The sequence below is a fragment of the Streptomyces sp. NPDC101776 genome (assembly GCF_044766845.1).
Lineage (GTDB): Bacteria > Actinomycetota > Actinomycetes > Streptomycetales > Streptomycetaceae > Streptomyces.
Window position 1 is genome coordinate 1 of record NZ_JBIWMV010000003.1, and the last position, 54,601, is coordinate 54,601.

General features: G+C 70.6%; 54 protein-coding genes and 2 pseudogenes (1 of these 56 cut by a window edge). 21 read left to right on the top strand and 35 right to left on the bottom strand.

Annotation, left to right across the window (positions count from 1 at the left end):
- Positions 1 to 91 precede the first annotated feature (91 nt).
- The 4 genes from ACIRRY_RS11425 to ACIRRY_RS11440 form a co-directional block, all read right to left on the bottom strand.
- The gene (locus ACIRRY_RS11425; RefSeq protein WP_403970909.1) at positions 92 to 679 is read right to left on the bottom strand and encodes a TetR family transcriptional regulator; all 588 of its coding nucleotides are present in this window, start codon (positions 677 to 679) and stop codon (positions 92 to 94) included.
- A complete protein-coding gene (locus ACIRRY_RS11430; protein WP_403972228.1) occupies positions 676 to 2,169 on the bottom strand; it encodes an MFS transporter in 1,494 nt (497 codons plus the stop codon). The genes ACIRRY_RS11425 and ACIRRY_RS11430 overlap by 4 nt, the downstream gene beginning before the upstream one ends.
- 93 nt (positions 2,170 to 2,262) lie before the next feature.
- A complete protein-coding gene (locus ACIRRY_RS11435) occupies positions 2,263 to 3,480 on the bottom strand; it encodes an FAD-dependent monooxygenase (protein ID WP_403970911.1) in 1,218 nt (405 codons plus the stop codon).
- 112 nt (positions 3,481 to 3,592) lie between these two features.
- Positions 3,593 to 4,288 carry a ribonuclease H gene (locus ACIRRY_RS11440; RefSeq protein ID WP_403970913.1) on the bottom strand — a complete coding sequence of 232 codons (696 nt, stop codon included), beginning with the start codon at positions 4,286 to 4,288 and terminating at the stop codon, positions 3,593 to 3,595.
- Between the two features lie 112 nt (positions 4,289 to 4,400).
- Here ACIRRY_RS11440 and ACIRRY_RS11445 point away from each other — a divergent pair.
- Positions 4,401 to 4,883, top strand: a pseudogene (locus ACIRRY_RS11445) (low temperature requirement protein A); the annotation flags it as partial.
- A 248-nt stretch (positions 4,884 to 5,131) separates the two neighbouring features.
- Here the strand turns inward: ACIRRY_RS11445 and ACIRRY_RS11450 are convergent.
- Positions 5,132 to 5,926 carry a VOC family protein gene (locus tag ACIRRY_RS11450; protein WP_403970915.1) on the bottom strand — a complete coding sequence of 265 codons (795 nt, stop codon included), beginning with the start codon at positions 5,924 to 5,926 and terminating at the stop codon, positions 5,132 to 5,134.
- A gap of 306 nt (positions 5,927 to 6,232) precedes the next feature.
- On the opposite strand from ACIRRY_RS11450, the gene ACIRRY_RS11455 reads away from it, so the two are divergent.
- From ACIRRY_RS11455 to ACIRRY_RS11470, 4 genes are all read left to right on the top strand, one after another.
- The gene (locus tag ACIRRY_RS11455) at positions 6,233 to 7,675 is read left to right on the top strand and encodes a family 2B encapsulin nanocompartment shell protein (RefSeq protein ID WP_403970917.1); all 1,443 of its coding nucleotides are present in this window, start codon (positions 6,233 to 6,235) and stop codon (positions 7,673 to 7,675) included.
- Between the two features lie 28 nt (positions 7,676 to 7,703).
- Complete coding sequence (locus tag ACIRRY_RS11460; protein WP_403970919.1) at positions 7,704 to 8,753, top strand: family 2 encapsulin nanocompartment cargo protein terpene cyclase; 1,050 nt, start codon at positions 7,704 to 7,706, stop codon at positions 8,751 to 8,753.
- A 49-nt stretch (positions 8,754 to 8,802) separates the two neighbouring features.
- Positions 8,803 to 9,678 (top strand): geranyl diphosphate 2-C-methyltransferase, encoded by an 876-nt coding sequence (locus ACIRRY_RS11465; protein ID WP_403970921.1) that lies wholly within the window; start codon positions 8,803 to 8,805, stop codon positions 9,676 to 9,678.
- Positions 9,679 to 9,779: 101 nt separating this feature from the next.
- On the top strand, positions 9,780 to 10,673 hold the full coding sequence (locus ACIRRY_RS11470) for an SGNH/GDSL hydrolase family protein (RefSeq protein ID WP_403970923.1): 894 nt from the start codon (positions 9,780 to 9,782) through the stop codon (positions 10,671 to 10,673).
- Here ACIRRY_RS11470 and ACIRRY_RS11475 read toward each other — a convergent pair.
- The 8 genes from ACIRRY_RS11475 to ACIRRY_RS11510 all read right to left on the bottom strand — a co-directional run bounded on the left by ACIRRY_RS11475 (position 10,636) and on the right by ACIRRY_RS11510 (position 20,234).
- Positions 10,636 to 11,304 (bottom strand): TetR/AcrR family transcriptional regulator, encoded by a 669-nt coding sequence (locus tag ACIRRY_RS11475; RefSeq protein ID WP_403970925.1) that lies wholly within the window; start codon positions 11,302 to 11,304, stop codon positions 10,636 to 10,638. The genes ACIRRY_RS11470 and ACIRRY_RS11475 overlap by 38 nt on opposite strands.
- Positions 11,301 to 13,307 (bottom strand): CocE/NonD family hydrolase, encoded by a 2,007-nt coding sequence (locus ACIRRY_RS11480; protein ID WP_403970927.1) that lies wholly within the window; start codon positions 13,305 to 13,307, stop codon positions 11,301 to 11,303. The genes ACIRRY_RS11475 and ACIRRY_RS11480 overlap by 4 nt, the downstream gene beginning before the upstream one ends.
- Positions 13,304 to 15,034: a dipeptide ABC transporter ATP-binding protein gene (locus ACIRRY_RS11485; protein ID WP_403970929.1), complete on the bottom strand. Its 1,731-nt coding sequence runs from the start codon at positions 15,032 to 15,034 to the stop codon at positions 13,304 to 13,306. The genes ACIRRY_RS11480 and ACIRRY_RS11485 overlap by 4 nt, the downstream gene beginning before the upstream one ends.
- On the bottom strand, positions 15,034 to 15,912 hold the full coding sequence (locus ACIRRY_RS11490) for an ABC transporter permease (RefSeq protein ID WP_403970931.1): 879 nt from the start codon (positions 15,910 to 15,912) through the stop codon (positions 15,034 to 15,036). The genes ACIRRY_RS11485 and ACIRRY_RS11490 overlap by 1 nt, the downstream gene beginning before the upstream one ends.
- The gene (locus tag ACIRRY_RS11495; RefSeq protein WP_403970933.1) at positions 15,909 to 16,865 is read right to left on the bottom strand and encodes an ABC transporter permease; all 957 of its coding nucleotides are present in this window, start codon (positions 16,863 to 16,865) and stop codon (positions 15,909 to 15,911) included. The genes ACIRRY_RS11490 and ACIRRY_RS11495 overlap by 4 nt, the downstream gene beginning before the upstream one ends.
- Before the next feature lie 2 nt (positions 16,866 to 16,867).
- Entirely contained in the window at positions 16,868 to 18,451 is a 1,584-nt protein-coding gene (locus tag ACIRRY_RS11500) for an ABC transporter substrate-binding protein (protein ID WP_403970935.1), read from the bottom strand.
- Between the two features lie 198 nt (positions 18,452 to 18,649).
- Positions 18,650 to 19,408: an ABC transporter permease gene (locus ACIRRY_RS11505; RefSeq protein ID WP_403970937.1), complete on the bottom strand. Its 759-nt coding sequence runs from the start codon at positions 19,406 to 19,408 to the stop codon at positions 18,650 to 18,652.
- Positions 19,409 to 19,568: 160 nt separating this feature from the next.
- On the bottom strand, positions 19,569 to 20,234 hold the full coding sequence (locus ACIRRY_RS11510; RefSeq protein ID WP_403970939.1) for an ABC transporter substrate-binding protein: 666 nt from the start codon (positions 20,232 to 20,234) through the stop codon (positions 19,569 to 19,571).
- 263 nt (positions 20,235 to 20,497) lie between these two features.
- On the opposite strand from ACIRRY_RS11510, the gene ACIRRY_RS11515 reads away from it, so the two are divergent.
- Entirely contained in the window at positions 20,498 to 21,001 is a 504-nt protein-coding gene (locus ACIRRY_RS11515) for an ABC transporter ATP-binding protein (RefSeq protein ID WP_403972230.1), read from the top strand.
- Positions 21,002 to 21,028: 27 nt separating this feature from the next.
- On the opposite strand, the gene ACIRRY_RS11520 is transcribed toward ACIRRY_RS11515, so the two are convergent.
- On the bottom strand, positions 21,029 to 21,520 hold the full coding sequence (locus ACIRRY_RS11520) for a VOC family protein (RefSeq protein ID WP_403970941.1): 492 nt from the start codon (positions 21,518 to 21,520) through the stop codon (positions 21,029 to 21,031).
- Between the two features lie 134 nt (positions 21,521 to 21,654).
- Here ACIRRY_RS11520 and ACIRRY_RS11525 point away from each other — a divergent pair, with 134 nt between their 5' ends.
- The 3 genes from ACIRRY_RS11525 (at position 21,655) to ACIRRY_RS11535 (ending at position 24,232) form a co-directional block, all read left to right on the top strand.
- Positions 21,655 to 22,863 carry an epoxide hydrolase family protein gene (locus tag ACIRRY_RS11525; protein WP_403970943.1) on the top strand — a complete coding sequence of 403 codons (1,209 nt, stop codon included), beginning with the start codon at positions 21,655 to 21,657 and terminating at the stop codon, positions 22,861 to 22,863.
- Positions 22,864 to 22,974: 111 nt separating this feature from the next.
- A complete protein-coding gene (locus tag ACIRRY_RS11530) occupies positions 22,975 to 23,628 on the top strand; it encodes a ClpP family protease (RefSeq protein WP_403970945.1) in 654 nt (217 codons plus the stop codon).
- A gap of 1 nt (position 23,629) precedes the next feature.
- Positions 23,630 to 24,232 carry a ClpP family protease gene (locus tag ACIRRY_RS11535; protein ID WP_403970947.1) on the top strand — a complete coding sequence of 201 codons (603 nt, stop codon included), beginning with the start codon at positions 23,630 to 23,632 and terminating at the stop codon, positions 24,230 to 24,232.
- A gap of 7 nt (positions 24,233 to 24,239) precedes the next feature.
- Here the strand turns inward: ACIRRY_RS11535 and ACIRRY_RS11540 are convergent, their stop codons facing one another.
- Complete coding sequence (locus tag ACIRRY_RS11540; RefSeq protein ID WP_403970949.1) at positions 24,240 to 24,629, bottom strand: helix-turn-helix domain-containing protein; 390 nt, start codon at positions 24,627 to 24,629, stop codon at positions 24,240 to 24,242.
- A gap of 87 nt (positions 24,630 to 24,716) precedes the next feature.
- Here ACIRRY_RS11540 and ACIRRY_RS11545 point away from each other — a divergent pair, with 87 nt between their 5' ends.
- Positions 24,717 to 25,496, top strand: a complete 780-nt coding sequence (locus ACIRRY_RS11545) for a class I SAM-dependent methyltransferase (RefSeq protein ID WP_403970951.1) — start codon at positions 24,717 to 24,719, stop codon at positions 25,494 to 25,496.
- Between the two features lie 16 nt (positions 25,497 to 25,512).
- On the opposite strand, the gene ACIRRY_RS11550 is transcribed toward ACIRRY_RS11545, so the two are convergent.
- Positions 25,513 to 25,974, bottom strand: a complete 462-nt coding sequence (locus ACIRRY_RS11550; RefSeq protein WP_403970953.1) for an ATP-binding protein — start codon at positions 25,972 to 25,974, stop codon at positions 25,513 to 25,515.
- Between the two features lie 82 nt (positions 25,975 to 26,056).
- The gene (locus tag ACIRRY_RS11555) at positions 26,057 to 27,361 is read right to left on the bottom strand and encodes a DUF6777 domain-containing protein (protein WP_403970955.1); all 1,305 of its coding nucleotides are present in this window, start codon (positions 27,359 to 27,361) and stop codon (positions 26,057 to 26,059) included.
- Positions 27,362 to 27,530: 169 nt separating this feature from the next.
- Here ACIRRY_RS11555 and ACIRRY_RS11560 point away from each other — a divergent pair, with 169 nt between their 5' ends.
- Both ACIRRY_RS11560 and ACIRRY_RS11565 read left to right on the top strand, forming a co-directional pair.
- Positions 27,531 to 28,820 carry a streptophobe family protein gene (locus ACIRRY_RS11560; RefSeq protein WP_403970957.1) on the top strand — a complete coding sequence of 430 codons (1,290 nt, stop codon included), beginning with the start codon at positions 27,531 to 27,533 and terminating at the stop codon, positions 28,818 to 28,820.
- Positions 28,821 to 28,851: 31 nt separating this feature from the next.
- A complete protein-coding gene (locus tag ACIRRY_RS11565) occupies positions 28,852 to 29,259 on the top strand; it encodes a nuclear transport factor 2 family protein (protein WP_403970959.1) in 408 nt (135 codons plus the stop codon).
- 95 nt (positions 29,260 to 29,354) lie between these two features.
- Here the strand turns inward: ACIRRY_RS11565 and ACIRRY_RS11570 are convergent, their stop codons facing one another.
- From ACIRRY_RS11570 to ACIRRY_RS11585, 4 genes are all read right to left on the bottom strand, one after another.
- Positions 29,355 to 30,314 carry a serine/threonine-protein kinase gene (locus ACIRRY_RS11570; protein WP_403970961.1) on the bottom strand — a complete coding sequence of 320 codons (960 nt, stop codon included), beginning with the start codon at positions 30,312 to 30,314 and terminating at the stop codon, positions 29,355 to 29,357.
- Positions 30,304 to 30,855 carry a hypothetical protein gene (locus ACIRRY_RS11575; protein ID WP_403970963.1) on the bottom strand — a complete coding sequence of 184 codons (552 nt, stop codon included), beginning with the start codon at positions 30,853 to 30,855 and terminating at the stop codon, positions 30,304 to 30,306. Before ACIRRY_RS11575 ends, ACIRRY_RS11570 begins: the two co-directional genes overlap by 11 nt.
- Positions 30,856 to 30,866: 11 nt before the next feature.
- Positions 30,867 to 33,206 (bottom strand): FHA domain-containing protein, encoded by a 2,340-nt coding sequence (locus tag ACIRRY_RS11580; protein WP_403970965.1) that lies wholly within the window; start codon positions 33,204 to 33,206, stop codon positions 30,867 to 30,869.
- Positions 33,207 to 33,278: 72 nt separating this feature from the next.
- Positions 33,279 to 33,689 (bottom strand): hypothetical protein, encoded by a 411-nt coding sequence (locus tag ACIRRY_RS11585; protein WP_403970967.1) that lies wholly within the window; start codon positions 33,687 to 33,689, stop codon positions 33,279 to 33,281.
- Positions 33,690 to 34,070: 381 nt separating this feature from the next.
- On the opposite strand from ACIRRY_RS11585, the gene ACIRRY_RS11590 reads away from it, so the two are divergent.
- Complete coding sequence (locus ACIRRY_RS11590; RefSeq protein WP_403970969.1) at positions 34,071 to 34,454, top strand: nuclear transport factor 2 family protein; 384 nt, start codon at positions 34,071 to 34,073, stop codon at positions 34,452 to 34,454.
- A gap of 84 nt (positions 34,455 to 34,538) precedes the next feature.
- On the opposite strand, the gene ACIRRY_RS11595 is transcribed toward ACIRRY_RS11590, so the two are convergent.
- A complete protein-coding gene (locus ACIRRY_RS11595; protein WP_403970971.1) occupies positions 34,539 to 35,468 on the bottom strand; it encodes an AraC family transcriptional regulator in 930 nt (309 codons plus the stop codon).
- A gap of 104 nt (positions 35,469 to 35,572) precedes the next feature.
- On the opposite strand from ACIRRY_RS11595, the gene ACIRRY_RS11600 reads away from it, so the two are divergent.
- Positions 35,573 to 36,559: an oxidoreductase gene (locus tag ACIRRY_RS11600; RefSeq protein WP_403970973.1), complete on the top strand. Its 987-nt coding sequence runs from the start codon at positions 35,573 to 35,575 to the stop codon at positions 36,557 to 36,559.
- A 41-nt stretch (positions 36,560 to 36,600) separates the two neighbouring features.
- Here ACIRRY_RS11600 and ACIRRY_RS11605 read toward each other — a convergent pair whose 3' ends face one another.
- Entirely contained in the window at positions 36,601 to 37,593 is a 993-nt protein-coding gene (locus ACIRRY_RS11605; protein ID WP_403970975.1) for an aldo/keto reductase, read from the bottom strand.
- Positions 37,594 to 37,718: 125 nt separating this feature from the next.
- Here ACIRRY_RS11605 and ACIRRY_RS11610 point away from each other — a divergent pair, with 125 nt between their 5' ends.
- Together ACIRRY_RS11610 and ACIRRY_RS11615 are read left to right on the top strand one after the other, a co-directional pair.
- Entirely contained in the window at positions 37,719 to 38,609 is an 891-nt protein-coding gene (locus tag ACIRRY_RS11610) for a LysR substrate-binding domain-containing protein (RefSeq protein WP_403970977.1), read from the top strand.
- 27 nt (positions 38,610 to 38,636) lie between these two features.
- Complete coding sequence (locus ACIRRY_RS11615) at positions 38,637 to 39,152, top strand: DUF664 domain-containing protein (protein ID WP_403970979.1); 516 nt, start codon at positions 38,637 to 38,639, stop codon at positions 39,150 to 39,152.
- Here ACIRRY_RS11615 and ACIRRY_RS11620 read toward each other — a convergent pair.
- The 3 genes from ACIRRY_RS11620 to ACIRRY_RS11630 all read right to left on the bottom strand — a co-directional run bounded on the left by ACIRRY_RS11620 (position 39,134) and on the right by ACIRRY_RS11630 (position 41,194).
- Positions 39,134 to 40,204 (bottom strand): adenosine deaminase, encoded by a 1,071-nt coding sequence (locus ACIRRY_RS11620; protein WP_403970981.1) that lies wholly within the window; start codon positions 40,202 to 40,204, stop codon positions 39,134 to 39,136. The genes ACIRRY_RS11615 and ACIRRY_RS11620 overlap by 19 nt on opposite strands.
- A gap of 91 nt (positions 40,205 to 40,295) precedes the next feature.
- Positions 40,296 to 40,691 (bottom strand): VOC family protein, encoded by a 396-nt coding sequence (locus ACIRRY_RS11625; protein ID WP_403970983.1) that lies wholly within the window; start codon positions 40,689 to 40,691, stop codon positions 40,296 to 40,298.
- 131 nt (positions 40,692 to 40,822) lie between these two features.
- A complete protein-coding gene (locus ACIRRY_RS11630; protein ID WP_403970985.1) occupies positions 40,823 to 41,194 on the bottom strand; it encodes a BlaI/MecI/CopY family transcriptional regulator in 372 nt (123 codons plus the stop codon).
- Between the two features lie 311 nt (positions 41,195 to 41,505).
- Between ACIRRY_RS11630 and ACIRRY_RS11635 the strand changes: the two genes are divergently transcribed.
- The gene (locus ACIRRY_RS11635; protein WP_403970987.1) at positions 41,506 to 42,216 is read left to right on the top strand and encodes a dienelactone hydrolase family protein; all 711 of its coding nucleotides are present in this window, start codon (positions 41,506 to 41,508) and stop codon (positions 42,214 to 42,216) included.
- A gap of 78 nt (positions 42,217 to 42,294) precedes the next feature.
- A complete protein-coding gene (locus tag ACIRRY_RS11640) occupies positions 42,295 to 42,753 on the top strand; it encodes a pyridoxamine 5'-phosphate oxidase family protein (protein WP_403970989.1) in 459 nt (152 codons plus the stop codon).
- Positions 42,754 to 42,766: 13 nt separating this feature from the next.
- On the opposite strand, the gene ACIRRY_RS11645 is transcribed toward ACIRRY_RS11640, so the two are convergent.
- From ACIRRY_RS11645 to ACIRRY_RS11685, 9 genes and pseudogenes are all read right to left on the bottom strand, one after another.
- Positions 42,767 to 43,672 (bottom strand): aldo/keto reductase, encoded by a 906-nt coding sequence (locus ACIRRY_RS11645; protein ID WP_403970991.1) that lies wholly within the window; start codon positions 43,670 to 43,672, stop codon positions 42,767 to 42,769.
- Positions 43,673 to 43,714: 42 nt separating this feature from the next.
- Positions 43,715 to 45,085, bottom strand: a complete 1,371-nt coding sequence (locus tag ACIRRY_RS11650; RefSeq protein WP_403970993.1) for an RICIN domain-containing protein — start codon at positions 45,083 to 45,085, stop codon at positions 43,715 to 43,717.
- Positions 45,086 to 45,220: 135 nt separating this feature from the next.
- The gene (locus ACIRRY_RS11655) at positions 45,221 to 46,276 is read right to left on the bottom strand and encodes an NAD-dependent epimerase/dehydratase family protein (RefSeq protein ID WP_403970995.1); all 1,056 of its coding nucleotides are present in this window, start codon (positions 46,274 to 46,276) and stop codon (positions 45,221 to 45,223) included.
- 84 nt (positions 46,277 to 46,360) lie between these two features.
- Positions 46,361 to 46,993, bottom strand: coding sequence for an SRPBCC family protein (locus ACIRRY_RS11660; RefSeq protein ID WP_403970997.1), 633 nt, complete (start codon positions 46,991 to 46,993; stop codon positions 46,361 to 46,363).
- On the bottom strand, positions 46,990 to 47,364 hold the full coding sequence (locus tag ACIRRY_RS11665; protein ID WP_403970999.1) for an ArsR/SmtB family transcription factor: 375 nt from the start codon (positions 47,362 to 47,364) through the stop codon (positions 46,990 to 46,992). The genes ACIRRY_RS11660 and ACIRRY_RS11665 overlap by 4 nt, the downstream gene beginning before the upstream one ends.
- Positions 47,365 to 47,423: 59 nt before the next feature.
- Positions 47,424 to 48,755, bottom strand: a pseudogene (locus ACIRRY_RS11670) (aldehyde dehydrogenase family protein); the annotation flags it as partial.
- 103 nt (positions 48,756 to 48,858) lie between these two features.
- Positions 48,859 to 50,055, bottom strand: a complete 1,197-nt coding sequence (locus ACIRRY_RS11675; protein ID WP_403971001.1) for an RNA polymerase sigma factor — start codon at positions 50,053 to 50,055, stop codon at positions 48,859 to 48,861.
- Positions 50,055 to 50,411, bottom strand: a complete 357-nt coding sequence (locus ACIRRY_RS11680) for a YciI family protein (RefSeq protein WP_403971003.1) — start codon at positions 50,409 to 50,411, stop codon at positions 50,055 to 50,057. Before ACIRRY_RS11680 ends, ACIRRY_RS11675 begins: the two co-directional genes overlap by 1 nt.
- 91 nt (positions 50,412 to 50,502) lie before the next feature.
- Complete coding sequence (locus tag ACIRRY_RS11685; RefSeq protein ID WP_403971005.1) at positions 50,503 to 50,979, bottom strand: MarR family winged helix-turn-helix transcriptional regulator; 477 nt, start codon at positions 50,977 to 50,979, stop codon at positions 50,503 to 50,505.
- 110 nt (positions 50,980 to 51,089) lie between these two features.
- Between ACIRRY_RS11685 and ACIRRY_RS11690 the strand changes: the two genes are divergently transcribed.
- The 3 genes from ACIRRY_RS11690 to ACIRRY_RS11700 all read left to right on the top strand — a co-directional run.
- Positions 51,090 to 52,172 (top strand): substrate-binding domain-containing protein, encoded by a 1,083-nt coding sequence (locus ACIRRY_RS11690; RefSeq protein WP_403971007.1) that lies wholly within the window; start codon positions 51,090 to 51,092, stop codon positions 52,170 to 52,172.
- A 213-nt stretch (positions 52,173 to 52,385) separates the two neighbouring features.
- Positions 52,386 to 54,083 (top strand): purine-cytosine permease family protein, encoded by a 1,698-nt coding sequence (locus ACIRRY_RS11695; protein ID WP_403971009.1) that lies wholly within the window; start codon positions 52,386 to 52,388, stop codon positions 54,081 to 54,083.
- Positions 54,084 to 54,174: 91 nt separating this feature from the next.
- A protein-coding gene (locus ACIRRY_RS11700; protein ID WP_403971011.1) for an acyl-CoA dehydrogenase family protein crosses the window boundary here: on the top strand, positions 54,175 to 54,601 show its beginning. 602 nt of this gene lie beyond the right edge of the window; the window shows 427 of its 1,029 coding nt (coding positions 1-427); the start codon lies at positions 54,175 to 54,177; the stop codon falls past the right edge of the window.

Consider the following 54,601-nt stretch of genomic DNA (forward strand, 5'->3'; position numbering starts at 1 on the left):
TCTGGCACAACGACAAGACAGGGCAGCCAGTCAAGCGATCACTGACCGCCTATGATCACTGACCGCAACGACACCCCTCGGACTCATTCATCTAGGACGTCAAGTGGGCCTGCACAGTGGGCCCGTAGAGATCCACGATGGTGTCGATCGACGTCGCGCGGAGTCTGGTGCTGCGGGCGATTCCGTACATGACACCGAGGCCCAGGACGGTCGCCACGACGAGTTCGGCGCGCAGGGCCGCTTCGGGGCCAAAGAGACGTCCGGCGAGGCGATCGACCACGTGGGCGCGGAAGTTGACGCGCAGGATGTCACCCTGGTCGCCCTGAAGGGGCGCGAACACGATCCGCAGCAGCGGGTCGGCGCCCCGCTCGCGCTGGCTGACCAGGACGTGCCGGACCATGTGGCGGCCGAGTCCGTCGAGCGGGGCGTCCAGCAGGTCCTCCGCGTCGGCCTCGAAGGACATGACGCGGGCGAAGAGGGCGTCCTTGTTGCCGAAGTACTTGAGGATCAACGGCGCGCTGACACCGGCGCGTTCGGCGACCGCCTTGAGCGTGATGTCGGCGTGCGCGTTGCGCGCGAGGAGGTAGCGGGCGGCCTTCAGAATGGCCGCCTTGGTCGCCTCGGCGTCCCGGCGTGCGGGCGGGGACGCGGTGGGAGGAGTGGTGCTCACGGCACTCATGCTCCCTCCAACGCCTCGTCCCGTACGCCCTCGGCACGGTCCGGGGCACGCCGTGTGTCGTCGGGGGCGGGGTCGCCCGGGATGGTCAGTGCCGCCGCGCTGGCGGCCAGGGCGATGACGCCCGCGATGCCGAACGCCATCAGGTATCCGTGCAGCGTGGGCAACGGAATCCCGCCTACCGGGCTGGTGTGGTGCACCAGTACGGCGGCCACCACGGCGCTGGAGACGGCCTGCCCGATGGTGCGCATCAGGACGTTGACGCCGTTCGCGGACGCGGTCTGACCGGCCGGGACCGCGCGCAGGATGAGCGTGGGCAGCGCCGAGTAGGCGAAGGTGGTGCCCGTGGCCACGACCGTCGCGCCGAGGATGATCGTCCACAGGTCGCGGCTGTCGGCGATGCGCACGACATAGCCGAGCGCGATGATCGCGGTTCCGATGGCGAGCGTGACGCGCGGACCGCGGGCCGCCGAGATCCGGGCCGAGAGGGGGGAGAGCAGCAGCATGATGACACCGCCGGGCAGCAGACACAGGCCCGTCTGGACGATAGACAGTCCGAGTCCGTACCCGGTCGCCTTGGGCGCCTGCACCAGTTGGGCGGTGACCAGGGAGTTGGCGTAGAACGCGAAACCGGTCAGCAGGGCCGCCACATGTGACAGGCCGACCCGGGGCCGCAACACCAACCGCAGGTCCACCAGCGGCTGTTCGAGGCGCAGTTGCTGCCACCACCACAGGCCGAACACGACGACGGTGGCGAGGAACAGCGACAGGATCCGCGGACTCCCCCACCCCCACTGACCGCCCTGGGACACCCCTAGGAGGAGACACACCAGTCCCACGGCCAGTCCCAGCGCGCCGAGCACGTCGAAGCGGCCGGGCTCCCGGACGGGCGACTCGCGCACCGCCCACCAGATCCCCCACACGCCGATCGCACCGAGCGCGCTGGTCGCCCAGAACATGACGTGCCAGTTGGCGTACTGCACGATCAGCGCCGCGAGCGGCAGTCCGAGCGCGGCGCCGATACCCACCGTGGAACTCATCAGCGCCACCGCGCTGCCCCGGCGCTCCGGCGGAAGTTCGTCCCGCAGGATGCTGATCGACAGGGGGACGACGGCGGCCGCGGCGCCTTGCAGGGCGCGGGCGGTGATCAGTACCCGGATGTCGGAGGACAGCGCGCACATGACCGACCCGACGGTCATCATGCTCAGGGCGCCGATCAGGACCCGCCGCTTGCCGTACATGTCGCCGGCCCGGCCGAGCACGGGGGTGAGGACGGCGCCGGAGAGCAGGGTCGCGGTGACCATCCAGGAGACGGCGCCCGCGGAGGAGTGGGTCAGCCGGGGCAGGGACGGCAGCAGCGGGACGACCACGGTCTGCATGACCGCCATGAGGATCCCGCCGAACGCCAGCACCGGAATGGTGAGCCGCTCCCGCACGGGGGTCCGCCCGGCGGTGCCGCCGGGCGGGTCGAGTATCGGGAGGGGCTGGCCCATGGGCACTCCAGCTGACATGAAAAAGAGGGTGAATGGCTATTCACCTTACCCGGTGAATAGCCATTCACCCAATGCGCTCGGGAGGCCGGCGCCCTACTTGCGTGCGGCGAGCGCCCGCGCGTGCACGGTCCGCGCGACCTTGGGACCGAGCCAGCGCTTGAACCGGCGCAGCGCCTCCAGCCGTCCCGCCGCCTTGTCGAGGCCGTAGTAGACCTGCGGCGGGACGTACGGCAGCAGCGGCGAGTGGCGCTGCCCGAGCAGCGCGAACATCCGGTGCGGGGGCAGGTGGATGTAGCGCTGAAGGTTCTCGTACCACTGGGCGCTGTAGCGGGCCGCGCTCTGGATGGACAACAGGGCGGTTCTACGGCGCTGTTCGTAGGCGGCGAGGGCCTGCGGCAGTTCGCCGTGGTCGCGCAGGGCGTCGGCGAGCGCGATGGCGTCCTCCAGGGCGAGGGTGGTACCGGCGCCGATGGAGTAGTGGGTGGTGTGGGCGGCGTCGCCGAGCAGGACGAGGTTGTCGCGGTGCCAGGTGCGGTTGGTGAGGGTGCGGAAGTTGAGCCATTGCGCACTGCCGTCGGACGAGGCGCGGCCGATCAGGGAGTGGCCGTCGAGGAGGTCGGCGAAGAGCTTCTCCAGAAGGGCGAGTCCGTCGGCCTCGGCCGCGGTGTCGAGGCCGAGGCCGGTCCAGGTCTCGGGTGCGCACTCGATGACGCAGGTGCTGCCCTCGGGGCCGAACGCGTAGCCGTAGCACCAGATCCAGCCGTGGTCGGTCTCCACGAAGGCGAAGGTGAAGGAGTCGAAGACCTTGCTGGTGCCGAGCCAGATGTACTGGTTGCGGCCGGGCCTGAGTTCGGCGCCGAAGTGGTCGGCGTGGCGGCTGCGCAGCGCGCTGTTGACGCCGTCGGCGGCCACGATCAGATCCGCGTCGGGCAGGTCGTCGGCCGTCACCTCGTGCTCGAACTCGAGCCGTACGCCCAGGGATCTGGCCCTTTCGGCGAGGATCTTGAGGAGCCGGTGACGGCCGATGCCGTGGCCCTCGTCCCCGGGTTGACTGGTCGTCAGGTCCCGGATGCGGGCGACGCCGTCGCTCCAGCGCACCGAGTGTTCGTCCACGGCCTGCGCCGACTCGGGGTCGTACTCCCGGAGTTGGTCGAGCAGTCCACGCCAGTACGTCACGCCCCAGCCGTAGGTCGAACCCTCGGCGTTGCGCTCGTAGACGGTGATGTCGTGGGACGGGTCCTGACGCTTCAGCAGGATCGAGAGATACAGACCGGCGGGCCCGCCTCCGACACAGGCGACCTTCACGCGCACACCCCTGGAGATTACTCAAAGTGGTCAAGTGGAACCGCAGAGTAGCAGGCTGGCGGCATGAAAAGGTCCCATCGACCTCGGGCCGATGGGACACGTCGAAGGAGGCGGGGGCTTACGCCTCGGCCGTGACGCACTCCGGGTGGCCCCAGCCCTTGGGGTTCTTGCTGATGGGCTCGCCGGCCGCGTAGGCACGGCCGCAGAGGCAGCGGCCGGGGAACTTGGCCTTGATCGTGCGGGAGGCCGAACCGGCGCTCTTGCGGGGCGACTTGGCGGCGGCGGAGCGGGCGGGCTTCTTCGGGGTGTCGGGCGAGGGAGGCGGTTGCGGGGAACCGAGGTCGCTGCCCGCGGGCTCCTGGACGATGGCGGCCTGGCTGGCCGCGCGGTCGGCGAAGTCGTTCAGGGGATCGCCGTCGACCTGGTGGGCGGGGACGTAACGGAACTCCACGGAGCGGCCGCCCAGCAGTTCGTCGATACGGACGACCAGTTCCTGGTTGGCGACCGGCTTGCCGCCGGAGGTCTTCCAGCCGTTGCGCTTCCAGCCCGGCAGCCAGGTGGTGACCGCCTTCATGGCGTACTGCGAGTCCATCCGGATCTCCAGCGGCACGTCCGGTGCGGTCGCCGTCAACAGGCGCTCCAGCGCGGTGAGTTCGGCGACGTTGTTGGTGGCCTTGCCGAGCGGCCCCGCCTCCCAGCGGGCCGGGCTCTCCGCGTCGTCCGACACGACCCACGCCCAGGCGGCCGGCCCGGGATTCCCTTTCGAAGCCCCGTCGCACGCGGCCACCACACGTTCAAGCATGCGCCCGATCATGCCATGGCCGCGGCCCCGGGTCCGCGCCGCCCCGTAAGCCCGAAGTCCCCGTCGGCCGCCCCGCGGACACGCGCGGCCCGGCGACGGCCCCTGTCACGAGCCGACGAACGCGCTCACCCTGGCAGTCGGTCTGGTCGCCGTGGTCGTCGGCTTCGGCGCGTGGTGGACGTACTTCGACTTCGCGGGGCACCGGCTGCCGAGGGCCACGCGCGCGAGCGCCCTGCAGTGGATGGTGGTACATCTGCCGATCACGGCCGCGGTGGCCGCCACGGGCGCCGCGATGGTCGGCCTCGTCGAGCACGCCCACGACAGCCGGACGCCCGCCGCAACGGCCTGGGTGCTGTGCGGGGGCGCGGCCGTGGTGCTCTGCGCGACGATGGCGCTCGCGGCGACCCTGCGCGCCTGGACCGAGAACCCCGGGCTCTATCGGCCGCTGTCCCGCACCTGTGTGGCCATGGCCGTCCTCGCGGTGGGAGTCGGCGCCCTGCGCCCGGCTCCGCTCGTCCTCGGCCTGGCGCTCGTCGTGCTGCTCGGCGTCCCCTGGGGACTGGCCGTGGCCAACCGCGTGTCCCACTACGAGGAGCCGGCCACCTGATCCCGCGCCGGCGTCAGGGCGTCGAGGGCCGCGTCTCGGTCCAGTCGACCATCAGCCGGCGCTCGGCGAAGTACCAGGCGCCGTCCTGCTTGCTGAACTCGTCGAGGTAGCGGCGCACGGCTTCGCGGGAGCCATCAGGGCATGGCTGAAGGACCCGTCCGTCACGAAGGACGACATGGTCGACGCGGCCGTGGCCTGCGCCCCCGCCTGGTGGGCGGCCGACGGCCGGTGACGCACGACGTTCCCGCTCAGACGTCGGTCAGCTGCGGCATCTCGCCCTGGGTCGTGGTCATGTCGATCACCGAGAACGAGGCGCCCTGCGGGTCGCTCAGGGCCGCGAACCGCCCGAAGGGGCTGTCCATGGGGCCGAAGCGGAGGATGCCGCCGAGCTTGGTGGCCCTGGCGACGGCGTCGTCGCAGTTGTCGACGGAGAAGTACACGTTGACGTACGACGGCACCTCGGGCGGGAACTCCTCGCCCATCTGCATCCGGCCCAGGACCGTGTTCTCGCCGAGGTTGTAGACGCGGAAGTCGAAGGTGGTGTCGTCCACCTGCCGTGCCGAGTACGGGAAGACCGCGGGGAAGAACCCGTCCGCCTTCGCGGGCTCGCGGGTGAAGACCTCGGCCCAGGCGTAGGCGCCGGGCACGCCCGCGGCCTCGAAGCCCTCGTGCGTGCCGCCCTGCCACACGCCGAAGACCGCGCCGCTGGGCTCACTGGCCAGGCACATCGTGCCGAAGTCGCCGACCTGCATCGGCTCCATCAGCACCTGCCCGCCGCTCTCGCGGATCTTCGCCGCGGTGGCCGCCGCGTCCGGTGACGCGAGGTACAGGCACCACTGCGACTGCCCCTCCTGGCCCGGCATCGGCGGTACGACAGCGGCTACGGCCTTTCCGTCGACGTAGGCCTGCGTGTAGTTGCCGTACTCCGACGACGCGTCGCCGAAGGTCCAGCCGAGGACGTCGCCGTAGAAACTCTTCGCTCCCTCGACGTCACTGAACATCGCGTCGGCCCAACAGGGCGTTCCCTCAGGTTGTACGGCCATGGCTGCGGCCCTCTCCGGTAGGTCGGGGTGTCTGGGTCGGGTTGTCCTGGATTCTCACGCTAGTCACCCGGGGAGCGGGACGCGCGCCGAACACCGGAGCGCGCGGGGTCCCATTCGCGCGAGGCGTGTCCGCGCCCCGTGCGCCGGGGTGCGAGGACGAGTTCCTGCCGCCCCCGCCTCGATCGCCGGGTTTACCGACTCCCGGGCGTGAAGCCGCCCCCTTCGCGCGGTTACCGGTCCTGGGCAGGACTGTTTGGCTTGTAAACCGACGACGCGCTCACCCCTGTTCACCTCCCGGGAGGGAAAGTGTCCACTCCGGAAAGCGCCCACGGATCCGCCACCGACGAACCCGAGCCCGCGACACCCGGCGACGGACAACTCACCAGTCTCAGCACCCTGGCGGCACGCCGGCTCGCCACCACCACCAAGTCCGAACCGCAGATGCAGGCCATCACCTCACGATGGCTGCTGAAGATGCTGCCCTGGGTGGACGTGAAGGGCGGTGCCTACCGGGTCAACCGGCGGCTCCAGCTCAGCGTCGGCCGCGGCCGGGTCCGGTTCGAGCAGAACGGCGCCGACGACATCAAGGTCATCCCCGAGACGCTCACCGAACTGCCCGTGCTGCGCGGGTACTCCGACACGGAGGTCCTGAAGGAGATCGCGGGCCGGTTCCGGGTCCGGGAGGTGCGGGCCGGTCAGGTCCTGTTCGAGGCCGGCCAGCCCGTCACCGAGAACTATCTGGTCGCCCACGGCCGCTTCACCCGGTACACCGCCGGCCAGTACGACGAGGAGGAGATCCTCGGCGTCGTCACCGACGGCGACCAGATGGGGGACGAGGCGCTCGGGCAGTCCGATCCGCTGTGGCTGAGTTCCGTGCGCGCCGAGACCGCGGGCGTCCTGCTCGTACTGCCCTGGGAGGTCGTGGCCGAACTCACCGACCGCGCCCCGTCGTTGGCCGCCCATCTGGAGGCGTACGCCGCGCGGCAGCGGCTGCCGATGAACCGCAAGGGCGAGGCCGACGTCCCGGTGCAAGCCGGTCATGTGGGCGAGCCGACCCTGCCCGGCGGCTTCGTCGACTACGAACTCGCCCCGCGCGAGTACGAGTTGTCGCTCACCCAGACCGTACTGCGGGTGCACACCAGGGTCGCCGACCTCTACAACGACCCGATGGACCAGACCCAGCAGCAACTGCGGCTCACGGTCGAGGAGATCCGCGAGCGCCAGGAGTGGGAGCTGGTCAACAACCGGGAGTTCGGGCTGCTGCACAGCGTCGACTACACCCAGCGCATCAGCACCTTCACCGGCCCGCCGACCCCCGACGACCTCGACGAACTCCTCGCCATGCGGCGCAAGACACGGCTCTTCCTCGCCCACCCGAAGGCGATCGCGGCCTTCTTCCGGCAGTGCAACAAGCGCGGTCTGGTGCCCGGCACGGTGAACGTCGAGGGGCACGAGATCCCCGCCTGGCGCGGAGTCCCGTTCTTCCCCTGCGGCAAGATCCCGATCACCCCGCAGCACACCAGCAGCATCATCGCGCTGCGCACCGGCGAGGCCGACCAGGGTGTCGTCGGGCTGTTCCAGACCGGTATCCCGGAGGAGTTCCAACCCGGTCTGAACGTGCGCTTCATGGGCATCGACTCCGCCGCGATCATCCGCTATCTCGTCACCGCGTACTACTCGATGGCCATCCTGGTCCCCGACGCGGCGGGGATCCTCGAGAACGTCCAGATCGGCCGGACCGCCGGATGACGGCCCGACCGACGGCCCGGAGAACCTCATGACCACACCCACCACGACCTTCCCTCCGCTGCCGGGGCCGCCGAACCTGGCGAGCACCGTGCGGGCCGGACGCACCGGGGCGATCCCCGGCCTCACCTACCGGCCCGCGGTGCCCGCCGATCCCGAGAAGGCCGCGGAGATCGACCGCAGGCTGGAGGCCTGGGCGCGCGAGCTCGATCTGTTCCCGGCCGCGTGGGACGGGGACTTCGCCGGGTTCCAGTTCGGCCGGGCCGTGGTGCTCCAGCACCCGGGGGCGCTGGACCTGGAACGGCTGACCGCCGCCGGCAAGCTGCTGCTCGCCGAGAACATCGTCGACTCCTGCTACTGCGAGGAGGACGAGGGCAAGGGCGGCTCGCACAGCGGGCTCGGCGGACGACTGATCCTCGGGCAGTCGGCGCTCGACCCGTTCCACTCCGCCCCCGAGTTCGAGGAGGAGTGGCGGCACGGCGTACAGGCGGACGGGCCGCTGCGCTCGTACCACTTCGCCCTGCGGGACTACGCCCTCCTCGCCACCCCCAGCCAGACCGACCGGTTCGTGCACGACATCGCCCGGCTCCACCTCGGGTATCTCGCCGAGGCCGCCTGGGCCGAGATCCGGTACAAGCCGCGCGTCTGGGAGTACCTGGTGATGCGGCAGTTCAACAACTTCCGCCCCTGTCTGTCGATCGTGGACGCGGTCGACGGCTACGAACTGCCCGAGCAGGTCTACGCCCGGCCCGAGATCCAGCGGGTCACGGCCCTGGCCTGCAACGCCACCACGATCGTCAACGACCTCTACTCCTTCACCAAGGAACTCTCCGACCCCGACCACCTCAACCTGCCGCAGGTCGTCGCCGCCGAGGAGCGGCGCGGGCTGAAGGCGGCCTATCTGAGGTCCGTCGAGATCCACAACCGGATCATGGACGCCTTCGAGGAGGAGTCCGCGGCACTGTCCGCCGCCTCGCCCCTCGTCGAGCGCTACACCCAGGGTCTCGCCGCCTGGGTGGCCGGCAACCACGAGTGGCACGTGACCAACAGCCACCGCTACCACCTGCCCAACTACTGGTAAGAGTCCGGTCCCTGACGTTCTGTCAGACGCATCACGCTAGGAGTCACCGTTGACCACCACCGACGCCGGCATCACCGCACCACCGGTGCCGACCCAGTCCACGTACCAGAACCGTGTCGCGGACTACTGGAACGCCGAAGAGAACCCGGTCAACCTCGACCTCGGACAGCTCGACGACCTCTACCACCACCACTACGGGATCGGCGGGGCCGACGAGTCCGTGCTGGAGGAGCCCGACCCCGTCCGGCGCCGGGAGCGGCTCACCGCCGAACTGCACCGCCTGGAACACGCACAGGCCGAACTCCTCGCCTCCCATCTCGGTCAACTCTCCCCCGCCGACCGGGTGTTCGACGCCGGCTGCGGACGCGGCGGCGGCAGTGTGGTGGCGCATCTGCGCCACGGCTGCCGGGCCGACGGGGTCACGATCTCCGCCAAGCAGGCCGAGTTCGCCAACACCCAGGCGCGCAAGCGGGGCATCGACGACAAGGTGCGCTACCACCACCGCGACATGCTCGACACCGGCTTCCCGACGGGTGCGTTCTCCGCGTCGTGGAACAATGAGTCCACCATGTATGTGGAGTTGGACCTGCTGTTCGCCGAGCACGCGCGACTGCTGCGCCGCGGCGGACGCTATGTGGTGATCACCGGCTGCTACAACGACACCTACGGCCGGGCCTCGCGCGAGGTGTCCCTCATCAACGCCCACTACATCTGCGACATCCACCCCAGGTCGGAGTACTTCCGGGCGATGGCCCGCAACCGGCTGGTCCCCGTCCACGTCCAGGACCTCACCGCGGACACCATCCCCTACTGGGCGCTGCGCCAGCAGGCCGACCATCTGGTCACGGGCATCGAGGACACCTTCCTGTCCGCCTACCGCAACGGCAGCTTCCAGTATCTGCTGATCGCGGCCGACCGCGTCTGAGTCCCACCGCTCACCGCGGCGCAGTCGGGCGTCTTCCTCCTGCCGCCCGGCTGTGCTTGCCTGAGTGACCGTATTCCGGTGCCCGGGGCGGGAGTTGCCGTATGCGGAAGCCATGGACCGTGGGTGTGGTGCCGGCCGCAGTGCTCCTCGGCGCGTGCACGGATCCGGTGTCCGGGCCCCAGGTCGCGCCGCCGACCCCCTCCGTCTCCGTGTCCACCGCCGCACCACGACGGGCACCGGTGGTGAGGTCGGCGCCCCGTGTGCTGTATCTCGGGGACTCCCTCGCCATGGAGGCCCAGAACGTGCTCGGGCGGGAACTCCGCGGGACGCTGGACGCGACGTACACGAGCGCCCCGTACTCGGGGACCACGCCGTGCGACTACCTGGAAGGCACCGGGAAGGGTTCGCTGGTCCCGGACGGGCACAAGGCCGCCGCCCTGGTGCGTGCGCTGCGTCCGGACTTCGTGGTGCTCCAGTTCTGGGACAACGCCTGGGGCTACACGCCCTGCATGGACGGGATCACGTACGCCGCCGACCGGGAGACGTACTTCGACCGGTACACGGCCGACCTCAGGAAGCTGACCGCGCAGATCGCGACCGCCGGGGGTGCCGAACGACCCACGATCGTCTGGGTGTTGCAGGGGCCCGCCCCGATCGCCCCGGAGCGGGTCAAGGCCGTGAACGCGCTCTACGCGTCGCAGACCAGGTCTACGGGGGACCTCGTCGCCGACGCCGGCCGGACCGTGAGCCCGGCCGGAGCCCGCTACACCTGGACCCAGTACCTGCCCTGCACCGCCTACGAACACGCCCACCCGGACTACTGCACCCAGCCGTCCGCCGGTCGCACGGCTCTGCACCTCGACAAGGACCCTCTGCACTTCTGCCTGGCGCCGACGACCGCGACGCCCAGACCGTGCCCGGTCCCCTCCCCCGGCATTCTGCGGATCGCGAGGGAGATCACCCAGGTGATCGGCGCCCAAGCTCTGTCTCGATGAGCCGGTTGAGGTGCCGACGCGCGTCCTGCGTGCTCAACGGCGGTGCCTGGCGCAGCCGTTGCAGGGCGAGGCCGTCGGCGAGGGCGGCGAAGCGGACCGTGAAGCCGTCGAGGTCGTCGGAGCCGAACTCCCCGTCGGCGACGCCCCGTTCGGCCAGGGCGCGGATCTGCTGATGCCAGCTCTCGTAGCGACGGGCCTGACCGCCGCTGAACGCCTCATCGGTGCCCTGCTCACCCGCGTTCCAGTAGTCGAACCACATCCGCCAGTGCCGGTCGGTGTCCTCGGTGAACAGCGCGTCGACGAGCAGCCGCAGCGCCTCGGCCCCGCTCGTCGCCTGCTCGGCGGCCTCCCTCAACTCGGCGTAGTAGCGCTCGATGTGCAGCACCATCGCCTCGGAGAGGATCTCCTGCACACTGCCGAAGTGGTAGGTGACGGTACCGACGGAGACCCCGGCGGCGGCGGCCACGTCCCGTACGCCGACCGAGGCGTAGCCGCGTTCCGCTATCAGCGGGACGGCCGCCTCGACGATGAGCCGGCGGCGCACCTCGGTGGGCTGCCGGGTGCGGTCGGCGGCGGCGACGGCACGGCGGGGGGACTTCGCGGCCGGCTGGGGCTGCTTGGCGGCCGTCATCCCGACGTCCTCGGGGTGGTGCGGTGCCATGCGCGCTTGGCCACTGTCTCTCCGTTCGCCCGTGCTTCGACGCGACTGTCCATGACGAAGTCCGCGCCGGTGGCGCGCAGCTCCGTCCGCGTCATGATCTCAGCGTCCCACTCGTCCCCGCGCCGCAACCGGATCCGCCACTCCGACACGGCGTGCGCCGACAGCGGGTCGTCGCTCCGGATGCGGTACGTCTCCCGCGCGCTCTCCTCGTAGCGCAGCCCGTCCGGATACGTCCGCGAGCCCCCGTAGTTGGGGTCGACCTCCAGCGTCCACTCCCCCTTGGCCACATCGTGCGTGACCAGCCGCTCGGGCGTCGGCTCGGCGGGCCGGTCGTAGGTCACGTCGAGCGGGACCGCCTGTTCGGGCTCCTCGAAGCGGATCGACGGTTCCGATCCTCCTTCGCGCAGGGGCAGTTGTACGGCGCTCTCGGCGGGCACGACCCGCAACTCGCCGCGCTCGCCGTGCGGCCAGACCCACGGCCAGTAGGTGTCGGAGACGGCGAGCCGGATGCGGTGGCCGGGCGGGATCGCGTAGCCGATGCCGGTCAGCTCGAACTCGACGTCCTCGTACGTCCCAGGGGTCCACTCGACGGCCCGGTCCCGCCCGTGCCGGCTCAGCAGGTTGAGCACGCCACGGGTGACGAGCGTGGACGAGCCGTCCGGGGCGACATCGCAGAGGCGGGCGATGACGTGGGCGCGCGGGGTGGCGCTGTCGAGGCGGAGCCGGACGCGCGGTCGGCCGAGGATCTCGACGCGTGCGGTGAGCGGCTCGGAGTCGAAGCACACCGAACGGCCGTCCTCCTCCCGCTGGTCCGGCGGCAGGTCGCTCGCGTTGCCGAAGGGGAAGAAGCGCCCGGCGTCGAGGCCGGTGTGCTGCGGGGAGCGTACGAGAACCGGCGCCTCGCTCACGCCTAGGCGCCGTGAGTCCCAACTCACCTTCGGGCTAGGCCACTTGACGTCACCCACCCAACGGCCCGGCAGCACGTCGTACGACGTCGCCGGCGGGACCGGGTCGGTGATCCAGGCCCGCAGCAGGGGCTCCTCCATCGCTCCCGTGTCGATGCCCTTGAGGTGCTGGTCCCACCAGCGCAGGGTCTCCTGGAGGAAGCCGATCGCCGGGCCGGGCGGCAGTCCCCGGTCGGGGTACTGGTGCGACCACGGGCCGACGATCCCCCGGACGCGGTCCTCGGGCAGGTGCTCGACGAGCCGCAACACGGCGTCCCGGTAGGGGTCGTTCCAGCCGCCGACCGCGAGGACGGCCGCGTCGATCGCGGTGTAGTCCTCGCAGACACTGCCGTGCTTCCAGTACTCGTCGCGCTGTTGGTGCCCGAGCCAGGTGTGCAGGAAGGGTTCGAGGGCGTCGAGGCGTTCGCGCCACATCGGCAGCCAGCGGTCCGCGCCCACGTTCGCGGGGTCCGGCGGGCGGGAGGCGAAGGCGAGCATGGTGCCGGCCCAGGCCAGCATGTCGATGCCGAGGACGGCGCCGCCCGTGTAGTGGACGTCGTTGTCGTAGCGGTCGTCGGTCGAGCAGACGGTGACGATCGCCTGCAACGGCTCAGGGGCGAGGGCGGCGATCTGGAGCGCGTTGAAGCCGCCCCACGAGATGCCGAACATGCCGACCTTGCCCGTGCACCAGGGCTGCGCCGCAAGCCAGTTGACGACGTCGACACCGTCCGCGAGTTCCTGCGCGTCGTACTCGTCGCCGGGCAGGCCCTCGCTGTCGCCGTGCCCCCGGATGTCCACGCGCACGGAGGCGTAACCGTGTCCGGCGTACCAGGGGTGGCGCTGGGCGTCGCGGGGCGCGGTCCAGTCGCTCTTGCGGTAGGGGAGGTATTCGAGCAGCGCGGGCACCGGCTCCGACTCGGCGTCGTCGGGCCGCCAGACGCGTGCGTGCAGTCGGGTCCTTCCGTCCCGGGTGGGGATCCAGACGTCCTCGCGGACGACCCGGCGCTCGAACTGTTCGCGGTACCTCACGAAACTCCTTCCGCCACAGGGGCGTTGAGGGGGCGCCAGCGTCGGACGCGGTGGCCGTCGTCGCCCTGGTCGGTCCAGATGTCCTCGCCGTCCGCCGCGTCGGCCCAGTCGGCGGTGTCGTCGACGTAGGGCTGCGCGTCGGGGTCGGGTTCGAGGGCGGCTGCCATCAGTTGGCGGGTGTAGGGGTGCCGGGGGTCGGCGAACACCGCCTCCGTCGGGCCCTCTTCGACGACGACTCCGTGGCGCAGTACGACAACGCGGTCCGCGAGGCCCCGTACGACGGCCAGGTCGTGGCTGATGAACAGACAGGCCAGGTCACGCTCGCGCCGGAGGTCGTCGAGGAGGCGGAGTACGTCGGCCTGGACCGACACGTCCAGGGCGGTGGTGATCTCGTCGGCGATGAGCACGTCCGGCTCGCCCGCCAACGCACGTGCGATACCGATGCGTTGACGCTGACCGCCGGAGAGCTGCGCGGGCAGCCGGTCGGCGAGGGCGGGGTCGAGGCGCACGTCGGCGATGAGCTGTCGGGCCCGCTCGGCTGCCTCCGTGCGGTCGGGCACCGTGCCGAAGAAGCGCAGCGGGTGGCGGACCGCGTCGCCCACGGAGCGGCGGGGGTTGAGCGAGGTGTCGGCGTTCTGGAAGACGAGCTGTACCCGGCGGCGCAGGGACAGCGGCCGTTGCTGCGCCGGGCGGGCGAGGTCGCCGTCCGCGTGACGCATCGTGCCGCCGGACGGGGTGCGCAGTCCGGCCAGGGTCCAGGCGAGGGTGGACTTGCCGCTGCCCGACTCGCCGACGAGGGCGAGGACTTCGCCGCGCCGCACGTCGAAGGAGACGCCGTGCACGGCACGGGTGGTGCCGTAGTCGATGGTGACGTCCTGCGCGGAGACGGCCACCGGCGCGTCGGCGGGCACGTCGGCCTTGGGCCTGACCTCCCGCTCCCCCGCCTCGCCGACGACCGCGAGCCCCGCGTCGTCGAGGCGCGGCACGCTCGCCAACAGGCGCTTGGTGTACGGGTCCTGGGGCCGGGCGAACAACTGCCGGGTGGGCGCCGATTCGACCACCCGGCCGGAGCGCAGGACAGTCACCTCGTCGGCCATGTGGGCGACGACCCCGAGGTCGTGGCTCACCAGCACGGCGGCGAGGCCGAGTTCGTCGCGCAGGGCGGCGATCAGGTCGAGGACGCCGCGCTGGGTGATGACGTCCAGGCCGGTCGTGGGCTCGTCGAGGACCAGGACCTTGGGCCGGGCCGCGATGGCCATGGCGATGGCGACGCGCTGCTGCTGTCCGCCGGACAGTTCGTGCGGATAGCGCCGGGCCAGGTCGGCGGGGTTCGGCAGCCGGACCTGTTCGAGGAGTTCCGTGACGGGCACCTCTCCGCCCGCCTCGGCGATCTGCCGTCCGATACGCATGGAGGGGGTGAGGGCGTGGCCGGCGTTCTGGCCGACCATGGCGACCGTGCCGCCGCGCAGTCCTCGCAACTCCCGTGCGGGCAGGGCGAAGACGTCGGCGTCGGCCACCTGGACCGAGCCCCCGGTGATCCGCGATCCGTGGCGCAGATGCCCGAGGAGGGTCGCGGCGACGGTGGACTTGCCGCTGCCGGATTCGCCCACCAGGGCATGCGTCCGCCCCTCGGCGACGTCCAGCGACACCTCGTGCACGACAGGTACGTCCCGGCCGCCCGAACGGTAGGCCACGGAGAGGGAGTTGACGGAAACGATCGAGGCCATCAGGAGCCCTCCCTGATCCGGTCGACGCCCCACGCCTTGGACAGGCCGTCGGCCGCGAGGTTGAGCCCGACCACGAGGGTGGCCAGGGCGATGATGGGCGCGAGGCTCGCCATCGGGACGACGGTGATGGCGGTGCGGTTCTCGGCAACCATCAGGCCCCAGTCGGGAGTTGGCGGGTCGGCGCCGAAGCCGAGGAAGGACAGCGAGGAGATCAGCAGCACGACCCACGAGGCCCGCATGGCGAACTCCACGCACACCACGTCCGTGATGTTCGGCAGGATCTCCCGGCGCAGGATCGACCAGGTGCTCTCGCCCCGGGCGCGGGCAGCGGTGACGTAGTCGGCGGGGACGACCGCGAGGGCGGCGCCGCGCACGACGCGGACGACCTGCGGGACGTAGACGATCGCGACGGCCAGGACGATGACCGCCGGGCCGGTGCCGAGGGCGGTGACCACGACGAGCAGGGCCAGGACCGAGGGGATCGACAGGATCGCGTCCAGGACGCGGCCCAGTACGTCGTCGAACCAGCCGCCGCGCAGTGCCGCCGCGCAGCCGATGACCGTGCCGAGAGCGACGGTCAGCAGGGTGGCGGCGACGGAGACGCCGAGTGCGTACCGGCCGCCGTAGAGGACGCGGGCGAGGACGTCGCGACCGTACTGGTCGGTGCCGGCCCAGTGCGACCAACTCGGGCCGAGGAGCGCGTGGTCGGCGTCGTTGGCGATGGGGTCGTAGGAGGTGAGGAGGGGCGCGAGCAGGGCGATCAGGACGTGGACGGCGACGATCGCGAGGCCGACGAGCGCGGTGCGGGAGCTGCTCAGGGTGCGCCAGGCACGGGTACCGCGTGCGGCCATGGTCGGGGCGGTGGCGAGCGTGGTCATCGGGTCCTCCCTCGGGTGCGGAGCCTGGGGTTGAGGGCCATGGTGGCCAGGTCGGCGGCGAAGTTGCAGACGACGTAGACGACCGCGCTGATCAGGGCGACGGCCTGGATGGTGGGCAGGTCGCGGTTCTGTACGGAGGAGAGCATCAGCTTGCCGATGCCCGGGTAGTTGAAGACGTTCTCGACCACCGCGACCCCGCCGACCAGCCACGCCACGTTGAGCGCGATGACGTGCAGGGTGGGCAACAGGGCGCTGGGCAGGGCGTGCCGGGTGACGACCCGCCAGGTGGAGAGGCCCTTGAGGCGGGCGGTGGTGACGTACTCGGTGGCCATCACGTCGATGACCGAGGTGCGGGCCATGCGGACGATGTACGCGGCCATCACCACCGCGAGCGCGAGGGCGGGAAGCCATACGGCGGGCAGGAGTTGGCCGACGGTGGCGTCCGGGCCGTAGAGGACGACGGCGGGGAACCACGGGAGGGCGACCGAGAAGCACAGGACGAGGACGGTGGCGACGACGAACTCGGGGACGCTCATGCCGACGAGGCTGACGGTGGAGATGAGGTGGTCGGGCCAGCGGTCGCGGTAGAGGCCCGCGAGGATGCCGAGGACGATCGAGCCGGTGACCGCGAAGAGGACCGTGATGACCGCTATCAGCGCGGAGTTGCCGAGGTACATGGACACTTCGCCGCCGACTGCCTTGCCGGAGACGAGGGAGGTGCCGAAGTCGCCGTGGAGGGCGCCGCCCACCCAGTCGAAGTAGCGCTCCCAGGCGGGCTTGTCGAGTTTCAGTTTCTCGCGCAGGGCGGCCACGGCGTCCGGGGTCGCGTCCTTGCCCAGGATCTGGGTGGCGACGTCGCCGGGCAGGGCCTGGACGGCGAGGAAGACGAGGATGGAGGAGAGGAAGAGGGTGCCAACTGCCGCTGCTATGCGGCGGGTTATGAAGGAGAGCATGGTCAGGCTCCCTTCAGGCCGATGTTGAGGTAGTCGAACTCGAAGCCGTGCTCGGCGTATCCGCGTACCTTGCGGGAGATGCCGACGAGCCGGTCGGCGAACATCGGGGTCATCGCCCCGCCCTTCTCGATCACCAACGTCTGCGCCTCGCCGTAGAGTTCGCGCCTCTTGGTGTCGTCGATCTCGGCGCGGGCCCGGTCGAGGACCGCGTCGAAGTCCTTGTCGGACCAGGCGGTCTCGTTGTAGGAGGAGCCGCTGCGGAAGATCTGGGTGAAGAGCTGGTCGACGGGCCGGCCCGTGAACCAGTAGGTGGCCATCAGCGGCTTCTTCATCCAGATCTGCGTGTAATAGGAGTCCGCGGAGGCCGTCTTGACCTTGATGCGGATACCGGCCCGCTTCGCCGAGTCCTGGTAGGCGAGCGCCATCGGCGTGAAGAGCGGGTCGTAGGACGAGGTGTGGAGGTCCATCGCCAGGCCCTCGTGGCCCGCCTGCTTGAGCAGGTACTTCGCCTGTTCCGGGTCGTGCTTCGGGTGCGCGGTGATGTGGGCCGGGTCGCTGGGTGGCACCGGGTTGTCCCAGCCCGCCGTGCCCGCTCCCTGGAGGGCGACCTTCACGACGTGCTCGGGGTCGTAGGCGAGCTTCATCGCCTGGCGGACGCGGACGTCGGTGAAGGGCTTCTCGGTGGTGAGCATCGGGAGGACGTACCACTGGGCGTTCTTCACGCGGGCGATGGTCGCGCGGTCCGAGGCGGCGACCACGCGGGCGGTCGCGAAGTCGAGGTTGGTCTGCGAGAGCAGGTCAACCTGCCCTGCCAGCAAGGCGTTCGAGCGGGCCGACATGTCGGCGACCGAGTAGAAGGCGATCGCGTCGAGGACGGGGCGGCCCGCCCAGTGGTCGGCGTACGCGGTGACGCGGCCGGGGCCCGCCGGTGCGAACGACTCCAGCTTGAAGGGGCCGGTGCCGATGCCGGTGCGGCCGATGGACTTCGCGCTGCCGTCGGGGACGACGTAGCAGTTGTAGTGCGTCAGCAGGCTGGGGAACTCGGCATTCGGCGTCTTCAGCGGGACGACGAGGGTGTGGGCGTCGGGTGTGCCCAGCTTCGCCGGGTCGATGAGCGGGGCGAGGACCGCGGCCTGCGGGGACGCCGTCGCCTTGTCGAGGATGTGGCGGAGCGTGTAGGCGGCGTCGGCGGAGGTGAAGGCGCGGCCGTTGTGGAAGGCGACGCCCTTGCGGAGGCGGAAGGTCCAGGTGCGGGCCTTGGCGTCGGTCTCCCAGGACTCGGCGAGGTCGGGGGCGAGGTCGCCGTCCGGGCCGATGCGGACGAGCCGGTTGTACAGGGCGCCCAGGTACTCGTAGGCGGACAGCGAGCTCGCCGGGTCGAGGGTCTCGGCGTCGGAGGCGGGCGGCCGGGCGATGCGCAGGGTGCCGCCGCGGTCGGGGGCGCCTTTCGCGGCGGCGGCCGGCAGGACGGGGGCGGCCTCCGCCCCGGTACAGCCGGTCAGCAGCCAGGACCCGCCGAGTGCCGCCGCCGAGGCGAGGCCCGCGGTGAGCACCGACCGGCGGCCCGGGTGGTGGATGTCGGACATGTACCGACCGTCCTTGTCGCTATTCGTTCAGCTATTCGTTCAGCGGAACGATTGAGTGAAGTGCGTGAACGATAACGAGGGGATGGTTTCCCGCCAACCCTTTGGGCGCGGAAATTAACGTCCGAAACGCACTGGTTACGCGGAGGCGTCGCGCAGGGGGCGCGGGGACGGACCGTGCGGTCGCTCCGGGGCGGTCGCTCAGCCGGTGGTCTCGCGGGCCCAGGGCAGCAGCGCCCGCTCCGCGAGGACGACGGCGTAGAAGAGCAGCACGCTCATGGCGCTGAGCAGGGCCATCGCGGCGAACGCGAGGGGGGTGTCGGCGTTGCCGCCGGAGGCCACGATGACGTAGCCGAGGCCCTGGTCGCCGCCCGCGAACTCGCCGACGACCGCGCCGACGACGGCCAGGGTGACGCCGATGCGCAGGCCGACGAAGACCTGGGGCAGGGCCCAGGGCATGCGGAGCTTGCGGTAGGTCTGCCAGCGGGACGCGGTGCGGGAGTGGGCCAGCTCGGTCAGTTCCAGCGGGACGGACGTCAGTCCCGCCATCGTCGAGACGACCACGGGGAACCAGGCGAGCAGCGCCACCATGAAGACTTTCGGGGCCGTCCCGAAGCCGAGCCAGACCACGAGGAGCGGGGCCACCGCGATCTTCGGTACGGCGTTGACGGCGACCAGGAGCGGCATGATCGCGCGCTCCACGCCCCGGGACGCGGTGAGCAGGACGCCGGTCGCGAGTCCCGCGCCCACTGCGAGGCCGAAGCCGACGGCCGTCTCGGTGAACGTCTGCCAGCTCTGCCGGAGCAGATAGCCGGGCAGCCGGCCGAAGGCGTGGACGACGTCGGGCGGCGAGGGCAGCAGGAACGGCCGGATGTCGAAGGCGAGGGTGATCAGCCACCAGCCGGCGAGCGCGCGCCCGGCCGCGAGGACCGGCGGTCCTGCCGACAGGACACGCCTCACGCCGGGACTCCGCGCTGCCAGAACGCGTTTCACGCCGGGGCCTGCGCTGACGGGACGCGTCTCACGCCGGAAGCCCGCGCGGACGGGACGCGTCTCACCCCGGAGGCCCGCAATGCCCGGACGCAACTCACGCCGGAGGCCCGCGCGGACGGGACGCGTCTCACGTCGGGGGCCTGCGGCCGATGGTCGAGTAGGTGAAGTGGCCGCGCACCACGAGCCGCGGGTCGGTCACCAGCCGGTCCAGCTCGTCGAGTTGGGCCTCGGTCATGCCCGCCGCGAGGAACTCCCCCCGGGTCTGCGCGATGTTCCCGGCGATGAGCAGCGCACCCGCGGTGCCGCCCGGCCAGGACCGGGAGTGGATCACGGTGTCCACGTCGGTCAGGCCCGCCTCCAGCATGGCGGCGGGCACCCGGCCGGCCCAGGTGGGGTCGTTGCCGTGGGCGGGCAGGTAGGTGCTGTAGGGGAACACGACGACGTGTTTCGACCTGGCCTGCACGGTGGCCTTCTCGACGGTGGGGCGGCCGATGAGGAACGTGCTGAGCGCGTCGGCCTTTCCGCCGGCGAGGGCCGGGCCCAACTGGACGGGCTGGACGGCGATCCAGCGGATCTTCGCGGTGTCGATGCCGGCGAGCTTGGCGTAGCCGGGGAAGAGCAGTTGGTTCACGGAGTTGGCGGCGGCCGCGATCCGTTTGCCCTCCAGGTCCTTCGGGGTGGTGATGCCCGAGCCCTGCATCGCCATGATGGAGACGAGGGTGCGCTGGTGGACGGCGAGCACGGCGCGGAAGTCGCGATAGGCCGTGGAGTTCTCGGCACCGGCGGAAATCATCGCGCCCGTCAGGTCGAGGCTGGTGAAATGCGCTTTCCCGGCGGCGAGGGCCTTGAGGTCTCCCCGGTGGCCTTTCCGGTGGCCTTTCCGAGTTCGATCCGCACAGCGATTCCGGCGTCCCGGAAATAGCCCTTCTGCTCGGCCACCCAGGCGAAGGCGTCCCGTCCCGCCGCACCGAAGGCGGTGACGTAGGTGAGCTGGTCCTTTGCCGAACTCGTGCTCTTGGAGGAGGAGTTGGAGTCCCATTCCAGCGCCTGGCGCTGCTGCCCTGGCGGTCGGTGCTGGACAATGTGCTGCTGCCTGCGGAGGTCTCCGGCGAGCGGAGCAACGGCGCACGGAAACAGGCGCTGGAGCTGATCGGGACGATGGGCCTCGACGGCTTCCAGGGACGGCTGCCGCACGAGCTGTCCGGCGGGATGCAGCAGCGGGTGGCGCTGTGCCGCTCCCTCATGCGGCGGCCCCGGGTGCTGCTCATGGACGAGCCGTTCTCGGCGCTCGACGCGCTCACCCGGGACGAGTTGTGCGCCGAGTTGCAGCGGACGCACCGTGCGCATCCGTCCACCGTCGTCCTTGTCACGCACTCGGTGGACGAGGCGGTCCTGCTCGCCGACCGGGTGATCGTCCTCACGCCCCGGCCCGGCCGGATCCGTACGGTCCTCGACATCACGCTGCCCCGCCCGCGCACCCGCGCCGAGGCCGGCCAGGCGGAGCAACTGGCCCGGCGGGCGGCCGAGTTGCATGCGCTGCTGCTGGACAGCGAGAGCTGATCCCGGCCGCCCCGCCCGGTCCGTCCGTCACTCCCCCGCGAAGGCCTTCTCCAGCGCGGCGAGGTCGAACTTGCCCATCGCCATGAACGACTCCGTCGCCCGGGCGACCTTCGCCGGGTCCGGGTCGGTGATCATGTCGATGAGGCGGGTGGGGACGACCTGCCAGGACAGGCCGTACTTGTCCTTGAGCCAGCCGCAGGGGCCGGGCTCGCCGCCCTCGGTGAGCTTGGCCCAGTAGTAGTCGATGTCCTCCTGGTTCTCGCACGGGATCTGGAAGGAGACCGCCTCGGTGAACTTGAACATCGGGCCGCCGTTCAGCGCGACGAACTTCTGTCCGAAGGCCGTGAACTCGACGGTGAGCACCGAGCCCGCCGGTTGCGGGGCGCCCTCGCCGTAGTGGGTGACGCGGCCGATGCTGGAGTTCTTGAAGATCGACACGTAGAGGTGGGCGGCTTCCTCGGCCTTGCCGTCGAACCAGAGACACGTGGTGAATCCGTCGGTGGGTGCGTCGGTGGTCATGAGCTCCTCCAGGGGCTCCAGGGGGCATCGAACACGGTCATCTGTATCGACCCTCGCCCGGCCCGAAACTCATCGGTCGTACGGCCGAATATTCCGGGTGGCCGTTCCGCCGCCCCGAACTAGGCTCGGACTCCATGACGAATCCGCAGGCTGACAGCGTCCACCCCTTCCGTATCGACATCCCGCAGGCCGACCTCGACGACCTGCACGCCCGCCTCGACCGCACCCGCTGGCCCGACGAGCTGCCCGGCACGGGCTGGGCGTACGGCGTGCCGGCCGGCTATCTGCGGGAGCTGGTGGGGTACTGGCGGCACACGTACGACTGGCGGGCGGCCGAGGCCGAGCTGAACGCGTGGCCGCAGTTCACGACCGTCATCGACGGGTCGAAGGTCCACTTCGCGCACATCCGCTCCCCCGAGCCGGACGCCACCCCGCTGGTTCTCACCCACGGCTGGCCGGGCTCGATCGTCGAATTCCGCGACGTCGTGGGCCTGTTGACCGATCCGGCGGCCCACGGCGGCGATCCGGCCGACGCCTTCCACGTGGTCGTGCCCAGCGTCCCCGGCTTCGGGCTGTCCGGGCCGCCGGCCGACACCGGCTGGGAGGCGGGCCGGATCGCCGACGCCTGGGCCGAGCTGATGACCCGGCTGGGCTACGAGCGGTTCGGCGCGCAGGGCGGCGACTGGGGCTCGGCGATCTCCCGCGAGCTGGGCCGCGCCCACCCCGACCGGGTCATCGGCGTCCACCTCAACCTGCTGCCGGGCGCGCAGGCCCTCACCGAGCCCACCGCCGAGGAACTGTCCGCGCTCGGCCCCGAGGAGCGGGCGGACGCCCTGGAGTCCTGGCGCCGCTGGACCGCCTGGTCGCGCGAGGGCACCGGATACGCCGTCCTGCACGCCACCCGCCCGCAGACCCTGGCGTACGGCCTCACGGACTCCCCGGTCGGTCAACTCGCCTGGATCGTCGAGAAGTTCAGGGAGTGGACGGACTCGGCGGAACTGCCCGAGGAGGCCGTGGACCGGGACCGGCTGCTCACCAATGTGATGCTGTACTGGCTGACGGGGACGGCCGGTTCGGCCGCCCGCATCTACTACGAGCGGGCCCACGCCACCGGCGCCCGGGCCGCCGCGCCCACCCTCCCGTCCACCGTCCCCACCGCGCTCGCCGTCTTCCCGGCCGAGATCCAGATCCCGCTCCGTCACAAGGCCGAGCGCACCGAGAACATCGTGCGCTGGACCAAGCTCCACCGGGGCGGCCATTTCGCCGCGATGGAGGAACCGGACCTGCTGGCCGAGGACGTACGGGCGTTCTTCCGGCAGCTCCGCGAGAAGGGCACCGAGTGACCGCTCCGCACTCTCTGCTTGCGGCGAATCTGCTACGGGCCTAGAAACCCGCAGTTCGGACGTCTGTCGGCCGACAGTGGAGACACCACAGCGCCTCGACAAGGAGGACCGATGTCTCCACTCACCGCCGGTCTCGCCCGGCCCCTCATGCCACGCGCCGAGGAGGGCGACACCCCGTCGTCCCGCTTCGACGACCACCTCGCCGCCCAACTGCTCGGGCAGCGGATCGTCTTCCTCGGCACCCAGGTCGACGAGGTCTCCGCGAACCGGGTCTGCGCCCAGTTGCTGCTCCTGTCCGCGGAGGACCCGCGCACGGACATCAGCCTGTACATCAACAGCCCGGGCGGCTCGGTCACGGCGGGCCTCGCCATCTACGACACGATGCAGCTGATCCCGAACGACGTCTCGACGCTGACGATGGGCTTCGCCGCCAGCATGGGCCAGTTCCTGCTCAGCGTCGGCACCCACGGCAAGCGCTACGCCCTCCCGCACGCCCGGGTCATGATGCACCAGCCGTCGGCGGGCATCGGCGGCACCACCGCCGACATCGAGATCCAGGCGCAGAACCTGGACCACACGAAGAGGACCATCGAACGCCTCACCGCCCAGCACACCGGCCAGACCGAGGAGACCGTCTCCCGCGACGGCGACCGCGACCGCTGGTTCACGGCGGAACAGGCCAAGGAGTACGGCATGGTGGACCGGGTCGTCGCCTCACTGGCCGACGTCCGCCCGGCCGCCTCGAAGCGACGGATGGGACTCTGACATGGGGACGTACACGATTCCGAACGTCGTCGAGCGGACCCCGCAGGGCGAGCGCTCCTACGACGTGTTCAGCCGGCTGCTCTCGGAGCGGATCATCTTCCTCGGCACCGACATCGACGACGGCGTCGCCAACGTCGTCATCGCGCAACTCCTCCATCTGGAGTCGTCGGCCCCGGAGCGCGAACTCGCGATCTACATCAACTCGCCCGGTGGATCGTTCACTTCACTCATGGCGATCTACGACACCATGACGTACGTCCAGGCCCCGATCTCGACGTTCTGCGTCGGCCAGGCCGCCTCGACGGCGGCCGTGCTGCTGGCCGGCGGCGATCCCGGACGGCGGTTCGTCCTGGAGCACGCGCGCGTGCTGCTCGGCCAGCCGGCCAGCGGCGGACAGCGCGGCATGGTCTCCGACCTCGCCCTCCAGGCGAAGGAGATGGTGCGGATCCGCTCCCAGGTGGAGGAGGTGCTGTCCCGGCACACCCACCACGACATCGCCACCCTGCGCGCCGACATGGACCGCGACAAGGTGTTCACCGCCCAGGAGGCCGTGGCGTACGGACTGGCCGACGAGGTGGTCAGCCGACGCCTCGGCCCGATCTGAGCGTCCGTCAGGCAGCCACCAGGCACAGCCCGTTGTACGGCGAACTCGCCCTGCCCTGACGCCTGGCGCGGTGCTGGGTGAGTTCGCTGTGGGCCAGCGACAGCAGGTCGCCGAGGTCCAGACCGAGGGCATGGGCGGCAGCCGCGATGACCTCCGAGGAGGCCTCCTTGCGGCCCCGCTCCACCTCCGAGAGATACGGCATGGAGATCCGGGCGGCGTCGGCCACATCCTTCAACGTCCGCTCCTGAGCGAGGCGTTCGCGTCGTAGGACGTCACCGACCAGGTCCCGCCACAGGGGTTCCTTGGGCGCGGGAACCCTCGGCTCCGGCAGGTGAGGGGCCGGCTCGTGCGGGCGCAGCGGAATCACGCGGGCTTGGTTCGGCGCTTGGTTGCTCACCCCCTCAGACTAAAAGCCTTGGACGTGAGGGCAAGGGATCAGCATTCTGCCCTGGGGGGAATCGCCGAAGCGAAGGGTACGAGAACGGTGCTGCGCGACACGTTCGACCGGGCGGCCGAGCGCTACGACCGGGCCCGCCCCCGGTATCCGCGCCCCCTGGTCGACGAACTGGCCCGGGTGGCCGGCCTCGGCCCGGACAGCCGGGTCCTGGAGATCGCCCCCGGGACGGGTCAACTCACCGTCCCGCTGGCCGAGTTCGGCTGCCGGCTGACCGCCGTAGAGCTGGGTCCTTCGACGGCGGCGGTGGCCCGTCGCAATCTGAGCGCGTTCCCGCGGGTGGAGGTGGAGGTCGCGGACTTCGAGCTGTGGCGGCCGCCGGACGAGCCGTTCGACCTGACGGTGATCGCGACGGCGTACCACTGGCTCGATCCCCTGACGCGGGTGGCGAAGGTGGCGCGCACCCTGCGCCCCGGCGGGACGTTCGCGGTCGTCACCACCCATCATGTGGCGGGCGGCACCCAGGACTTCTTCGACCGGATGCAGCGCTGCTACGAACGCTGGGACCCGGCCACCCCGCCCGGTCTGCGGAGTCCCACCGAGGACGGGACGGCGACGGACACCGGGGAGTTGGAGCACTCCGCGCACTTCGAGGACGTCACGGTGTGGCGCGGTGCGCGGGAGATCACGTACACGACCGACGAGTACCTGGACGTCCTGCTGACGTACTCGGGCCATCTCGCCATGGACGAACCCTCGCGCCAGGGCCTCCTGGCCTGCCTCCGCGAGCTGCTGGAGACCCGGCACGGCGGCCGGGTCACCAAGCGGTACCTGCACGAGCTGATCACGGCCACCCGGACCGGGGCGTGACCTGGCAGGACGGCTCTCAGCAGTCCCCGCCGCTCAGCTGCATCGTGGCGCGCACCCGCTTGCCGACCGGCACCCGTTCGACGCTCACCAGCGCGGCCAGGGCGTGCACGATCTCCAGGCCGTGCCGACCGATGCGCTCGGGGTCCCGGGCGAAGAGCCGGGGCAGGGCCACGCTGCTGTCGCACACGGACACCGTCACCGAGGAGTCCGTGCCCTCCAGTTCAAGGATGTACGGCCCGTTGCTGTGCCGGTCCGCGTTGGTGACCAACTCGCTGACCACCAGCAGCAGTTCACCCTCGGACCGGTCGTCGATCGTGGCGCACCACTCGGTTCTGAGCTGTTCCAGGAACTGGTGCGTGAAGTGCCGGGCCGCTGAGATGCAGCCCGGCTCCCCGGTGTAGTGCGCCGCCCGCCGCAGCGGTTCCACGGGCACGTCGAAACGAGTCGATATCACTGCCCCGTCCCGGTGATCGATCATGCGTGTCTCTCTCGAAGGCGGCTCTGCCGGTCGCTGTCGTACCAGTGCTCGTACCCAGCCCCACGCCCGACAGTCCCCCCGATCAGAGTGACGGTGAACTCGTCACCGACGAAACCGGCGCGCTGACGGTGGACGCCGACCTCGACGCGGAGCTCGTGGTCGTGTCCGAGGCGACGGATTCGGGAGCGGACGACGCCGACGAGGCGGCCGACGACTCCGTGGAGGGCGTGTCGGGAACCAGTTGTCCGGCGGACGGGGAGGACGGCGACTCCGAGTCCGGGGACTTCGAGCCCGGGGACTCCGAGGAGGGCGAGGAGGGAGACGACGGCACGCTCGACGACGGCGGGCACGGGCTCGTGGACGTACCGGGCCTGTCCGGCTTGCCCGGCTCGGGGGAGGCCGAGGAGGCGCACGGCGACGGCGAGTTGGAGGACGGCGAGGTCGGCGGGGACACGGTCACCGAGGGGCTGGCCGGGTTCACCGGCGGCGGGGTCTTGTGGTCGTGCCGCCCCGTGTCGCCGTGGTGCCGGCCGAACCAGTCGCCGCGGTGGGGGTCGTACATCACGAAGATGTTGATGACCTGCGGTGCGGGGGTGACCACGACGACGTTCTGCGGCCGGTACGACGACCAGGTGTCGCCCGTCCGCTTCGGGGTGGACTGCTGGGCGACGGGCGGCGACAGCGGGTTGCCGCAGGCGCAGCGCACGCGGGGCACGCCGTGGTTGTCGACGAGGACGGCGGTGCCGGCCTGGAGGACGGCCTGGTAGCTGGTGGCCGCGCCGTCGCGGTAGCCGTGGTTGGTGACGCGGGTGTCCATGCGGAGCTGTACGGGGGTGAGCGAGCGCAGATAGGCGGGCACTCCGGCGGGCTGGACGCCGACGACGGACGCGAACGCCTGGTTCTTGGCCGGCGCCGCCTTCAGCGCCTTGATCTGCTTCTCCACGTCACAGCTGGAGACGTTCCGGGTGCCGCCGTAGAGGCCGGGGGCGCCGCCGTCGACACCGCGCACGGCGTTCGCCGGTTCGGAGGCGGTGGGCGAGGCGGAGACGGGCGGGGCCGAGTCCTCGGTCGCGGTGGACTCCGTGAAGGGGTCGGGTCCGGTCTTGGCCGCGGCCTGGAGGAAGACCTCGCCCTTGCTCGCCGTATTGCCGGAACCGCCGTCGGAACGCGTGAAGACGAGAGCCAGGACGACGGCGGCCACCACGGCGGTCGTGAGGATCGCGACCCGTGGCGCGGACTTCCACCAGGGCCGGTGCGGCTCCGGCGCTCCGGCACCGCCGCCGCCCGAAGGCTGCGAGGGCGGGCCCGAAGGCGGCTGGGAGGGTCCCGACAGCGGGCCGGAGGGCGGTCCGGTGGGGCGGCCTGAAGACGGAGGTTCGACGCTCACGAGCTCTTCTTCCCGACGCGGCTCAAGCGGCATCGACGTCCATGAGGGCGATTTATGCCGCTTCATCCAGAACTATCCCATTGTGTGCTCCGGCCCCGGTCCGTCCGCAAGCCGACGCGGACGGCCCTCCCGGCGGGCGCGCTTCCCGGGCGCTGCTTAGCGTGGCAGCGTGACCCCCCGAACCCCCTCTGACCAGGCAGTCGCCCGCCATGGCTGGGTCCAGGCCCTCGGCACGGTACTGGCCGGGCTGCTCTCCATGGGCGTGGTCGCCGCGCTGGGCCTGTGGGCGGCGGGCGCGGCGGACCTCCCCGACGGCGCGTTCCCCCGGGTCGTCACGGCCACGGTGGTGACGGCCGTCGGCGGCACCGTGAAACTCGCCGGGAACGCCGGCTCCCTGGCCGACACCAAGGCGGGCCTGACCGTCATCCCCCTCTCGGTGACTCTGACCGGCGCCCTGACGACCGCGACGGCTTTCCTACGACCCCTGCGGCACCGCGCGGTCGCCTCGGCGACGGAACTGGCCGGCTGGGCCGCCCGCATCGCCGCCCTCTGGCTGCTCGGCCTGATCGGACTGGCCCTCGGCGCCCGCCAGAAGTTCTCGGTCTCCCTGGGCACCGGAACGCTGGGCGACATCGGCGATCTGCTCGGCGCCTCCCCCGAGGTCGGCTTCGAGGCGGACGTACCGCAGACGGTCCTGTTCGGTCTGCTGTGGCTGGCGGGGGTGCTGGTACTGGCCCTCCTGGTGTCCCCCGGCGCACCCCTCCCCGCCCGTCTCCTCCGCTTCCACGCGTCGGTACGCCCGGCCGCGTACGCCGTGGTGGCCCTGCTCCTGGCCTACGTCGCGCTCGGCGTCGTCGTGGCCCTCGCCACGGCGGCGACCCGCGGCAACGTCACCCAGACCTTCGCCCTGATCCTGCTCGGCATGCCGAACCTGGTCTGGCTCACCCTCACGATCGGCCTGGGCGCCACCTGGAACGGCCGGGTCGACGGCCCCTTCGGCCTGCCCATGCCCCACCTGCTGGACGAGGTCCTGCGCACCCCCGACATCTCCACCCTGAACCTGAACTCGATCGGCGCCTACGACGGCAGGGTGTGGTGGCTCCTGGTGGCCAACGCGGTCCTGCTCCTGTCCGCCGCGTTCCTGATGGCGGCCCGCTCACCGTCCCGCGTCCGCGCCTGGCAGCACGCCGTCCACCTCGCGATCGCCTTCGCCCTCGCGGTCCTCATGATCTGCCTCGTCGGACGAATCTCCGCGCACTACGGCCTCTCCCTCCTCGGCATCGGCGACGTGGGCGGCGGCCTGTCCGGCGACCTGTTCCTGAAGCCGGAGTTGTGGTCGGCGGTGGGGTTGGCGGCGCTGTGGGGATTGGTCGCGGGCTTCCTGGGCGCGCTGTTGGCGAAGCCGGTCCACCGCCGCGGCGCGATCGAAATTCCCGAGCAGTCGCAACGCCCGTCATGAGAGTGTGCGCCCACCCGACGGAAGGGCAGCCATGACATTGCCTCTCGAAGACCGCCTGGCCATAACGGAGTTGATCGCCCTGCACGGCCACGTGTTCGACGAGGGCGAACTCGACCGCGCCGCCGAGGTGTTCACCCCGGACGTCGAGTACGACCTCACCGACTTCGGCCGGGGCACACTCACCGGCCTACCCCAACTCGTCGAAGCGACCCTCGCGTTGGGCACCGCGAACCCTGTCGCGCATCACGTCACCAACGTGGTGATCGAGGAGCCGACGGAGGGGCAGGTCCGGGTCAGATCAAAGGGACTGGGCATCGGAACAGACGGCTCGTGCGGATCGGTGACATATGTCGACACGGTGGTGCGGGTCGGGCCGGGTTGGCGAATCTCCCGGCGCAAGGTGTCAGCCCGGCGGATCCCTCTGACGCCGGGAAGCTGAGCGCCCCTTCAGGGGCGCGGGGCTGTATCGATCTGCGGCTCCGCCGCATGGGCGCGACCAGCCCCCACCGACCCGCAGTCGATGAACAACCTGTCTCAGGTCCTCCTCCTGAAAACCGGCTCAGCCCACCCCGGCGGCGCAACCACCCGCACACCCACCACCTCAGTCGCCGGATGCCCCGAGACAACACCACCCCGCAACTCCGTGACAAAGGCAAGGCACGACTCGTACCGATCATCAGGACTCTTCGCCAACGCCTTCGCGAACACCCCGTCGACATGCCCCGGCAAATCCCCCCGATCCCCACTGACCGCCGGAGGCACGTCGTACTGGTGCGCCCACAACAGCGCCATGTCGTCGTCACGACGAAACGGCGGCCGCCCCGCCAGACTCTCGTAGACGACACACGCCAGCCCGTACACATCGCACCGCCCGTCAACCGGCCGCCCCGAGATCTGCTCAGGAGCCACATAGTCGAGCGTGCCGACGAACTGCCCCACCGTCGTGAACCCGGTCAGCGACAGCGACTTCTTCGTCAGCCCGAAGTCGGTGAGATACACGTGCTCGGGATGGTCGCTGTCGGTACCCCGGGCCACGAGGATGTTGCCGGGTTTCACGTCCCGGTGGACGAGCCCGTGTTCATGGGCCGCGTCCAGCGCGGACGCGACCTGCGTGGCGATGCGCACCGCCGTCGGAAGCTCCAACGGCCCTTCCCGGTCCAGGAGATGACGCAGATCGCTGCCGGAGACATAGCGCATCGCGATGTACAGCACGCCGTCCGTCTCCCCCGCCTCGAAGACGGGCACGATGTGCGGATGGTCGATCGCGGCGGCGACCCGGGACTCGTGGGTGAAGCGTTTGCGGAAGGTGTCGTTGCGGGCGAGTTCGGGGGCGAGCAGCTTGAGGGCGACCGTGCGGTCCAGGCGCAGATCGTGGGCGCGGTAGACGACGGCCATGCCGCCGCGGCCGATCTCGTCCTCGATGCGGTACCCGGCGATCTGCTGCCCGATCAGCTCGGAGGGGCGGCCGGAGAAGAGGCTCGCGTCACGGGCCATCGGAGCCCACGATCTGGGTGGGGGCGTGCCCGGGGTCGGCCGGTTCGGCGCGGGGGCCGTCGTCCGAGGCGTAGGTGCTGAGCCGGGTGCCGTCGCCGTACACCCAGCGCTCGTGGTCGGCGTCGTAGAGCCAGACGGATTCGCCGTCGACGACCACCCCGATCCGCAGGCCCTTGGTGCGGGCCTCGAAGGTCGCGCCGTCGAGCCCGCCGCCCGCGAGGTCCTCGACGGCGCCGCGATAGCGGACGAGGGCCTGTTCGGCGCGGGCGAGCAGCGGGCGTGGGTCGGCGGTGCGGGTGAGCGGGCCGCCGGCCGCGGGCGGGTCCTGGGCGACGGAGATGAGGTGGCGGCCGTCGACCCAGGCGGACCAGCCGTTGGAGCACAGGGCGTGGGCCCAGTCGCCGCACCGTTCCAGCAACTGCACCGGGAGCAGCGCGTCGAGCGGCACGGTGGGGCGGGCGGGGTCCGGGGCCTCCCAGGCGGGCATCCCGTGCTCGGGGACGACATGCGTGGGCCGGAAGCCGGGAGACGGGGTCGTCATCGCGGCGGCCCCTATTTCCGCATCACTGCGGGCTCGTGCCGCCGCAGCAGCCGGGAGACCAGGAAGCCGAAGAGCAGCGACAGCACGACCAGCATGCCCATGTTGAGCAGCCACACCCCGGCCGAGTGCCGGAACATCGGATCGGCGGTCAGCTCGCCCGGCACGATCCGGGCCAGCCCGATGGTGCCGGCCATCCCGCCGAGGGCCCAGCGGGAGGGCACCAGCCAGGAGAGCTGTTCGATGCCGGGTACGCCGTGCAGTTTCAACAGGGCACCGCAGAACACCACTTGGACGATGGCGAGCAGGACGAGCAGCGGCATCGTCACCTCCTCCTTGCGCACCATCGCGGAGACCAGCAGCCCGAGCATCATCGCGGTGAAGGCCAACAGGGCGACCGCCACGGTGATTTCGATCAGCGGTGGCATCAACACCCCTTTGCCTCTCGGTGCGTTGAGGTCGACGCCGAACAGTCCGACCAGGGTGAGCACCACGGCCTGCGCCACGGTGATCGCGCCCAGGACGACGACCTTGGAGAGCAGATACGCCGACCGGGAGAGTCCCACGGCTCGCTCGCGCCGGTAGATCGCGCGCTCCTTGACGAGTTCACGCACGGCGTTGGCCGCGCCGGTGAGCACGCCACCGACGCACAGGATGAGCAGCGCGTTCATCGCCGTCTCCCGGGTCAGCTCGCTCCCGGCGAGCGCGCGGGCCATCGCGCCCATGACGAACGGCAGCGCGATCATGATGACGAGGAAGGTCCGGTCGGCGGCGAGGGCCGCGGTGTAGCGGCGGACCAGGGTGCCGAGCTGTGCGGCACGGCTGCGGGGCCGGGGCGGCGGTGCCACGGCGACCGGTCCGGCGCCGAGTTGGTGGGGCTGCGCGGTGGAGTTGCGGATGTACTGGCGCTGGAACGGCGATTCCGCGAACTCCCGTGCCCAGTCCCGCTCCTGGTCCCGTTCGAAGGCCTCGAAGGCCTCGGGCCAGTGCTCGAAGCCGAAGAAGGCGAGCGCGTCGTCGGGCGGCCCGTAGTAGGCGACCTTGCCGCCGGGCGCGAGCACCAGGAGCCGGTCGCACACGTCGAGGCTGAGGACGCTGTGGGTGACGACGATGACGGTGCGGCCGTCGTCGGCGAGGCCGCGCAGCATGTGCATCACGGAGCGGTCCATGCCGGGGTCGAGTCCGGAGGTCGGCTCGTCGAGGAAGAGCAGCGAGGGCTTGGTCAGCAGTTCCAGGGCCACGCTGACCCGCTTGCGCTGGCCGCCGGAGAGGCTGTGCACGGGCTGCGTCGCGCGCTGTTCCAGGCCGAGTTCGCGGATGACCTCGTCGACCCGGGCCTGCCGTTCGGCCTTGGCGGTGTCCTGCGGGAAGCGGAGTTCGGCGGCGTACGACAGGGCGCTGTGGACGGTCAGTTGGGCGTGCAGGATGTCGTCCTGCGGGACCAGGCCGATGCGCTGGCGCAGTTCGGCGTAGTCGCGGTAGAGGTCGCGGCCGTCGTAGAGGACGGTGCCGCGGTCGGCGGGGCGCTGGCCGGTGAGCGCGTTGAGCAGGGTGGACTTGCCGGCACCGCTGGGTCCGACGACGGCGAGCAGGCATTTCTCACCGACCGGGAACGACACCTGGTCGAGGAGGACCTTGTGGCCGTGGTCGACAGCGACGGTGAGGTCCTGTACGTCGAGCGAGACCTCGCCGGTGTCGACGTACTCCTGCAACTGGTCGCCGACGAGACAGAACGCGGAGTGCCCGATGCCGACGATGTCACCCGGCCCGATCGGGGCGCGGGCGACGGGCTGACCGTTGAGGTAGGTGCCGTTGTGGCTGCCGAGGTCGACGATCTCGTACGTCCCGTCGGGCATGGCCCGCAGTTCGGCGTGGCGGCGGGAGACGATCAGGTCGTCGACGACGAGGTCGTTGTCGGCGGCCCGGCCGATGCGGACGGTGCGGGTGGGCAGCGGTCGTACGGTGGTCGGCTGCCGGAAGGTGCCGGTGAGGGCGGGCATGGACACGGCCGAGGGGCGTTCCGGGGCGGGGGCCGGGCGGTCCGCCAGGGTGACGCACGGGCCGTCGGCCGCGCTGCCGAAGCGGATCACGCTGCCGGGGCCGACGCCCCATTCCTGGACGCGGCGGCCGTCGGCGTAGGTGCCGTTCGTGCTGTGCTCGTCCTCCAGCGTCCAGTGGTCGGCCTCGGGGCGCAGGACCGCGTGGTGCCAGGAGACCCGGGCGTCGTCGATGACGATGTCGCTCAGCGGATCGCGTCCTACGTGGTAGTCGCGGCTCGGGGTCATGACCGTGGAGCCCGACTCCGTCTCCAGGAGGAGTTCGGGCGCTGTCGGCACCATCGGCCGCTCTGGCATGCACCGAATTCTACCGATTCGTTCACTCGTGCGCCCGGCCAGCGGTCAGAGGTGCACGACGGGCGACACGTGTCAGGCGACAGGGACGACGAGTGCCGGAACGGTCCGCTGCATCCGGAGGGCGTCTACCGACTCGGCGAGCAGCTCGTACTCGGTCGTCTCGTCGCTGATGGCGATCTGCACCAGCCGCCCGGCCGCCAACTCGTAGGCCACCTGCTCCTGTTGACCCACATCACGGGACCAGGTGCGTAACGCCTTGGGCACGTCGGGCGCCGTGTCCGCGACCGGGACCAGCGCACCCCGGGGGAAGCGCGGGTTCTCCGGTTGCGGGTCGAGCCGGTCGGCCATCCACACCGCGCGGTCCCGTAACCACCACAGCGCGAGTGCCAGCGTGGGAGCACGGTAGGTCCCCAGGGGCACCCCGACGCGCTGCCCGTCGCAGGTACCGTACGCGGTGACATGGCACAGGAATTCGTCGTGCACGATCACTCCCCCGTCGCGTGTCTCGAATGCCGGTCGGGCCTCGCTTTCCATGCGGCTCTGGCTGGCGGCTCGGGTGGCTCAGGTGGTGCGCACGATGGCGGATTCCCATCGTGAAGTGATGCCCTAGCAGACGAGTATGTTCACTCCAGAAACACTGTCACCACGACTTTTTAGCCACTCTCTTGGCATATTCACAGCCTTCGGTGGCCGAAAAGCTTCGGCGCCCTTTTGGTGGCCCCTTTTGCGGTGGTTTCCCGCCGTCATTACCCGAGGGGTAATCGACGCTTCGTACGGTCCCCGGCAGGGTGGAGGCACCGGGTCGGCAGCAATCGAGATCCGGTCCCGACCAGTACGAACGACCTCACCGGAGGCTGATTCACCATGTCCGCGAACACCGACCGATACGAGAACGCCGTCGCCCGCTACTTCGAGGCCTGGAACGCGGGCGAGCCGGAGGCGTTGGCGAAGGCGGTCGCCGCCGCCTGGTCCGTCGAGGGTACGTACACCGACCCGCTGGCGGCAGTCACCGGACACACGGAGATCGCCGGGCTGATCGCCGGGGCGCACGAGCAGTTCCCCGGGTTCGCCTTCCGCCCGCTCGGTGCCGTCGACGGGCACCACGACACCGCGCGCTTCGCCTGGGAGTTGGTGAGCACGGCCGACGGGGCGGCGCCCGTCGCCGGTTTCGACGTGATCACATTGGACGAGGACGGCCGTATTCGCTCGGTGCTCGGTTTTCTCGACCGGGTGCCCGCCGGGGCCTGATATTCGGCGGGGCGAAATTCGACGCCGTATTGATCAAAAGCCCGAGCGACGGCGATCGGGTCACCGTACGGCTCGAAGAAAAGATCAACTCCTGGCCAGGGCTTCCTCGCGATATCGCCGCGGCGCCACCCCGACCGCCCGTTTGAAGGCATTGCTGAAGGCGCTCTCGGAGGTGTAGCCGACGGACCGGGCGAGCGCGCCGACCGGGGCCTTGTCCTGGCGGAGGGCACGGGCGGCCAGGTTCATGCGCCAGTTCAGCAGATACGTCAGGGGTGGCACCCCGGCCGCCTCCTTGAACCGTACGGCGAACGTGGTGCGGGACATCGCGGCGGCCCGGGCCAGCTCCTCCAACTGCCAGGGGTGGGCCGGGTCGCCGTGCATCAGGCGCAGGGCGGGGGCGAGCCGGTCGTCGGCGAGGGCGCGCAGCCAGCCGGGCGGCAGCCCGTCCGCGTCGGTCAGACAGACCCGCAGCACCTGCACGAACATGAGCTGCGCGAGCTGCGCCGAGACGAACTCGACCCCGGCCCGGCGCGTGCGCATCTCGGCCGCCAACTGCCCGATGAGCCACCGCAGTACACCGGCCTCGGGCGAATCGGCCCGCACATGGACGAGTTCCGGCAGCGCCCGGCGCAGCAGGTCGCCCCGGTCGCGGCTCAGGTCGATGTGCCCGGAGACGCAGGCGACGTCCACCGCCTCGCCCTGCCCGAGCCGCCCCATCCGGGTCTCCGGGTCCATGACGACGTCGCCGGAGTCGGTCGGCGCGACACCGGGCCGGCTGCACAGCGTGTACGGCTGACCGCCGTCGGAGATCACGACGTCCCCCTCGGTGAGCCGCAGCGGCTCACCGCCGTCGTCCCGGACCAGCAGACAGCCGCCCTGCACCACGGCGTTCACCTTCAGCCGGTCGCGTCCGCGCAGTTGGATGGCCCAGTCGCCGCCGGCCGTGAACCCGCCGGAGAACACACTGCGGGCGTCGGCGACGGCGAGGGCGTCGGACAGCAGATCCACGGTCATGCTCGAACTATCACGCAAGTTATGCGGATTCTCAAGTATTCATCGTACGGATCCGGCGACCTACGGTGGTCTCACCAGCTCAAGCTGATGAGGAGAGAGCAGACATGACCACCACCGCACAGCAGCCCCTGAACTCCGGCTTCGGCGCCGCGTCCACCGCCGAGGAGGTGATCAAGGGCATCGACCTGACCGGCAAGGTCGCGATCGTCACCGGCGGCTGCTCGGGCATCGGCCTGGAGACAGCCCGGGTGCTGCACGCGGCCGGCGCGCGGATCGTCGTACCCGCGAGGGACGTGGAGCGGGCCACGACGGCGCTCGCGGTCCTCCCCGGAACCGAGGTCGAGCACCTGGACCTGCTGGACCCGGCGTCGATCGACGCCTTCGCGGAGAAGTTCCTGGCCTCCGGGCGTCCGCTGCACCTGCTGGTGAACAACGCCGGGATCATGGCGACCCCGCCGGCGCGGGACGCGCGCGGGTACGAGGCGCAGTTCGCCGCCAACCACCTCGGCCACTTCCAGCTGACCACCCGCCTGTGGCCCGCGCTGGTCGCGGCAAAGGGCGCGCGGGTCGTGGTGCTGTCGTCGCGGGGCATCCGCTTCGCCGGCGTCGACTTCGACGACCTGAACTTCGAGCACCGGACCTACGAACCGTTCCTCGCGTACGGCCAGTCGAAGACGGCCAACGCCCTGTTCGCGGTCGAGGTGGACCGGCGCGGACAGGCCGACGGCATCCGGGCGTTCGCCGTGCACCCGGGCCTGATCGTCGACACCGGCCTGGTCAAGCACATCGACCCGGCGATGCTCCGGGCGGCGGGCGCGCTCGACAGCGAGGGGAAGCCCGTCCGTGACCCCGCGCGCCAGATGAAGACCGTGCAGCAGGGCGCCGCCACCAGCGTGTGGTGCGCGACCAGCCCCCGGCTCGACGGTCTCGGCGGGGTCTACTGCGAGAACGTCGACATCAGCCCGCTGGTGACCCCCGAGAACGAGGCCGCCTGGTCCTCCGGGGACACGGTCCCGGGGGTGCTCCCCCGCGCCGTGGACCCGGAGACGGCGGCCCGCCTCTGGGAGGTCAGCGAGCGGCTGACGGCCTGACGCCCGAGAAGCCGCCTACGGCCTGACCGCCGAGGCGCTGCCTACGGCTTGACGATCGCGTCGATGCGGGCCAGCTCAGCCGCGTCGAAGTCGAGGTTGCGGGTGGCCGCGACGCTGTCCTCGATCTGCTGCGGGCTGCTCGCGCCGACCAGCGCCGAGGTGATCCGCCCGCCGCGCAGCACCCAGGCCAGGGCGAGCTGGGCGAGAGTCTGGCCGCGTCCCTTGGCGATGTCGTCGAGGGCGCGCAGTCGGCCCACCAAATCCTCGGTGACGGCGTCGGAGTTCAGGAACGGGCTGTCGCTCGCCGCCCGCGAACCCTCCGGGATGCCGTCGAGGTAGCGGGCGCTGAGCAGCCCCTGCTCCAGCGGGGAGAAGACGATGGAACCGACCCGCAACTCGTCGAGGGCGTCGAGCAGACCCTCGTCCTCGGGGCGCCGGTCGAGCATCGAGTAGCGCGGCTGGTGGATGAGGAGCGGGGTGCCCAACTCGCCCAGAATGCGGGCGGCTTCGCGGGTCTGCTCCGCCGAGTAGTTGGAGATGCCGACGTAGAGCGCCTTGCCCTGCTGGACCGCGGAGTGCAGGGCGCCCATCGTCTCCTCAAGGGGAGTCTCCGGGTCGGGGCGGTGCGAGTAGAAGATGTCGACGTAGTCCAGACCCATGCGCGTGAGGCTCTGGTCGAGCGAGGACAGCACGTACTTGCGCGAACCCCACTCGCCGTAGGGGCCGGGCCACATCAGATAGCCGGCCTTGGTGGAGATCACCAGCTCGTCGCGGTACGACCCGAAGTCCGCCTTCAGCGCCTCGCCGAGGGCGGACTCGGCGGCGCCGGGCGGCGGGCCGTAGTTGTTGGCGAGGTCGAAGTGGGTGACGCCGAGGTCGAAGGCGCGGCGCAGGATGGCGCGCTGGGTGTCGACCGGGCGGTCGGGCCCGAAGTTGTGCCACAGGCCTAGCGAGATCGCGGGGAGCTTCAGACCGCTGCGTCCGGTGCGCCGGTAGGGCAGGTCCGCGTAGCGGTCGGGGTGTGCGGTGTACAACGCGACTCCAGAGGGGTTGGCACACGGGATACCGGTTCCAGGGAACCGCCCTCCACTCTGTCCGACCTGCGGGCAGTGGTCCAACAGAAGAATCCGATGGAATTCAGCGGTTACGCTTCTCAATCATGGAGCTGCGTCATCTTCAGCATTTCATCGCCGTCGCCGAGGACCACCACTTCACCCGGGCGGCGGAGCGGCTGATGGTGTCCCAGTCGGGCCTGTCGGCGTCGATCCGCGCCCTGGAGCGGGAGTTGCAGACCCCGCTGTTCGTGCGCACCACCCGCCGGGTCACGCTCACGGAGGCCGGCCGGGCGCTGCTCGGCGAGGCGGAGCGCATTCTGGCGCAGGTCCGGTCGGCGCACGAGGCGGTGGCCGCGGTACAGGGCGTGCTGCGCGGCACGCTGGCGCTGGGCACCGAGCAGTGCATCGCCGGGGTGCATGTGGCGGGACTGCTCGCCACGTTCCGGCGACGGCACCCGGATGTGGAGATCCGGCTGCGGCAGGCGGGTTCCGGGGCGCTCGCGGAGGAGGTCGCGGCCGGGCGTCTCGACCTGGCCTTCGCCTACCGCACGCAGGCGGACACCGACCAGTTGCGCTCGGTGTCGATCACCAGTGAGCCGATGACCGTGCTGTGCCATCCCAGCCACCGGCACGCGCGGACCGGCGCGGCGGTGACTCCGGACGACCTCGGCGGCGAGGTCTTCGTCGACTTCCACCCGGACTGGGCCTCGCGCCGCACCACCGACGCCGTCTTCGCCGCGGCGGGCGTACGCCGGACCGTGGCGCTGGAGGTCAACGACGTGCACAGCCTCCTCGACCTGGTCGACGAGAACCTCGGTGTCGCGGTGGTCCCCCAGCACTTCCGCCACAAGCGCGAGTCCCTCACCGCGCTCCCCCTCAAGGGGACCGGCGAGGAAGTGTACGAGACGGTGGCCCTGCTCCCGCCCCCGCAGGCCACCAGTCCGGCGGCCCGGGCCCTGATGACCCTGCTCGAAACGGGGACTCCGGCCGCATGAGCGACGGCGATGCGCGATGGTGGTCGTATGCATGCCAACGACATCCTCATTGACGCGTACGGCCGCGTCCAGGAAGAAGTCCATGCCGCCCTCGACGGCCTGACCCCGGACCAACTGCACGCGCGCGTGGCCGCCGACGCCAACTCCATCGCCTGGCTGGTCTGGCACCTCACCCGCATCCAGGACGACCATGTCGCCGACGCCTCCGGCCTCGACCAGGTGTGGCTGACCCAGGGCTGGGAGAAGCGCTTCGGACTCGATCTGCCGCCCCGGGACCACGGATACGGCCACACCTCCGAGCAGGTCGCCAAGGTGCGCGTCGAGTCGGCCGGGCAACTGACCGGGTACTACGACGCCGTGCACGAGCAGACGCTCGAGTATCTGCGCGGACTGGTCCCCGAGGACTACGAGCGGATCGTGGACGAGCGCTGGGACCCGCCGGTCAGTCTGGGCGTACGGCTGGTCAGCGTCCTGTCCGACGACCTGGAGCACGTCGGACAGGCGCAGTACGTGCGGGGGCTGCTTCAGAGCGCCGAGGCGTAACCCGGCAGGACGACGTCCTCGATGAGGGCCTTGCGCTCGTCGTACGGGATGAACGCGCTCTTCAGGGCGTTCACCGTGACCGTGCGCAGGTCCTCGACCGTCCAGCCCGCCTCCTCGACCAGGAGGGACATCTCGCGGGTCATCGTCGTACCGGACACCAGTCGGTTGTCGGTGTTGAGGGTGACGCGGAAGTCGAGGTCCTTCAGGGCGGTGATCGGGTGCTCGGCGATCGAAGTGGCCGCGCCCGTCTGGAGGTTGGAGGTCGGACACATCTCCAGGGCGATCCGGCGGTCCCGCACCCAGCCCGCCAGCCGGCCGAGCTTCCCGTCGACGATGTCCTCGGTGATGCGGACGCCGTGCCCGATGCGCTGGGCGCCGCACACCTGGAGCGCCTGGTGGATGCTGGGCAGGCCGTGCGCCTCACCGGCGTGAATGGTGAACGGGACGCTCTCGCGGCGCAGGTGCTCGAACGCGGCGAGATGGTCGGCGGGCGGGAAGCCGTCCTCGGCCCCGGCGATGTCGAAGCCGACGACACCGGCGTCCCGGAAGGCCACCGCGAGGTCGGCGGCCTCGGCGACCCGGTCGAACATCCGCATCCCGCACAGCAAGGTCCGCACCTGGACCGGGGTCCCGGCCGCGGCGGCCTTGGCCATTCCGGCCGCGAGCCCCTCCTGCACGGTCTCGACGACCTCGCTCATCGCGAGCCCACCGTTGGTGTTCAACTCCGGGGCGTAGCGCACCTCTCCGTAGACGACACCGTCGGCGGCCAGGTCGAGGACGTACTCCTCGGTGGCGCGCAGCAGTCCCTCGCGGTTCTGGAGCACGGCGAGGGTGTGCTCGAAGGTGGCGATGTAGCGCACCAGATCACCGGAGTTGGCGGCGTCGAAGTACCAGGCGGCGAGCTCGTCCGGGTCGGTGGTGGGCAGGGTGTGCCCGACCGTCTCCGCGAGTTCCACCACGGTGGCGGGGCGCAGGCCGCCGTCGAGGTGGTCGTGCAGCACGGCCTTGGGGAGCAGGCGGAGGGCGTCGGCGTCTATGCGCGTAGATGACATGTGCGGTCGTTCCTCGGTCGTCGTTCGGTGAGCGGAGTGGGGCGGCCCGAGCGGAGTGGGGCGGCCCGAGTGGGGCGGGCGCTACGAGAGGTCAGCCGGCGGGCTGGAGCAGGTCCCAGCGGTTTCCGTACAGGTCCTGGAAGACGGCGACGGAACCGTACGGCTCGTGGCGCGGCTCCTCCAGGAAGGTCACGCCCGCGGCGAGCATGCGGGCGTGGTCGCGGGCGAAGTCGTCGGTGTGCAGGAAGAAGCCGACCCGGCCGCCGGTCTGGTCACCGACCCGGCCGTGCTGGTCCTCACCTTTGGCGCGGGCGAGCAGCAGTCCGGTACCGGAGCCGTCCGCACCGGGCGGCGCGACGACGACCCAGCGGGAGCCGTCTGGACGGGCCGCGTCCTCGACGAGCCGGAAGCCGAGGGCTTCGGTGTAGAAGCGGATCGCCTCGTCGTAGTCGTCGACGACGAGGGTGACCAGGGCGATACGGCTCATCGGGGGCTTCTCCGTGCGGGTTCCGGGCGAGGGGATTGACGGGTGAGGTTATACGTAAAACGTGTCCCGCGCCAGTCCGATTCGGAAGCACCCGCGCACACGGCCCACCGAACCGCCCCCCTCGCCGACCGTCACCCCTCACCAGACTCGAGAAGGTCACGCAGCACCCGCTCGTCGTCAGGGCCGAGCTGAGCGACGAATCGGGCGAGCACCGTCTCCCGGTCGCCGTCCCGGTCCAGTTCCGTGTGCATACGGCGGGCCGTGAGCCCCTGCGCGTCCTGCACCGGGAAGTAGGCGTAGCCGCGGCCCCGACGCCGGCGCTCCACGACACCCTTGTCGTGCAGCCGGGTCAGGATCGTCGTCACCGTGGTGCGGGCCAGTCCCGCGCTGAGGCTCAACTGCACCTCCCCGGGGGTCTGCGGGTCACCGGCGGCCCAGAGGGCGGCCATGACGGTGGCCTCCAGCTCACCCGCCGGTCGGCGTTCGTCCTTCGCGTCGGACATGGGAACGATCCTCACCCCGTCTTCGTCTACGGTTCAGTAGACCGTCTACAGAATTGTAGTCACTTGGGTGCCGTCTCGTCACCGCGCCCGTGTGCCCGTCTCCGCCCGCCCATCATGAAAGGGCCGTCGACGACGACTGCTGCGGAGCGTGGCCACCCGAGGGGTGGTCCGTGTCGGGCAGGAAGCCAGAGCCGGATGACCGAAGGAGGGGCCGGAGCGACCCCCGGACGCGCTCGTGACAGGCTGGAGATCACGTCGGGCTCCGCCCCGGCGACGCTTCGTCCCGCACCGCCGTACAGGAGTTGAGCGCCATGTCCTCCGAGCTGCCGAAGTCGACCGGAGCCCCGGCCCGTCAGAACGTCACCTTCCCCAGCGCCGGGGGCACCGCCCACGGCTACCTCGCGCTGCCGCCGTCCGGGAGCGGTCCGGGCGTGATCGTCATCCAGGAGTGGTGGGGCCTGACCGACCACATCGCCGACGTGGCCGACCGGCTCGCCCAGGAGGGCTTCGTCGCGTTCGCCCCCGACCTCTACGGCGGGAACGTGGCACACGAGAGCGACGAGGCACTGCGCATGATGCTGGCCCTCCCGGTCGCCCGCGGTGTCGAGCTGCTCTCCGGCGCGGTCGACCACCTGCTGTCCCTGCCCGAGGTCACCTCGGAGACGGTCGGCGCGGTCGGTTTCTGCATGGGCGGCGGCTTCGTGCTGTACCTCGCCGCGGCCGACCCGCGGGTGAGCGCGGCGGTGCCCTTCTACGGCGTGATCCAGGGCGAACTGCCCGACTTCTCCGGCCTGAAGGCAGAGATCCTCGGCCACTACGGCGAGCTGGACGAGAGCATCCCGGTCGCGGGCCTCGACGCACTGCGCGAGCACATCCAGAAGCAGTCCGGCATCACCGCGGACCTGCGCCTCTACCCGGCGAACCACGCCTTCTTCAACGACGGCCGCCCGGTCTACGACGCCGACTCCGCCACCCGCGCCTGGGCGAGCACGGTCCCGTTCCTGCACGAGCGGTTGGGCTGACGCTCCGCCGCCCTCGGACCGGAGCCCTACGACCCTGGCCCGAGGCGCCACGCGGGCGCCGCCGGTAGCGTCCCGGGCATGAAGATCACCGTGCCGCCCCGCGGCCCCGAAGAGCGCCGGCGTGACGTACTGGCAAGACTGGAGCGGGAGTCGGACATCTGGGTGGCCTCGGCGGACACCGACGGGCTGCCCTGTCTGGTCCCGCTGTGGTTCGTCTGGGACGGGCAGCACGTCTGGCTGTCCACCCGGCCCACGAACCCCACGGGCCGCAATCTCGGCACCGGGCGGCGGACCCGGCTCGCCTTCGCCGACACCCGGGACGTCGTACTGATCGACGGCGAGGTGACGGCCTTCACCGGCCGGGACGTCCCGGCAGCCGCGGCCGGGTCCTTCCACACGAAGTACGGCTGGGATCCCCGCGAGGACCGCGCGCCCTACTCCTTCTTCCGCGTACGGCCGCTGTCCGTCCAGGCATGGCACGAGCAACGCGAACTGCCCCAGCGCCATCTGATGCGGGACGGCGCCTGGCTGGTGTGAGCCGCGCTCGCGCTCAACCGGCCTTCCGGTGCAGCTCGTCGAGCCGGGCCAGTTCGTCCTCCGTGAATCGGATCGCGCCCGTGGCCACGTTCTCGGTGAGGTGATCGGGGTTACCCGTGCCGGGGATGGCGAGGACGTGCGGACCCTGGGCGAGGGACCAGGCGAGGCGGAGCTGGGCGGGGCTGACGCCGTGGGCGTCCGCGATGGCCAGCACCTCGTCGTCGTGGGCGGTGGTGGCGCCCTGCGGGCCCGCCGCTCCCGCGATGGCGAAGAACGGGACGAAGGCGATGCCCTGTTCCCCGCAGATCCGCAGCATGTCGTCGGTCTCGGGGCTGGAGGAGTCGAGCCCGAACCGGTTCTGCACACTCACCACCGGCGCGATCTCCTGCGCCTCGGCCAGATGCCGGGGCTCGACGTCGGAGATCGCGAGGTGCCGGACCAGACCCTCCTCGCGGAGTTCGGCGAGCGCGCCGAAGTGCTCGGCGATCGAGTCCTGCCGCATCCGGCGCAGATAGACCACGTCGAGATGGTCCCGCCCGAGCTGGCGCAGGTTCTCCTCGACATGGCCCCGCAGGTCGTCGGGGCGGGCCGAACTGCCCCACTCCCCCGAGTAGTTGCGGAAGGGGCCGACCTTGGTGGCGATCACGAGGTCGTCGGCGTAGGGGGCGAGCTCGGAGTTGATGAGTTCGTTGGCCGACCGCAGGGACGAGAAGTAGAAGGCGGCCGTGTCGATGTGGTTCACACCGAGTTCGATCGCCTTGCGCAGCACGGCGATCGAGCGCTCGCGGTCGCTCGGTGTCCCGAGGTTGAAGGCTGCGCTGCCCGTCAGCCGCATCGCGCCGAAGCCGATGCGGTTGACGGTCAGGTCGCCGAGTTTCCAGGTGCCCGCGGCGGCCGCGGTGATCTTCTCCGAAGTCATCAGCGGAGTTTCGCACACACACGCGGCACGGCCGTCCGCACTTTACGGATACGTGTAGCTGTTCAGGGAGTTGACGGCGGAGGCCGGGTCACCGAGGTCATAGCGGTCCACGGCAAGGAAGTTGGGCTTCTTGCGGGCGGCCGGCTGGCAGAACCGCTGGGCCCGGTCGAGGACCTTGGTGTTGTCGGTCTGCGCCGTGCCGGCGATGGTCGCGTCACGGAAGTGGTTCATGACGAACAGCGGGCGGAACCCCGAATACGTCTGCGTGAGCGGGACGTTGAGGTCGCTGCCGTACCAGCGGCTGTAGCAGGACCAGTCGGAGGAGCTCGCGCCGGAACCCATGGACCAGTAGTTCTCGACGGTCCACTCGCGCTGGTACATCACACCGAAGCTGTCCCGGGTCAGTCCGGCGGACTCGTCGGAGGCACGGCTGTGGTCGGTGAAGATCAGCAGTCGCTGGTTCGCGGCGATCAGGTCGGCCATCTTCGGCCAGCCGTTCTGCTTCACACCGGTCTGGTCGGGGCGGTACAGCACGTCGTACAGGCCGTTGACGCGGGCGAGTTCACTGCGCAGGACACCCGGGTCGACGTAGTCCTCCAGGAAGACGGTGACGAACTGGTCGGGGTGCGCCTTGAGGAAGTCGACCATGCGCTGGAGGTCGACGTTCAGGGCGACGGGCTTGCTGACCAGGGTGCAGCTGTCGTGGCAGAGGATCGCGCCGTCGGAGGTCTGGTGGAGGTCCAGCATGAACCCCCGTACGCCGTCGGAGAGTTGCTGGTTGATGCCCCGGGACTGGTTCGGGAAGAAGTTCACGAAGGGCGGGGCGAAACCGCCGTCGACCCCGTTGGCGTAGGCGTTGTGCGCGGTGAGGAACGTGACCTGGTCCAGGGTGCGTTGGTCCTGGGCGGGGATCGGCCTGGTCGGTGACGTGACCGGCGTGAGGTACCAGGAGGCGAGGCCGCCGGAGGAGCCGATGGCCAGTTGGGCCGGGTAGTTGGCGCCGGAGGGCTTGGCGCCCACCGTCAAGTAGCTGCTCGTACCCGGGACTTGGAGCGTGTACTGGTCGCCGCCGGTCGGCGTGATCTGCCAGGCCGCGTCGGCGCTGGTGCAGGCCACGGTCTTGGCCTGACCGCCCGAGCGGCCCAGGCAGCTGCCGGCCGTGTCGGTGCTCTCCAGGACGTACGAGGATCCGCTCGTCCGGAGGTTCCACTGCTGGTGGTCCTCGTTGCCCTTGGGGTTGTGCTGCTCCACCGCTCCCCCCTTGTCGGCCGCGTTGAGCCCGGTCGTGGCGCTCTGGACGTAGTAGGTGCCCGGCGCGGGGACCGCGTCGGCGGCTCCGGCCGGTGGAGCGACGATCGCCGCCGACAGCGCGGCGGCGACGGCGACGGCGAGCAGGGCGTGGGGGGGTCGCATGGGTGCCCTTCGATTCGGGTGTGGTCAGGCTCATGACACCGAAAAGGTGATCGGGCCACACCCAAGCGCCTATGGTCTGAACCAGTCAAGAGGCGTGACCCGTCCGCGGGGTGAACGGCGCGGGACGGGACCCGGTCAGCGTGATCTCCTCAACTCCCGCCAGGCCACGTGGTGATCGAGGAGGGTCTCCTCCAACGGCCGGTAGTCGATGCCCAGTTCCTTCACACCGCGCCGGTTGTCGACCGGGAAGCTGATCCCGAGGTGCTTGCGGATGTAGTCCTGGGTGAGCCCGAACGCCGGGCCCAGGACGCGCACCGGCCAGTGCGGGAGTCCGTGCCGGGGCAGCCGGTAGTCGCGCGGGAGGCGCTGCCGCAGGGCGCGTGACATGTCGAGGAAGGACGCCATCCGGGCGGCCGCGACGATGTAACGGCCGTGCGCGTCGGGGTTCTCCGCCGCCGCGATGTGCGCGTACGCGACGTCCCGCACATCGGCGACGGTGAAGCTGAAGTCGGGTGCCCCGTAGAAGAAGTAGCCCTTGAAGAGCTCGTCGAGGAGGAACAGGCTGCCGGAGTCGGAGGCCGGGGTCAGTGAAGGGCCAAGGATCAGACCGGGGTTGACGGAGACCATGCGCCAACGGGTCTGTGCCTGTTCCACGTCCCAGGCGGCGTGTTCGGCGACCGTCTTGGCGTAGTGGTAGGGGTTGTTCTCGACCGTGCTGGTGGTGTTGAAGTAGTCCTCGGAGAGGGTCTCGTCCCTCATCGCCCGGACGTCGACGTAGTCGCCGAAGATCGCGCCGACCGTCGAGGTGAACACCAACTTCTCGACGGCCGGGGTGCGTTCGATCCCGGCGAGGACGTTCCGGGTGCCGGTGAGCGCCGGCTCGACCACATCCCTTCGGCCGTCCTTGATCTTCTCCGGCATCAGGAACGGCGAGGCCACATGGAACACGACCCGGCAACCGTCCATCGCCGCGTCGAAGGAACCCTCGGCCAGCAGATCGGCCTCGAACAGCTCCAGTTCACCCGGGAGTTGCTCCCGCATGGCCCGCAGCGGCGCGACCTTCGCCTCGTTGCCGAGGGACCGCACGGTGGTGTGCACCCGGTAGCCGCGCTCCAGCAACTGCCGGACCAGATGGCTGCCGACGAATCCGCTGCCGCCCGTGACCAACACCGTCTCGCCGCCGACACTCATCCCTGGCTCCGATCACCCGTGGCATCCAGCGCGCACGCTACAACGGTGATCGGTCCCGGGTCAGCGCTTCGGCCGCTACGGCCCTCAACTCCCCTCGCCCGTATAGGCGGCCGTCGTCCGGTCGGCCGCCTCGCGGGCCACCGACTCGTCCTCGCCGCTCGCCACGTTCGCCGCGAACCATGCCTCGCTGCTCGACGTGACGAAACGGCGGCCCTCCTCGGACGCCAGCCAGGCCATGGCGTCCTCGGGCTTGACGGGACTGGTGCCCGACAGGTTGCCGTCGAGCCCCAGGAGGACCGAGTCCCAGCCGACGCCCACCGCGCCGGGCCCGAACTCGGCCCACTTCGTGTCGTCGACATGGGCGATGTGCTCCAACTCGAAGCGCGTCCCATCGCCCTCGGGCGTCAACCGCAGCTCGATCCAGCTCACTTCACCGCCGAACTCCCAGGTGGCGAAGAAGCCGCTGGGCGGGTCGCAGCGCTCGACGGTGCCGCCCGCGTTGCCCTGCAACTGGTACTTCCCGCCCAGCCGCAGTTCGCCGGTGACCGGCAGGAACCAGCGCGGGATGCGTTCGGGGTTGGTGCAGGCGTCCCAGACGTCGGTGACGGGTGAGTCGTAGGACTGGCTGATGGTGATCACGCGGGCTTCGCCGGCCTGGAAGTCACGGCGGCCGACCTTGCGGGTCACGGCGTTGATCTGGTGGGTCACGTCGATCATGGGGTGCTCCTTGACTCGTCGGGGCTGTCGTCGGCGGCCTCGCGCAGTCGGCGCTCGCGCTTGCCGCGGGCCAACTCGGTTGCCAGGGCGTCGAGATGCGGGGTCCAGAAGCGACGGAACCGGTCGAGCCAGGCGTCGACGTCCCGCAGTGGCTCGGGGTCGAACGCGTACAGGCGCCGGGTGCCGTCCGGCCGTACCGTCGCGAAACCGTTCTCCCGCAGCACCTTCAGATGCTGGGAGACCGCGGGCTGCGTGATCCCGAACTCGCGCCGGACGACCTCGCTGACCGCGCCGGCGGGCTGCTCGCCCTCGGCGAGCAGTTCCAGGATGCGGCGGCGCACGGGGTCTCCGAGCACATCGAAAGCGTGCATGCGCCCCAACGTATCACCAGTCACTTATATAAGTGACTGGTGATACATGATGGGTACGGTCAGGCCAGCGGCTTCTCCAGCAGGGCCTTGCGGTGGCTGAACGTCTCGATCGAGTAGCGGCCGTGGTAGTTGCCCATGCCGCTCTCGCCGACGCCGCCGAAGGGCAGGTCGGAGACGGTGAGGTGGGCGAGCGGGAGGCCGTAGCCGACGGCGCCGGAGGAGGTCTCGGCGGCGATCCGGGCACGGGTGTCGGCCGAGTCCGTGAAGACGTACAGGGCGAGGGGCTTGTCGCGGTCGTTGATGAAGTCGATGGCCTGGTCGAGGCCGGGCACGGTGACGATCGGCAGGATCGGGCCGAAGATCTCCTCCGCCATGACCGGGGCCTTCGGGTCCACGTCGGCGAGGACGGTCGGCGCGATGTACTTGTCCGTCCGGTCACTGCGTCCGCCGACGACGACCCGGCCGGAGTCGAGCAGCCCGGAGAGCCGGTCGAAGTGGCGCTCGTTGACGATGCGGCCGTACTCGCCGTTGGCCTGCGGGTCGGCGCCGTAGGCCTTCTCGACCGCGCTCGCCAGCAGGGGTTCGAGCGCGGCGGCGGTCTCAGGGTCGGTCAGCACATAGTCGGGGGCCACACAGGTCTGGCCGGCGTTGAGGAACTTGCCGCGTGCCAACCGATCGGCCACGACGGCGAGATCGGCGTCGCGGTCGACGAACGCCGGTGATTTGCCGCCGAGTTCGAGGGCGACGGGGGTCAAGTGCTCGGCGGCGGCGCGCAGGACGATGCGGCCGACCGCGCCGTTGCCGGTGTAGAAGATGTGGTCGAAGTGCTCGGCGAGCAGGGCCGTGGTCTCCGGGATCGCGCCCTCGACGACGGCGACCGCGTCGGTGTCGAGGTACTCGGGCAGCAGCCGGGCGATGACGGCCGAAGTGGCCGGGGCCAGCTCGCTGGGCTTGAGGACCACCGCGTTGCCCGAGGCCAGCGCACCCACGACCGGGGTGAGCAGAAGCTGCACCGGATAGTTCCAGGGGGCGATCACGAGGACGACGCCGAGCGGGTCGTATTGCGTCCAGGCGGTCGCGTCCGTACCGAGATGGGCCGGTACGGGGGCGGACTCGGGGCGCAGCCACGCGTCGAGGTGGTCGAGGGTGTGGTCGATCTCGCGGACCGTGAAGCCGATCTCGGTGCGCTGGGACTCGGCCGCGCTCTTGCCGAGGTCGGCGTGGAGGGCGGTGGCGAGGTCGTCGCCGTGCTCCGTCAGCAGGTCGCGCAGCCTGCGCAACTGCGTGGTGCGCCACTCGACGGGCTTGGTGCGGCCGGTGCGGAAGGTGGCGCGCAACCGGGCCACGATGTCGGCGGGCTGCTCGGGACTGGACTGGTTCACGGTGCCTCGCTGCTGGTGCGTGGGGGTTCTGGACGGTCAGGTGTATATAGCAACCATTCTTGCACCGGGAAAAATTCCGGTGCGCACATGGTCACCCTCCGTCCCTCGGCTGTCACATCCGTACGAGTTCCCGGCGCCGTCGTTCCAGATAGCCGCGCTCCGCCGCGCTCTCGGTCCGGGCGATGGCCGTCTCGTACGCCCGCACCGCCTCTGTGTCGCGGCCCAGGCGTCGCAGCAGATCGGCGCGCACGGCGTGCAGGACGTGGTAGTCGTCGAGGTCCAGCCCGTCCACGAGGTCGAGGGCCTTGCGGGGACCGTCGACCTCGGCGACGGCGACGGCCCGGTTCAGGGCGACGACCGGGCTCGGGGCGAGGGCCATGAGCTGGTCGTAGAGCTGGAGGATCTGTCCCCAGTCGGTCGCGTCCGCGCTCGACGCGTCGCTGTGCACGGCGTTGATCGCGGCCTGGATCTGGTACGGCCCCGGGTTGTTCAGCCGCAGACACCGCCGGACGAGTGACTGGCCGTCGGCGATCAGCTCGCCGTCCCACCGGTCGCGGTCCTGCTCCGGCAGCGGCACCAGCTCACCGTCCGGGCCCTGTCGTGCGGCCCGGCGCGATTCGCTGAGCAGCATCAGCGCGAGCAGGCCGGCCACCTCGGGCTCGTCCGGCATCAGCTCGGACAGCAGACAGCCGAGACGCAGGGCTTCGGCACAGAGTTCGGGCGAGCCGGTGTAGCCCTCGTTGAAGATCAGGTAGACGACGGCCAGGACTCCCTTGAGCCGGTCGGGGAGGTCGGCGTCGCGTGGCACCCGGTACGGAATCCGCGCGTCCCGGATCTTGGCCTTGGCACGGACGAGGCGTTGGGCCATCGTCGGCTCGGGCACCAGGAAGACCCGGGCGATCCGGGCGGTGGTGAGCCCGCCGAGCAGCCGCAGGGTGAGCGCGACCTGGGCCTGGGTGGCGAGCGCGGGGTGGCAGCAGGTGAAGATCAGACGGAGCCGTTCGTCGCGCACGGGACCCTCCTCGGCGGGCGCGTCGGACGCGTACAGCAGGGCGGCCTCGCTGTGCCGGGCCGCCCGCGAGGACTCGCGGCGCAGCCGGTCGATCGCGCGGTTGCGGGCGGTCGCGATGATCCACCCGGCCGGGCTCGGCGGCACACCGGTCTCCGGCCACTTCTGTACGGCCGTGGTGAAGGCGTCCTGGACCGCTTCCTCGGCGAGGTCGATGTCACCGAGGAAGCGGACCAGGACCGAGACCGCCCGCCCGTACTCGGCACGGAAGACGGCCTCGATGTCGGTGTCGAACGGCATCAGTCCTCGGACGTGTTCATGAAGGGGCGCACCTCGACGGGCAGCGTGGTGGCCCAGATCGCCCGCTTGCCCCACTCGAGCGCCGCGTCCAGGTCGGCCGCCTTGATCAGACACAGCCCGCCCAGATACTCCTTGCCCTCGGCGAACGGGCCGTCGGTGATCAGCACGTCGCCGTCCTTGGGGCGCAGCACGGTGGCCGTCTCCGGCCCGTGCAGCCCACCGGCGAACACCCAGGCGCCGGCGGCCTGGAGCTCGTCGTGGAAGATCTCCAGCTTGCGGACGATCTCCGCCATCTCGTCGGGCCCGGGCATCTGGCCGTCGGTCGGGGTGATCACGCTGAGCAGGTAGTGCTGCATGACGTCCTCCATGGAACAAGGGGCTCTCGAACCCTCCGGGGGTTCTCTCACCTCCTACACGAACGCCATGGTCCCGGATCGACACCGCACCTCAGGAAACCGGCAGGATTTTCTCCGCCGGCTCGTCCCCGTCCTGATGTGCGGGCTCCTGGTCCAGAGCCGCCGTGAGCCTCGCGAGCAGTCGTACGAGATCGCCCTGGTCGTCGATCGCGTCGAGCAGCCGGGTCTGGTCGGCGAGCAGGCGATGCGCGGCCCGTTGGTGGAGGGTGCGGCCGCGCGCGGTGAGATGGAGCAGGACGCGGCGCCGGTCGGCCCGGTCGGGGCGGCGGTGGACGAGATTGTCGGCGACCATCCGGTCCACCAGCTTGGTCAGGCTAGGCGCGGGCATCAGGACCTGGTCCGCTATCTCGGTCATCGGGTGCCCCTTGCCGTCCGCGATGACCGACAGGACGCGCCACTGCTCCACCGAACAGCTCTCTTCGGCCAGGACGACGGTCATGCGCAGGCCCAGCCGCCGCTCGGCGTGGCTCAGCAAGTGGGCGAGGCCCGGCGACGGTACGGACGACATTGCCGCTGTCCTTCCGGTAGGTCTACTGTGCGGTTCAGATTACGAGCCTCTGCGAGGGCGCCGGGGCCGGGACCGGTTTCCGTGCCCTCACGCCCTCACGGAGGTGGCCTGTGCATCCCCTGCCGCCCGGGCGGATCAGCGGCCCGGTCAGGACGTTGGTCGTGGCACTGGTCGTACCCCTGCGAGGTCCGGCGGGCGTCTTCGGGCCCTCCTGCGAACTGGCCGCGCAACTCGCCGTCGAGGAACTCAACGCCACCGGTGGGGTGTTGGGCCGTGAACTTCGCCTGATCGTGGTGGACGGCGGCGCCCCGGCGGAGCAAGTGGCCGCCGAGGTCGAGGTGTTGGTGTCGATGCGCGCGGTCGACGCGGTGGTCGGCTGGCACACCTCGGCGGTCCGTAAAGCGCTGGTGCCGCGTATCGCGGGCCGGGTGCCCTACGTCTACACCGCGCAGTACGAGGGCGGTGAGCGCACCCCCGGGGTGTTCCTGACCGGCGAGACCGACGCGGCCCAACTCCTGCCCGCCATGCGCCTGTTGGCGGAGGAGACGGGCGCGCGCCGCTGGTGCACGGTGGGCAACGACTACGTGTGGCCGAGAGTCACCGCCCGGGCCGCGCGGCACTACGCCCAAAAGTGCGGCGGCCGGGTGCGCGACGAGGTCTTCGTCCCGCTGGGCACCTACGAGTTCGGCCCGGTGCTGCGGCGCGTCGAGCGGTGCGAGGCGGACGCCGTCCTGATGCTGCTGGTCGGCGACGACGCGGCACGCTTCAACAGGGCTTTCGCCGCCCATGGGTTGCACCAGCGGTGTCTGCGGCTGAGCACGCACATGGACGAGAACATCCTGCTGTCCACCGGCGCGGAGGCCACCGAGGGACTCTGGGCGGCGGCCGGCTACTTCGAGACCCTCGCGACCGCCGAAAGCCTTGATTTCAGCGGGCGTTACGCGGCCCGCTTCGGTGTGGAGGCGCCCGTCGTGGGCAGCCTGGGCGAGTCGTGCTTCGAAGGCGTACGACTGCTGGCGGCCCTGGCCGAGCAGGCGCGGTCGCTCGACGTGGGCACCATGTGCGCGGTGGGCGGCAGCGTCTCGTACGAGGGCCCCCGGGGCGTACTGCGTCTGCACGGCAATCACCTCCGCCAACGGCTGTACCTGGCGCGGGCGGACGCCTTCGACTTCGACATCGTCGCCCAACTCTGACCTCCCCCATCCTTCTCCGATGGAGGCTACCTTCCTCCAGAAATAGTTTCCACAGGAAGCATTGATTAAATCTACGCGCGTCGCCAAAAGAATTTTGAAAGCTTCCTCATTTAAAGAACGCGAAACGGCCGGGAAACAATTCGGCGTGACTCTTCCGTCCAACTCCCCCGGGCCGTCCGGGAGATGACCACACCCGTGGAAGAAGGAAGTGTCGTGACGGAGATCGTCGACAAAGAGGCGCCGGCAACGGCAGCCGGACGGACCTATAACGACTGGGCGAAGAACGACACGCTGGAGGACTACTCGCTGCGCTACGCGCCGAAGTCCTTCCGCCGCTGGACGCCGTACGTGGTGGCCACCACCGCGCTCGGCGGCATCGCGTACCTCGCCGACTTCGCCATCGGCGGCTCGATCGCGATCTCGAACGGCTTCTCCAGCGCCATGGTGGCGATCCTGGCGGCGGCGGTGACGATCTTCCTCACCGGCATCCCGATCTCGTACTACTCGGCCAAGTACTCCATCGACATGGACCTGTTGACCCGGGGCGCCGGCTTCGGCTACCTCGGCTCGACCCTCACGTCGGTCATCTACGCCAGCTTCACCTTCATCTTCTTCGCCCTCGAAGGCTCGATCATGGCCCAGGCGCTGGACCTGGGCCTGCACATCCCGCTCGCGGTCGGCTACTTGATCTGCTCACTGATCATCCTGCCGCTGGTGATCTACGGCATGACCGCGCTCTCCAAGATGCAGGTGTGGACCCAGCCGGTGTGGCTGGTGCTGATGGTCGCGCCGTTCGTGTCCATCGCGATCCAAGAGCCCGGTAAGTTCTCGCAGTTCACCCACTTCGCGGGCAACTCCCCCACCGGTTCGAGCATCAGCGTGCTCGGGGTCGGCGCGGGCGCCGGTGTGGCACTCTCCCTCATCGCGCAGATCGGTGAGCAGGTCGACTACCTGCGCTTCATGCCCGACAAGACCCCGCAGAACGCCAAGAAGTGGTGGGGCGCGGTGCTCTCCGCCGGTCCCGGCTGGGTGGTCCTCGGCGCGGCGAAGCAGATGGGCGGCGCCTTCCTCGCCTTCTACATCGCCGGCAGCGTGGGCCTGGCCAAGGCCAACGAGCCCATCCAGCAGTACGTGCACGGCTTCAAGACCTTCGCCGCCCCGGTCGCCCTCGGCCTCGCCACGTTCTTCGTGATCCTCTCCCAGGTGAAGATCAACTCGACGAACGCGTACTCCGGTTCACTGTCCTGGTCGAACTTCTTCTCCCGCCTGACACACCGTCACCCGGGCCGCGTGGTCTACATCTTCCTCAACGTCGGCATCGCGCTGGCCCTGATGGAGGGCGGCGTCTTCGGCTTCCTCAACACGGTGCTCGGCTTCTACTCCAACGTGGCGATCGCCTGGATCGGCGCGGTCGTCGCCGACCTGGTCATCAACAAGCCGCTCAAACTCAGCCCGTCCTACATCGAGTTCAAGCGCGCCCACCTGTACAACTTCAACCCGGTCGGCTTCGGCTCGATGCTCATCGCGTCGGCCGTCTCCATCGCCGCGTACTTCGAGGCGTTCGGCGACTACGGCAAGGCGTACTCCCCCTTCATCGCCCTGTTCCTGGCGATGGTCCTCTCGCCCCTGTTCGCGTACCTCACCAAGGGCAAGTACTACATCGCCCGCCTCGACGACCTGGAAGAGCCCCTGCTCGACGCCGACGGACTCCCCTCGGCCGTCATCCTCAACTGCACCGTCTGCACAACGGACTTCGAACGTCCCGACGTGGCGAACTGCCCCTTCCACTCCGGCCCGATCTGCTCCCTGTGCTGCAGCCTGGAGAAGGACTGCCACGACTCCTGCAAGAGCGCTCCCGGCGCCACCGGCCCGGTCGACCTGGCGATGCCCGCCGTACGCGCGGCGGACTGACCACCACGTTGCCACCGCTCCGGCCCGCGTCCTACGACACGGGCCGGAGCGTCGCGCGTGACCGCCCCGCCGGATCGGCAGGATCACCCGCATGACCTCGCACTCCCTCATCACCCGAGCCCGCCGCCTCGCGGACGACCTCCTCACCCCGCACGCCGAACAGGTCGACCAGGAGGGCGTCCCGGCGACCCACATCGAGGCGATCAAACAGTCCGGGCTGCTGGGCGTGAGTGCCCCCGTGTCCTACGGCGGCTCGGCGGCACCCGGCGCGGTGGCGAGGGAGACGGCGGAGATCCTGGCCGGGGCATGCTGCTCGACGTGGTTCGTCCAGACGCAGCACCACACACCGGTCATGACGTTGACGAAGAGTGAACTCCCGGTGCGGGAAAGCCTGTTGGGCCCACTCGCGCGAGGTGAACTGATGTCCGGGGTGGCGTACGCGCACCTGCGGGCGTACCCCCGCGTCCCGGTACGGGTGACACGGGAGCGGGGCGGCTGGCGGTTCGACGGGACGGTGC

What these genes read in the sequence shown, in the direction of transcription:
- ACIRRY_RS11425 (WP_403970909.1), bottom strand. Translation starts at nt 679, where the DNA reads ATGAGTGCCGTGAGCACCACTCCTCCCACCGCGTCCCCGCCCGCACGC.
- ACIRRY_RS11430 (WP_403972228.1), bottom strand. Translation starts at nt 2,169, where the DNA reads ATGGGCCAGCCCCTCCCGATACTCGACCCGCCCGGCGGCACCGCCGGG.
- ACIRRY_RS11440 (WP_403970913.1), bottom strand. Translation starts at nt 4,288, where the DNA reads ATGATCGGGCGCATGCTTGAACGTGTGGTGGCCGCGTGCGACGGGGCT.
- ACIRRY_RS11450 (WP_403970915.1), bottom strand. Translation starts at nt 5,926, where the DNA reads ATGGCCGTACAACCTGAGGGAACGCCCTGTTGGGCCGACGCGATGTTC.
- ACIRRY_RS11460 (WP_403970919.1), top strand. Translation starts at nt 7,704, where the DNA reads ATGACCACACCCACCACGACCTTCCCTCCGCTGCCGGGGCCGCCGAAC.
- ACIRRY_RS11470 (WP_403970923.1), top strand. Translation starts at nt 9,780, where the DNA reads ATGCGGAAGCCATGGACCGTGGGTGTGGTGCCGGCCGCAGTGCTCCTC.
- ACIRRY_RS11475 (WP_403970925.1), bottom strand. Translation starts at nt 11,304, where the DNA reads ATGACGGCCGCCAAGCAGCCCCAGCCGGCCGCGAAGTCCCCCCGCCGT.
- ACIRRY_RS11485 (WP_403970929.1), bottom strand. Translation starts at nt 15,034, where the DNA reads ATGGCCTCGATCGTTTCCGTCAACTCCCTCTCCGTGGCCTACCGTTCG.
- ACIRRY_RS11490 (WP_403970931.1), bottom strand. Translation starts at nt 15,912, where the DNA reads ATGACCACGCTCGCCACCGCCCCGACCATGGCCGCACGCGGTACCCGT.
- ACIRRY_RS11495 (WP_403970933.1), bottom strand. Translation starts at nt 16,865, where the DNA reads ATGCTCTCCTTCATAACCCGCCGCATAGCAGCGGCAGTTGGCACCCTC.
- ACIRRY_RS11500 (WP_403970935.1), bottom strand. Translation starts at nt 18,451, where the DNA reads ATGTCCGACATCCACCACCCGGGCCGCCGGTCGGTGCTCACCGCGGGC.
- ACIRRY_RS11510 (WP_403970939.1), bottom strand. Translation starts at nt 20,234, where the DNA reads ATGATTTCCGCCGGTGCCGAGAACTCCACGGCCTATCGCGACTTCCGC.
- ACIRRY_RS11520 (WP_403970941.1), bottom strand. Translation starts at nt 21,520, where the DNA reads ATGACCACCGACGCACCCACCGACGGATTCACCACGTGTCTCTGGTTC.
- ACIRRY_RS11525 (WP_403970943.1), top strand. Translation starts at nt 21,655, where the DNA reads ATGACGAATCCGCAGGCTGACAGCGTCCACCCCTTCCGTATCGACATC.
- ACIRRY_RS11530 (WP_403970945.1), top strand. Translation starts at nt 22,975, where the DNA reads ATGTCTCCACTCACCGCCGGTCTCGCCCGGCCCCTCATGCCACGCGCC.
- ACIRRY_RS11535 (WP_403970947.1), top strand. Translation starts at nt 23,630, where the DNA reads ATGGGGACGTACACGATTCCGAACGTCGTCGAGCGGACCCCGCAGGGC.
- ACIRRY_RS11550 (WP_403970953.1), bottom strand. Translation starts at nt 25,974, where the DNA reads ATGATCGATCACCGGGACGGGGCAGTGATATCGACTCGTTTCGACGTG.
- ACIRRY_RS11565 (WP_403970959.1), top strand. Translation starts at nt 28,852, where the DNA reads ATGACATTGCCTCTCGAAGACCGCCTGGCCATAACGGAGTTGATCGCC.
- ACIRRY_RS11570 (WP_403970961.1), bottom strand. Translation starts at nt 30,314, where the DNA reads ATGGCCCGTGACGCGAGCCTCTTCTCCGGCCGCCCCTCCGAGCTGATC.
- ACIRRY_RS11575 (WP_403970963.1), bottom strand. Translation starts at nt 30,855, where the DNA reads ATGACGACCCCGTCTCCCGGCTTCCGGCCCACGCATGTCGTCCCCGAG.
- ACIRRY_RS11580 (WP_403970965.1), bottom strand. Translation starts at nt 33,206, where the DNA reads ATGCCAGAGCGGCCGATGGTGCCGACAGCGCCCGAACTCCTCCTGGAG.
- ACIRRY_RS11590 (WP_403970969.1), top strand. Translation starts at nt 34,071, where the DNA reads ATGTCCGCGAACACCGACCGATACGAGAACGCCGTCGCCCGCTACTTC.
- ACIRRY_RS11595 (WP_403970971.1), bottom strand. Translation starts at nt 35,468, where the DNA reads ATGACCGTGGATCTGCTGTCCGACGCCCTCGCCGTCGCCGACGCCCGC.
- ACIRRY_RS11600 (WP_403970973.1), top strand. Translation starts at nt 35,573, where the DNA reads ATGACCACCACCGCACAGCAGCCCCTGAACTCCGGCTTCGGCGCCGCG.
- ACIRRY_RS11610 (WP_403970977.1), top strand. Translation starts at nt 37,719, where the DNA reads ATGGAGCTGCGTCATCTTCAGCATTTCATCGCCGTCGCCGAGGACCAC.
- ACIRRY_RS11615 (WP_403970979.1), top strand. Translation starts at nt 38,637, where the DNA reads ATGCATGCCAACGACATCCTCATTGACGCGTACGGCCGCGTCCAGGAA.
- ACIRRY_RS11620 (WP_403970981.1), bottom strand. Translation starts at nt 40,204, where the DNA reads ATGTCATCTACGCGCATAGACGCCGACGCCCTCCGCCTGCTCCCCAAG.
- ACIRRY_RS11625 (WP_403970983.1), bottom strand. Translation starts at nt 40,691, where the DNA reads ATGAGCCGTATCGCCCTGGTCACCCTCGTCGTCGACGACTACGACGAG.
- ACIRRY_RS11630 (WP_403970985.1), bottom strand. Translation starts at nt 41,194, where the DNA reads ATGTCCGACGCGAAGGACGAACGCCGACCGGCGGGTGAGCTGGAGGCC.
- ACIRRY_RS11635 (WP_403970987.1), top strand. Translation starts at nt 41,506, where the DNA reads ATGTCCTCCGAGCTGCCGAAGTCGACCGGAGCCCCGGCCCGTCAGAAC.
- ACIRRY_RS11640 (WP_403970989.1), top strand. Translation starts at nt 42,295, where the DNA reads ATGAAGATCACCGTGCCGCCCCGCGGCCCCGAAGAGCGCCGGCGTGAC.
- ACIRRY_RS11645 (WP_403970991.1), bottom strand. Translation starts at nt 43,672, where the DNA reads ATGACTTCGGAGAAGATCACCGCGGCCGCCGCGGGCACCTGGAAACTC.
- ACIRRY_RS11650 (WP_403970993.1), bottom strand. Translation starts at nt 45,085, where the DNA reads ATGCGACCCCCCCACGCCCTGCTCGCCGTCGCCGTCGCCGCCGCGCTG.
- ACIRRY_RS11655 (WP_403970995.1), bottom strand. Translation starts at nt 46,276, where the DNA reads ATGAGTGTCGGCGGCGAGACGGTGTTGGTCACGGGCGGCAGCGGATTC.
- ACIRRY_RS11660 (WP_403970997.1), bottom strand. Translation starts at nt 46,993, where the DNA reads ATGATCGACGTGACCCACCAGATCAACGCCGTGACCCGCAAGGTCGGC.
- ACIRRY_RS11665 (WP_403970999.1), bottom strand. Translation starts at nt 47,364, where the DNA reads ATGCACGCTTTCGATGTGCTCGGAGACCCCGTGCGCCGCCGCATCCTG.
- ACIRRY_RS11675 (WP_403971001.1), bottom strand. Translation starts at nt 50,055, where the DNA reads ATGCCGTTCGACACCGACATCGAGGCCGTCTTCCGTGCCGAGTACGGG.
- ACIRRY_RS11680 (WP_403971003.1), bottom strand. Translation starts at nt 50,411, where the DNA reads ATGCAGCACTACCTGCTCAGCGTGATCACCCCGACCGACGGCCAGATG.
- ACIRRY_RS11685 (WP_403971005.1), bottom strand. Translation starts at nt 50,979, where the DNA reads ATGTCGTCCGTACCGTCGCCGGGCCTCGCCCACTTGCTGAGCCACGCC.